The sequence below is a fragment of the Vagococcus proximus genome, assembly GCF_029143285.1.
GTDB lineage: Bacteria > Bacillota > Bacilli > Lactobacillales > Vagococcaceae > Vagococcus_D > Vagococcus_D proximus.
The window spans coordinates 1-57,671 of sequence record NZ_JAPDSH010000006.1 but is presented as its reverse complement, the minus strand read 5'-3'; the positions used below and the strand labels follow the sequence as shown (position 1 = coordinate 57,671).

General features: G+C 34.0%; 65 protein-coding genes and 12 tRNA genes (1 of these 77 running past the window's edge). 14 read left to right on the top strand and 63 right to left on the bottom strand.

Annotated elements, in window-relative coordinates; genetic code table 11:
• Window positions 1-394, top strand: the 3' end of a protein-coding gene (locus OL233_RS08385) for an MATE family efflux transporter (RefSeq protein WP_126829761.1). It extends 962 nt beyond the left edge of the window; only the last 394 of its 1,356 coding nucleotides appear in the window; the start codon falls outside the window, past its left edge; its stop codon occupies window positions 392-394.
• A gap of 28 nt (window positions 395-422) precedes the next feature.
• On the opposite strand, the gene OL233_RS08380 is transcribed toward OL233_RS08385, so the two are convergent.
• The 4 genes from OL233_RS08380 to OL233_RS08365 form a co-directional block, all read right to left on the bottom strand.
• Window positions 423-2,213, bottom strand: a complete 1,791-nt coding sequence (locus OL233_RS08380) for an ABC transporter ATP-binding protein (RefSeq protein ID WP_275471878.1) — start codon at window positions 2,211-2,213, stop codon at window positions 423-425.
• Window positions 2,206-3,963, bottom strand: a complete 1,758-nt coding sequence (locus tag OL233_RS08375; protein ID WP_275471877.1) for an ABC transporter ATP-binding protein — start codon at window positions 3,961-3,963, stop codon at window positions 2,206-2,208. Before OL233_RS08375 ends, OL233_RS08380 begins: the two co-directional genes overlap by 8 nt.
• 90 nt (window positions 3,964-4,053) lie before the next feature.
• On the bottom strand, window positions 4,054-4,287 hold the full coding sequence (locus tag OL233_RS08370; RefSeq protein ID WP_126829755.1) for a YneF family protein: 234 nt from the start codon (window positions 4,285-4,287) through the stop codon (window positions 4,054-4,056).
• Window positions 4,288-4,397: 110 nt separating this feature from the next.
• Window positions 4,398-5,285: a deoxyribonuclease IV gene (locus OL233_RS08365; protein ID WP_275471876.1), complete on the bottom strand. Its 888-nt coding sequence runs from the start codon at window positions 5,283-5,285 to the stop codon at window positions 4,398-4,400.
• Between the two features lie 243 nt (window positions 5,286-5,528).
• Here OL233_RS08365 and OL233_RS08360 point away from each other — a divergent pair, with 243 nt between their 5' ends.
• Entirely contained in the window at window positions 5,529-8,024 is a 2,496-nt protein-coding gene (locus OL233_RS08360; RefSeq protein ID WP_275471972.1) for a transglycosylase domain-containing protein, read from the top strand.
• Between the two features lie 33 nt (window positions 8,025-8,057).
• Here the strand turns inward: OL233_RS08360 and ccpA are convergent, their stop codons facing one another.
• The 3 genes from ccpA to OL233_RS08345 form a co-directional block, all read right to left on the bottom strand.
• Entirely contained in the window at window positions 8,058-9,059 is a 1,002-nt protein-coding gene (gene ccpA, locus OL233_RS08355; RefSeq protein WP_275471875.1) for a catabolite control protein A, read from the bottom strand.
• 260 nt (window positions 9,060-9,319) lie between these two features.
• Window positions 9,320-9,793 carry a YtxH domain-containing protein gene (locus OL233_RS08350; RefSeq protein ID WP_275471874.1) on the bottom strand — a complete coding sequence of 158 codons (474 nt, stop codon included), beginning with the start codon at window positions 9,791-9,793 and terminating at the stop codon, window positions 9,320-9,322.
• A gap of 18 nt (window positions 9,794-9,811) precedes the next feature.
• Window positions 9,812-10,255, bottom strand: coding sequence for a DUF948 domain-containing protein (locus tag OL233_RS08345; protein ID WP_275471971.1), 444 nt, complete (start codon window positions 10,253-10,255; stop codon window positions 9,812-9,814).
• Window positions 10,256-10,401: 146 nt separating this feature from the next.
• Here OL233_RS08345 and OL233_RS08340 point away from each other — a divergent pair, with 146 nt between their 5' ends.
• Window positions 10,402-11,316, top strand: a complete 915-nt coding sequence (locus tag OL233_RS08340; protein ID WP_275471873.1) for a mechanosensitive ion channel family protein — start codon at window positions 10,402-10,404, stop codon at window positions 11,314-11,316.
• A 27-nt stretch (window positions 11,317-11,343) separates the two neighbouring features.
• Here the strand turns inward: OL233_RS08340 and cbpB are convergent, their stop codons facing one another.
• The 4 genes from cbpB to racE form a co-directional block, all read right to left on the bottom strand.
• The gene (gene cbpB / locus OL233_RS08335; protein WP_275471872.1) at window positions 11,344-11,808 is read right to left on the bottom strand and encodes a cyclic-di-AMP-binding protein CbpB; all 465 of its coding nucleotides are present in this window, start codon (window positions 11,806-11,808) and stop codon (window positions 11,344-11,346) included.
• Window positions 11,809-11,899: 91 nt separating this feature from the next.
• A complete protein-coding gene (locus OL233_RS08330) occupies window positions 11,900-12,415 on the bottom strand; it encodes a metallophosphoesterase (RefSeq protein WP_275471871.1) in 516 nt (171 codons plus the stop codon).
• Between the two features lie 3 nt (window positions 12,416-12,418).
• Window positions 12,419-13,765 (bottom strand): ribonuclease PH, encoded by a 1,347-nt coding sequence (gene rph / locus OL233_RS08325; RefSeq protein WP_275471870.1) that lies wholly within the window; start codon window positions 13,763-13,765, stop codon window positions 12,419-12,421.
• The gene (gene racE / locus OL233_RS08320) at window positions 13,766-14,593 is read right to left on the bottom strand and encodes a glutamate racemase (RefSeq protein WP_275471869.1); all 828 of its coding nucleotides are present in this window, start codon (window positions 14,591-14,593) and stop codon (window positions 13,766-13,768) included.
• 186 nt (window positions 14,594-14,779) lie between these two features.
• On the opposite strand from racE, the gene OL233_RS08315 reads away from it, so the two are divergent.
• A complete protein-coding gene (locus tag OL233_RS08315; protein WP_275471970.1) occupies window positions 14,780-15,313 on the top strand; it encodes a DUF308 domain-containing protein in 534 nt (177 codons plus the stop codon).
• Between the two features lie 103 nt (window positions 15,314-15,416).
• On the opposite strand, the gene OL233_RS08310 is transcribed toward OL233_RS08315, so the two are convergent.
• The 3 genes from OL233_RS08310 to OL233_RS08300 form a co-directional block, all read right to left on the bottom strand.
• On the bottom strand, window positions 15,417-15,617 hold the full coding sequence (locus tag OL233_RS08310; RefSeq protein WP_126829733.1) for a cold-shock protein: 201 nt from the start codon (window positions 15,615-15,617) through the stop codon (window positions 15,417-15,419).
• A 224-nt stretch (window positions 15,618-15,841) separates the two neighbouring features.
• Complete coding sequence (locus tag OL233_RS08305) at window positions 15,842-16,642, bottom strand: GNAT family N-acetyltransferase (RefSeq protein WP_275471868.1); 801 nt, start codon at window positions 16,640-16,642, stop codon at window positions 15,842-15,844.
• 66 nt (window positions 16,643-16,708) lie between these two features.
• A complete protein-coding gene (locus tag OL233_RS08300; protein WP_275471867.1) occupies window positions 16,709-17,269 on the bottom strand; it encodes a hypothetical protein in 561 nt (186 codons plus the stop codon).
• 426 nt (window positions 17,270-17,695) lie between these two features.
• Between OL233_RS08300 and OL233_RS08295 the strand changes: the two genes are divergently transcribed.
• A complete protein-coding gene (locus OL233_RS08295; protein WP_275471866.1) occupies window positions 17,696-18,238 on the top strand; it encodes a TetR/AcrR family transcriptional regulator in 543 nt (180 codons plus the stop codon).
• Here OL233_RS08295 and OL233_RS08290 read toward each other — a convergent pair.
• Window positions 18,235-19,539 (bottom strand): metal-dependent hydrolase family protein, encoded by a 1,305-nt coding sequence (locus tag OL233_RS08290; protein ID WP_275471865.1) that lies wholly within the window; start codon window positions 19,537-19,539, stop codon window positions 18,235-18,237. The genes OL233_RS08295 and OL233_RS08290 overlap by 4 nt on opposite strands.
• An 873-nt stretch (window positions 19,540-20,412) precedes the next feature.
• A complete protein-coding gene (locus OL233_RS08285) occupies window positions 20,413-22,677 on the bottom strand; it encodes a collagen-binding domain-containing protein (RefSeq protein ID WP_275471864.1) in 2,265 nt (754 codons plus the stop codon).
• A gap of 236 nt (window positions 22,678-22,913) precedes the next feature.
• Between OL233_RS08285 and OL233_RS08280 the strand changes: the two genes are divergently transcribed.
• Window positions 22,914-24,197 (top strand): hypothetical protein, encoded by a 1,284-nt coding sequence (locus tag OL233_RS08280; RefSeq protein ID WP_275471863.1) that lies wholly within the window; start codon window positions 22,914-22,916, stop codon window positions 24,195-24,197.
• Between the two features lie 33 nt (window positions 24,198-24,230).
• Here the strand turns inward: OL233_RS08280 and OL233_RS08275 are convergent, their stop codons facing one another.
• From OL233_RS08275 to OL233_RS08155, 25 genes are all read right to left on the bottom strand, one after another.
• The gene (locus tag OL233_RS08275; protein WP_275471862.1) at window positions 24,231-25,025 is read right to left on the bottom strand and encodes a GH25 family lysozyme; all 795 of its coding nucleotides are present in this window, start codon (window positions 25,023-25,025) and stop codon (window positions 24,231-24,233) included.
• A gap of 2 nt (window positions 25,026-25,027) precedes the next feature.
• A complete protein-coding gene (locus tag OL233_RS08270; protein WP_275471861.1) occupies window positions 25,028-25,300 on the bottom strand; it encodes a phage holin family protein in 273 nt (90 codons plus the stop codon).
• Window positions 25,301-25,303: 3 nt separating this feature from the next.
• Entirely contained in the window at window positions 25,304-25,522 is a 219-nt protein-coding gene (locus OL233_RS08265) for a hypothetical protein (protein ID WP_275471860.1), read from the bottom strand.
• Window positions 25,523-25,561: 39 nt separating this feature from the next.
• Complete coding sequence (locus OL233_RS08260; RefSeq protein WP_275471859.1) at window positions 25,562-25,759, bottom strand: hypothetical protein; 198 nt, start codon at window positions 25,757-25,759, stop codon at window positions 25,562-25,564.
• Window positions 25,743-28,730, bottom strand: a complete 2,988-nt coding sequence (locus OL233_RS08255; RefSeq protein WP_275471858.1) for a phage tail spike protein — start codon at window positions 28,728-28,730, stop codon at window positions 25,743-25,745. The genes OL233_RS08260 and OL233_RS08255 overlap by 17 nt, the downstream gene beginning before the upstream one ends.
• Window positions 28,727-29,467, bottom strand: a complete 741-nt coding sequence (locus tag OL233_RS08250; protein ID WP_275471857.1) for a phage tail domain-containing protein — start codon at window positions 29,465-29,467, stop codon at window positions 28,727-28,729. Before OL233_RS08250 ends, OL233_RS08255 begins: the two co-directional genes overlap by 4 nt.
• On the bottom strand, window positions 29,460-32,075 hold the full coding sequence (locus OL233_RS08245) for a phage tail protein (protein WP_275471856.1): 2,616 nt from the start codon (window positions 32,073-32,075) through the stop codon (window positions 29,460-29,462). Before OL233_RS08245 ends, OL233_RS08250 begins: the two co-directional genes overlap by 8 nt.
• Window positions 32,059-32,718, bottom strand: coding sequence for a Gp15 family bacteriophage protein (locus OL233_RS08240; protein ID WP_275471855.1), 660 nt, complete (start codon window positions 32,716-32,718; stop codon window positions 32,059-32,061). Before OL233_RS08240 ends, OL233_RS08245 begins: the two co-directional genes overlap by 17 nt.
• A 4-nt stretch (window positions 32,719-32,722) precedes the next feature.
• Complete coding sequence (locus OL233_RS08235; RefSeq protein WP_275471854.1) at window positions 32,723-33,142, bottom strand: hypothetical protein; 420 nt, start codon at window positions 33,140-33,142, stop codon at window positions 32,723-32,725.
• Window positions 33,143-33,180: 38 nt separating this feature from the next.
• The gene (locus OL233_RS08230) at window positions 33,181-33,690 is read right to left on the bottom strand and encodes a phage tail tube protein (RefSeq protein WP_275471853.1); all 510 of its coding nucleotides are present in this window, start codon (window positions 33,688-33,690) and stop codon (window positions 33,181-33,183) included.
• The gene (locus tag OL233_RS08225) at window positions 33,674-34,144 is read right to left on the bottom strand and encodes a minor capsid protein (RefSeq protein ID WP_275471852.1); all 471 of its coding nucleotides are present in this window, start codon (window positions 34,142-34,144) and stop codon (window positions 33,674-33,676) included. The genes OL233_RS08230 and OL233_RS08225 overlap by 17 nt, the downstream gene beginning before the upstream one ends.
• 11 nt (window positions 34,145-34,155) lie before the next feature.
• The gene (locus OL233_RS08220; protein WP_275471851.1) at window positions 34,156-34,491 is read right to left on the bottom strand and encodes a minor capsid protein; all 336 of its coding nucleotides are present in this window, start codon (window positions 34,489-34,491) and stop codon (window positions 34,156-34,158) included.
• Complete coding sequence (locus tag OL233_RS08215) at window positions 34,488-34,826, bottom strand: putative minor capsid protein (protein WP_275471850.1); 339 nt, start codon at window positions 34,824-34,826, stop codon at window positions 34,488-34,490. The genes OL233_RS08220 and OL233_RS08215 overlap by 4 nt, the downstream gene beginning before the upstream one ends.
• Window positions 34,816-35,232 carry a head-tail connector protein gene (locus tag OL233_RS08210; protein WP_275471969.1) on the bottom strand — a complete coding sequence of 139 codons (417 nt, stop codon included), beginning with the start codon at window positions 35,230-35,232 and terminating at the stop codon, window positions 34,816-34,818. Before OL233_RS08210 ends, OL233_RS08215 begins: the two co-directional genes overlap by 11 nt.
• Window positions 35,204-36,217 carry a phage capsid protein gene (locus tag OL233_RS08205; protein WP_275471849.1) on the bottom strand — a complete coding sequence of 338 codons (1,014 nt, stop codon included), beginning with the start codon at window positions 36,215-36,217 and terminating at the stop codon, window positions 35,204-35,206. Before OL233_RS08205 ends, OL233_RS08210 begins: the two co-directional genes overlap by 29 nt.
• A gap of 14 nt (window positions 36,218-36,231) precedes the next feature.
• Complete coding sequence (locus tag OL233_RS08200; RefSeq protein ID WP_275471848.1) at window positions 36,232-37,125, bottom strand: XkdF-like putative serine protease domain-containing protein; 894 nt, start codon at window positions 37,123-37,125, stop codon at window positions 36,232-36,234.
• A 23-nt stretch (window positions 37,126-37,148) separates the two neighbouring features.
• On the bottom strand, window positions 37,149-37,847 hold the full coding sequence (locus tag OL233_RS08195; protein ID WP_275471847.1) for a hypothetical protein: 699 nt from the start codon (window positions 37,845-37,847) through the stop codon (window positions 37,149-37,151).
• A 17-nt stretch (window positions 37,848-37,864) separates the two neighbouring features.
• Complete coding sequence (locus tag OL233_RS08190; RefSeq protein WP_275471846.1) at window positions 37,865-38,011, bottom strand: hypothetical protein; 147 nt, start codon at window positions 38,009-38,011, stop codon at window positions 37,865-37,867.
• A 61-nt stretch (window positions 38,012-38,072) separates the two neighbouring features.
• Complete coding sequence (locus OL233_RS08185) at window positions 38,073-38,903, bottom strand: phage minor head protein (RefSeq protein WP_275471845.1); 831 nt, start codon at window positions 38,901-38,903, stop codon at window positions 38,073-38,075.
• A complete protein-coding gene (locus OL233_RS08180) occupies window positions 38,904-40,421 on the bottom strand; it encodes a phage portal protein (protein WP_275471844.1) in 1,518 nt (505 codons plus the stop codon). It abuts the gene before it with no gap.
• 11 nt (window positions 40,422-40,432) lie between these two features.
• Window positions 40,433-41,725, bottom strand: coding sequence for a PBSX family phage terminase large subunit (locus tag OL233_RS08175; RefSeq protein ID WP_275471843.1), 1,293 nt, complete (start codon window positions 41,723-41,725; stop codon window positions 40,433-40,435).
• Complete coding sequence (locus OL233_RS08170; protein WP_275471842.1) at window positions 41,715-42,146, bottom strand: terminase small subunit; 432 nt, start codon at window positions 42,144-42,146, stop codon at window positions 41,715-41,717. Before OL233_RS08170 ends, OL233_RS08175 begins: the two co-directional genes overlap by 11 nt.
• A 303-nt stretch (window positions 42,147-42,449) precedes the next feature.
• Complete coding sequence (locus OL233_RS08165) at window positions 42,450-43,538, bottom strand: hypothetical protein (protein ID WP_275471841.1); 1,089 nt, start codon at window positions 43,536-43,538, stop codon at window positions 42,450-42,452.
• Between the two features lie 251 nt (window positions 43,539-43,789).
• Window positions 43,790-44,617, bottom strand: coding sequence for a hypothetical protein (locus OL233_RS08160; protein ID WP_275471840.1), 828 nt, complete (start codon window positions 44,615-44,617; stop codon window positions 43,790-43,792).
• 70 nt (window positions 44,618-44,687) lie between these two features.
• A complete protein-coding gene (locus OL233_RS08155; RefSeq protein ID WP_275471839.1) occupies window positions 44,688-45,107 on the bottom strand; it encodes a DUF722 domain-containing protein in 420 nt (139 codons plus the stop codon).
• 98 nt (window positions 45,108-45,205) lie between these two features.
• On the opposite strand from OL233_RS08155, the gene OL233_RS08150 reads away from it, so the two are divergent.
• Window positions 45,206-45,970, top strand: a complete 765-nt coding sequence (locus tag OL233_RS08150; protein ID WP_275471838.1) for a DUF4393 domain-containing protein — start codon at window positions 45,206-45,208, stop codon at window positions 45,968-45,970.
• 162 nt (window positions 45,971-46,132) lie between these two features.
• On the opposite strand, the gene OL233_RS08145 is transcribed toward OL233_RS08150, so the two are convergent.
• From OL233_RS08145 to OL233_RS08125, 5 genes are read right to left on the bottom strand one after another with little or no spacing between them, the layout of a single operon-like run.
• Window positions 46,133-46,495, bottom strand: coding sequence for a RusA family crossover junction endodeoxyribonuclease (locus OL233_RS08145; RefSeq protein ID WP_275471837.1), 363 nt, complete (start codon window positions 46,493-46,495; stop codon window positions 46,133-46,135).
• A 5-nt stretch (window positions 46,496-46,500) separates the two neighbouring features.
• Window positions 46,501-47,328, bottom strand: coding sequence for a DnaD domain-containing protein (locus tag OL233_RS08140; RefSeq protein ID WP_275471836.1), 828 nt, complete (start codon window positions 47,326-47,328; stop codon window positions 46,501-46,503).
• A 10-nt stretch (window positions 47,329-47,338) separates the two neighbouring features.
• A complete protein-coding gene (locus OL233_RS08135; RefSeq protein ID WP_275471835.1) occupies window positions 47,339-48,235 on the bottom strand; it encodes a recombinase RecT in 897 nt (298 codons plus the stop codon).
• Window positions 48,236-48,237: 2 nt separating this feature from the next.
• Entirely contained in the window at window positions 48,238-49,182 is a 945-nt protein-coding gene (locus tag OL233_RS08130) for a YqaJ viral recombinase family nuclease (RefSeq protein WP_275471834.1), read from the bottom strand.
• Window positions 49,166-49,366, bottom strand: coding sequence for a hypothetical protein (locus OL233_RS08125; protein ID WP_275471833.1), 201 nt, complete (start codon window positions 49,364-49,366; stop codon window positions 49,166-49,168). The genes OL233_RS08130 and OL233_RS08125 overlap by 17 nt, the downstream gene beginning before the upstream one ends.
• A gap of 109 nt (window positions 49,367-49,475) precedes the next feature.
• Between OL233_RS08125 and OL233_RS08120 the strand changes: the two genes are divergently transcribed.
• On the top strand, window positions 49,476-50,213 hold the full coding sequence (locus OL233_RS08120; protein WP_275471832.1) for a hypothetical protein: 738 nt from the start codon (window positions 49,476-49,478) through the stop codon (window positions 50,211-50,213).
• 64 nt (window positions 50,214-50,277) lie between these two features.
• On the opposite strand, the gene OL233_RS08115 is transcribed toward OL233_RS08120, so the two are convergent.
• The 5 genes from OL233_RS08115 to OL233_RS08095 form a co-directional block, all read right to left on the bottom strand.
• Complete coding sequence (locus tag OL233_RS08115) at window positions 50,278-50,451, bottom strand: hypothetical protein (protein ID WP_275471831.1); 174 nt, start codon at window positions 50,449-50,451, stop codon at window positions 50,278-50,280.
• Window positions 50,441-50,626 (bottom strand): hypothetical protein, encoded by a 186-nt coding sequence (locus OL233_RS08110; RefSeq protein ID WP_275471830.1) that lies wholly within the window; start codon window positions 50,624-50,626, stop codon window positions 50,441-50,443. Before OL233_RS08110 ends, OL233_RS08115 begins: the two co-directional genes overlap by 11 nt.
• Before the next feature lies 1 nt (window position 50,627).
• Window positions 50,628-50,951 (bottom strand): DUF771 domain-containing protein, encoded by a 324-nt coding sequence (locus OL233_RS08105; RefSeq protein ID WP_275471829.1) that lies wholly within the window; start codon window positions 50,949-50,951, stop codon window positions 50,628-50,630.
• 4 nt (window positions 50,952-50,955) lie between these two features.
• Complete coding sequence (locus OL233_RS08100; protein ID WP_275471828.1) at window positions 50,956-51,486, bottom strand: hypothetical protein; 531 nt, start codon at window positions 51,484-51,486, stop codon at window positions 50,956-50,958.
• Window positions 51,487-51,583: 97 nt separating this feature from the next.
• On the bottom strand, window positions 51,584-51,778 hold the full coding sequence (locus OL233_RS08095; RefSeq protein WP_275471827.1) for a helix-turn-helix transcriptional regulator: 195 nt from the start codon (window positions 51,776-51,778) through the stop codon (window positions 51,584-51,586).
• Between the two features lie 131 nt (window positions 51,779-51,909).
• Here OL233_RS08095 and OL233_RS08090 point away from each other — a divergent pair, with 131 nt between their 5' ends.
• The 6 genes from OL233_RS08090 to OL233_RS08065 all read left to right on the top strand — a co-directional run bounded on the left by OL233_RS08090 (window position 51,910) and on the right by OL233_RS08065 (window position 56,424).
• Window positions 51,910-52,329, top strand: a complete 420-nt coding sequence (locus OL233_RS08090) for a helix-turn-helix domain-containing protein (RefSeq protein WP_275471826.1) — start codon at window positions 51,910-51,912, stop codon at window positions 52,327-52,329.
• Between the two features lie 29 nt (window positions 52,330-52,358).
• Window positions 52,359-52,712 (top strand): hypothetical protein, encoded by a 354-nt coding sequence (locus OL233_RS08085; protein WP_275471825.1) that lies wholly within the window; start codon window positions 52,359-52,361, stop codon window positions 52,710-52,712.
• Window positions 52,713-52,829: 117 nt separating this feature from the next.
• Window positions 52,830-53,225 carry a DUF4429 domain-containing protein gene (locus OL233_RS08080; protein WP_275471824.1) on the top strand — a complete coding sequence of 132 codons (396 nt, stop codon included), beginning with the start codon at window positions 52,830-52,832 and terminating at the stop codon, window positions 53,223-53,225.
• Between the two features lie 234 nt (window positions 53,226-53,459).
• Entirely contained in the window at window positions 53,460-54,455 is a 996-nt protein-coding gene (locus OL233_RS08075) for an Abi family protein (protein WP_275471823.1), read from the top strand.
• Window positions 54,456-54,626: 171 nt separating this feature from the next.
• A complete protein-coding gene (locus OL233_RS08070) occupies window positions 54,627-55,271 on the top strand; it encodes a hypothetical protein (protein ID WP_275471822.1) in 645 nt (214 codons plus the stop codon).
• Window positions 55,272-55,287: 16 nt separating this feature from the next.
• Entirely contained in the window at window positions 55,288-56,424 is a 1,137-nt protein-coding gene (locus OL233_RS08065) for a site-specific integrase (RefSeq protein ID WP_275471821.1), read from the top strand.
• 142 nt (window positions 56,425-56,566) lie between these two features.
• On the opposite strand, the gene OL233_RS08060 is transcribed toward OL233_RS08065, so the two are convergent.
• The 12 genes from OL233_RS08060 to OL233_RS08005 form a co-directional block, all read right to left on the bottom strand.
• Window positions 56,567-56,650 (bottom strand) — tRNA-Leu (locus OL233_RS08060).
• A gap of 8 nt (window positions 56,651-56,658) precedes the next feature.
• Window positions 56,659-56,729, bottom strand: a tRNA-Cys gene (locus tag OL233_RS08055).
• A gap of 16 nt (window positions 56,730-56,745) precedes the next feature.
• Window positions 56,746-56,817 (bottom strand) — tRNA-Gln (locus OL233_RS08050).
• Between the two features lie 11 nt (window positions 56,818-56,828).
• A tRNA-His gene (locus tag OL233_RS08045) sits at window positions 56,829-56,901 on the bottom strand.
• 28 nt (window positions 56,902-56,929) lie between these two features.
• A tRNA-His gene (locus tag OL233_RS08040) sits at window positions 56,930-57,002 on the bottom strand.
• A gap of 18 nt (window positions 57,003-57,020) precedes the next feature.
• Window positions 57,021-57,091: transfer RNA gene (locus OL233_RS08035), tRNA-Trp, on the bottom strand.
• Between the two features lie 9 nt (window positions 57,092-57,100).
• Window positions 57,101-57,181 (bottom strand) — tRNA-Tyr (locus OL233_RS08030).
• Window positions 57,182-57,184: 3 nt separating this feature from the next.
• A tRNA-Phe gene (locus OL233_RS08025) sits at window positions 57,185-57,260 on the bottom strand.
• 11 nt (window positions 57,261-57,271) lie between these two features.
• Window positions 57,272-57,345 (bottom strand) — tRNA-Asp (locus tag OL233_RS08020).
• Window positions 57,346-57,378: 33 nt separating this feature from the next.
• Window positions 57,379-57,450, bottom strand: a tRNA-Glu gene (locus tag OL233_RS08015).
• 23 nt (window positions 57,451-57,473) lie between these two features.
• A tRNA-Ser gene (locus tag OL233_RS08010) sits at window positions 57,474-57,560 on the bottom strand.
• Window positions 57,561-57,593: 33 nt separating this feature from the next.
• Window positions 57,594-57,667 (bottom strand) — tRNA-Asn (locus tag OL233_RS08005).
• Between the last annotated feature and the right edge of the window lie 4 nt (window positions 57,668-57,671).

Here is a 57,671-nt window from a genome sequence, read left to right as displayed (position 1 = left end):
TATCGCGACATGTTGCTCACTTGTGATTAGTATTTTAACATTCATCTTCATTGAACCAATCATGGGTATCTTCACAACCAATCCTGAAGTTATCGAAATTGCGAAATGGGTCTTCTTAGTGGATATCTTACTTGAAGCAGCTCGCTCAATTAACATGGTCATGGTAAATGCACTTAATGCCTCTGGCGATGTTAAATTCCCATTATTCGCAAGTTTAATGGTACTTTGGGTAATTAGCTTACCATTTTCTTATGGTCTAGCTATTAAAGCTGGTCTTGGTTTAGTCGGCGTGTGGATTGCCTACTCTATCGATGAAATACTCCGGAGTTTCTTAATGATTTACCGGTGGAAATCAGGTGTCTGGCGTACCAAATCAACTATCGTTCAAAAATAAAAAGTGTTCCCAATTGGGAACACTTTTTTTATTCGCTTTTTTGTAGACGGTACATATCGTAGTACAATCCTTCTTGTTCAATCAATTCATCATGATTACCACGTTCTACGATTGAGCCTTTTTCTAAGACTAAAATCAATTCCGCATCACGAATAGTTGATAAACGGTGAGCAATTGCTAAAGTCGTCCGACCTTTACGCATCCGTTTCAAGCCTTCTTGAATTAAACCTTCTGTCTCTGTATCAATATTAGCTGTTGCTTCATCTAAAACTAAAATCTTAGGATCCGTTACAATCGTTCTAGCAAATGAAATCAATTGACGTTGTCCACTAGAATAACTTGCACCACGCTCAATAACCTTTGCATGATAACCACCCGGTAATGATTCAATAAACTTATCAGCTTGAACAAATTCAGCCGCCGCTTTAATTTCCTCATCAGTAATCGTTTTATCTAATAACCGAATATTGCCTGAGATATCACCATAAAACATAAAGGCATCCTGTAAAACCAACCCCATCTTGCGGCGAAGCTCCTCAATCGGGTACTCTCTAATATCACGATCATCGATTAAGATTTCGCCTTCATAAAATTCATAAAAACGCATCATCACATTTATAATGGAACTTTTACCACTTCCTGTATGACCTACTAAGGCCACTGTTTCACCTGGATTTGCGACAAAGCTAATGTTATTTAAGACGTTATGTTTACCATCGTAAGAGAAGCTCACATTACGAAACTCGATCTTACCTTCTACAATTTCTTCACTTGCATCGGGATTTTGACTAGGTGCTAATTCGTCATAATCCATAATTTTAAGGATACGACTTCCTGCTACCATTCCATCTTGAAAGACACTTAGAGAATCCATCATGTTAATCATAGGTTGGAAGAACGCACGAACATAAGAAATAAAGACAAAAATCAGCCCAACTTCTAAAGGTTGCGTCAGAGATGAATAGCCAAAATACCCTAGTACCATAGCAATCGCCAAAGCAACTAATAAGTTAATAATTGGTGCTAAAAGCAATGAGTTTGTCTTAATCATTTGGAAACGTGTTTTTAAATACTCATCATTTGTCTTTTCAAACTCTTCTTCTAAACGTTTCTCTTGTCTAAACTGCTGGATAATACTCATACCTGAAATTGATTCGTTTAACTTAGTATTCAACTGACTTAACTTTTCACGCATATTACGGTAAACACGTGAGCTGAATTTTTGGTAAAACCAAATCACTAATAATAAAACAGGTAAAAATAACAGTGCTAGTCCAGCTAGCGTTGGACTAATCGTGTACATCGCAATAACAGATGTTGTCACACTGAAAATTCCAGTTAAGACGTATAAGAAAACATACCAGAAATCAAATAACGACTCCGTATCATTCGTTACTCTAGACACTATAGAACCTGCTGGTGTTTGATCAAAATAACGCATACCCATTGACTGAACTTTTTTAAACAGCTGACTTCTAATATGTTGAAATGTATTCGTCGACGCTACAGAATACAAGTACAGTTGAAAGAACCAAATAAAAGCTTTAACCATAGTTGCAACCAAGTATAACAAGGCAAAATATAATACAATTTGTGCCGTTGCACTCTGAGGTTTTAAATACCCATCAATTAAGACTTGGATAATTTTAGGCATCATAATATTAACAATAGACAACACAATAGATAACACGATAGATATTATAAATTGCCATTTAAAAGGAGTCGCATAGTGTAATAATCGTTTAACAATCGTCACTTGCTCTTTGACTGGTATTGATTTAGACCAGGCATTTTCATTTGTCTGATTTTGATTACTCATCGGTGCTACCTCCTTCAATTTTACTTTCTAATTGTTGCTGTTCATACATTTTCGTATACCAACCATTTAATGCTAATAACTCTTGATGAGTGCCTCGTTCAATAATAGCACCCTCATCTATCACGATAATTTCTTCTGCATGCATCACACTACTTATACGGTGAGCGGCAATAATCGTTGTTTTGTTCTGACGTTCTTCTTTTAGATGACGTAAGATTTTTTCTTCCGTCTTAGCGTCTACAGCTGATAGTGCATCATCTAAAATTAAAAGTTCTGGTTCTGTAATAACCGCTCTAGCGATTGACAGTCGTTGTTTTTGTCCTCCAGATAATGACACACCTCGTTCTCCTACCATCGTGTCGTAACCTTCTGGCATCCCTTCAATATCTGAGTGAACTGCTGTCAATTCTGCAGCAGCCTCTACTTGTGCTTGCGTCGCTCTAGGTTCACCAAAACGAATGTTATCACGAATGGTCATCGAGAATAGGAAATGGTCTTGTGGGACATACCCAACAGCATTTAAAATAGAATCAAATGAATACTGTCTGATATCCGTCTCGCCAAAAGTAATACTTCCTTTATACTCGTCATATTCACGCATAATTAATTTAAGAAGTGTTGTCTTACCTGCACCAGTCTTACCTACTACACCTAATGTGTGACCTTCAGATAAATGGACAGCAATGTCTTTTAATGTCGCATGCTCTGACTTATCGTAGCTAAATCTTTCAATATTAATCGCTAAATCCCCCTTAGCTGGCGCTTTAATCGCATCAGCAGGTTCGATAATAGTTGAACGTTCTGCTAGTAATTCTTGAACACGGTCATAACTCGCATTTCCTTTTTCCATAACATTAAATAAACGACCTATCGCAAACATTGGCCAGATTAACATTGAAATATAATCAATAAAGGTAATCAACTGTCCGATAGTAATATCACCAGACATAATAAAACGACTTCCTACAATAATTGTTAAAATATAAGAGAGCCCAATAATTAACGTGATAAGTGGATCAAATAGTGAATCTAAACGCATGACTTTTTTTATCTTGCCAATAGCGTCACTAATTTTCGAATCAAACTCTTCGATATCTTCTTTTTCTTGCCCAAACGTTTTAATTACTTTAATACCCGTAATACTTTCTTGAGCTTTATCATTGATACTTGAAAAAGCCTCTTGTTGTACTTTAAAAGCATCATGTAATTTACTCCCTAATTTTCTAGAAGTAAAGGCTAATAATGGTAGCGGGATTAAAGCGATTAACGTTAGACGCCAATCGACAAAGAAAATCATCGCCAAGATGGTTACTCCACCATTCACCATTGAATCAGCAAATGTTAGAATACCTGCTCCTGCCACATTTTGAATAGCCGTCAAGTCATTAGTAGCATGAGCCATCAAATCCCCTGTACGGTATTTTTGATAAAACTGATTATCCATCTCTGTAAAATGATGGAACAGTTGACGTCTCATATTTTTTTCAAGCTTAGCCGCACTTCCCCAAATATTAGTACGCCAGATATAGCGCAGTAAATATTGTAAAATACCTACGATCACTAATAAACCAATCCACATAATAAGTCGACGAATCGTTAACTTCCCAACACTGATTTCATCAATAACTAACCCAATTACACGCGGTGAAATGATTTGTAGAAAAGAAACTAAAATCAACGATGTAACACCTATAATGTAAGCTTTTCGTTCTTGTTTAAAGAACCAGCCTAATTTTTTAAAAATACTCATTCTATCTTTCACTCCTTTACCTGTTTTTAGGATAAAGAAAAAACGGATAGACGTAATCTACCCGTTTTTTAATCTACTAAACTAAGCCAACTATTTTTTAGTTGGTTTAGAGGCTTGATTTTTCATACTTTGTGCCATTTGACGAATTTTTTTCTCAGATGGTTTTTGTCCCATTTGCATCATCATCATACGCAACATATCCTCATTAACGGGAGGATTTTTTTTCAAATAGTCTTCCATATATTTACGTGCAAGGAAGAATCCTGCTACTGCACCAATAATTAACGCTAAGATAACTAATAAAATAACTAAACCTGTGCTCATTTTTTTACTCTCCTTCCTTTAAACTCATTGTGACTTACTAATTAATTGTACTAAAAAAGCCATCAAATGGAAAGTTAAAACTTAGAAATTATAACATTGTTTTTATGTGATTAAGCGTTAGCAATGTCTTCTAACAGATTTTCATTGAAAACACCTGAACGTAACATTGCGATTTCATGTTTGTATGGAGCCTTAGCTGTCTTTTTATCTTCACCAACGTATGGTGTTTCTAAAATCTTAGGTAAGTTTTCTAATTTGGGATGATGAACTATTTTATTTAGTGGCTCAAAGCCAATTTCACCAAAGCCAATGTTAGCATGACGGTCTTTATGCGCACCACGAACATTTTTGGAATCATTAACGTGAATGACTTTCAATTTATCTAACCCAATTACACGGTCAAATTCATCTAACACTGCATCAAAGTCTGTTACATCATAACCTGCATCGTGGATGTGACACGTATCTAACGTTACTGATAATTTATCTTTAAGTGTTACACCCTCAATAATGGCAGCAATTTCTTCAAATGTACGACCGATTTCAGTTCCCTTTCCTGCCATTGTCTCAAGAGCGATTTGTGGAATTTGATCTTCAGTCAGGACTTCATTTAACCCTTTAACAATTTGAGCAATCCCTGCTTCTGGACCTGCTCCGACGTGTGCACCTGGATGCATTGTAATTTGTGTCGCACCTAATGCTTCTGCACGTGCAATCTCTTCTCTTAGAAATTGAGTGGCAAAAGGAAAATTCTCTGGTTTAATTGTATTTCCTAAGTTAATAATGTAAGGAGCGTGAACCACCATGTCTGAAAGTCCAGCTTCTTTCATCATTAATTGACCCTTTTCAATATTCATATCTTCTATTGCTTTACGTCTTGTATTTTGAGGTGCCCCTGTATAAATCATAAACGTACTTGATTCATAACTCGCTGCTTGTTCAGCTGCACCCAATAACATTTTTTTACCACTCATACTTACGTGTGATCCTATTAACATTTCATTTCCTCCGATACACTCTATTTAATTTTAAATTATTATCGATTAGTATTACCCTACAACTTTAAGCTATTTTCTAAGACAGAACAACCTTATTGCCTACTATTTTTGCACAATTTATTAAGTTTTTATGTAATATCCTTCTATTATCAAACAGAACAACTACAAATACTAGGAATGACTAGTATTTTTTGCTATAATTAACTAATATATTTTAGATTTCGAGGTGGAAAATTCGTGTCAATGTTTAAAAGACGTTCAATAAATCGACAACAAGACAAACAGTCTCAAAAAGTAGCAGTGATTGATTCCCCTGCAACACTCTTTAATGTTATATTTGGGGTTTTAAAATCTCTTATTTTCTTCTTTATCTGTATCTTTGTATTATTAGGAGTATTAGGTATTGGTATTGGTGCAGGTTATTTTGCTTTCCTAGTATCAGATACCAACGTCCCAACAAAATCTGAATTGATTTCAAAGATTAATAATTCCGCTCAGATTTCAAAAATCACTTACCAAAATGATGAAAAAGTATCTGATATTAAATCTGACCTACTTAGAACGAAGGCAGCATCAAAAGAAATATCACCTTTAGTTAAACAAGCTTTAATCTCTACAGAGGATGAAAATTTCGAACGACATAAAGGTGTCGTACCCAAAGCAATAATTCGTGCGCTCGTATCTGACTTAACAGGTTTTGGCGGCGCATCTGGTGGTTCAACAATCACTCAACAATTAATCAAACAACAAGTATTAACCAATGAAACATCATACAAACGTAAAGCCAATGAAATATTACTAGCATTGAAAACAGAAAAATATTTTACAAAAGATGAAATTATTACCGCCTATTTGAATGTTTCACCTTTTGGTAGAAATAATTCTGGACAAAATATTGCAGGTATTCAAGAAGCAGCATTTGGTATTTTTAACAAAAAAGCCGCTGATCTAAATCTACCTCAAGCAGCATTTATCGCTGGACTACCCCAAAGTCCCATTGTATATAGTCCATTTGATGGTGCTGGTGATATTAAAGAGGAAGACAATCTATCATTTGGTTTAAAACGTAAAAATCATGTGCTGTTTAATATGTATAAAGAAGGCTTTATCAAACGTGGTGAATACGAAGAAGCACTTTCATATGACATCACTAAAGACTTCAAACCACAAGAAAATATTCAAGCGAATACAAGCAGTTTCCTATACCAATATGCGTTTCACGAAGCCGCTTTAAAATTAATGCCAATCTATTATGAAGCTGATGGTTTTAAACGCAAAGAAGTAGAAGAAAATGATGCTAAATTCCAGCGCTATTATGATATTGCAACACAAGAGTTACGAAATGGCGGCGTTACTGTAAAAACGACAATTGACCAAAAAGTATACACTGCTCTTCAAGAAGCAGAAGCAACATACGCACCAAAAATTGATGATGGTCGAGGGACTATTCAAAATGGTAGTGCTATGATTGATAATCAAACAGGACGGGTAATCGCTTTTGTAGGTGGTCGTGATTTCAACTCAAACCAAAACAACCACGCTACTCAAACAAGACGTTCACCTGGTTCAACAATTAAGCCACTTATTGCTTATGCGCCTGCTATTGATGTTGGATTAATTGGTAGTGAATCAATGTTATCTAACAACTCTAGGAAATACCGTGATGGACATAAACTTAGAAACTATTCTGGTAAGAAAACTACTGGATTTGAAACAGTTCGAGAAGCTCTACGCGTATCTGATAATGTACCTGTCGTAGAACTTTACCAAGAGCTACTTAAAGTAGCGAATCCGAAAGACTATTACGACAAAATGAATATGGTTATGGATGAAAAAGAATTTAAATACGAATCTATTCCAGTTGGTGGAACAGATTATGGTCCAACGGTTCTAGAACAAACTAATGCATTTGCCACTCTAGCTAATGAAGGAAAATATGCTGAAAATTATGTGATTGATAAAATCATAGACAGTGAGGGTAATGTTTTATATGAACATAAAGTAAAACCTGTTGAAGTCTACTCAAAAGCAACAGCCTCTATTATGAATGATATGATGAGAGATGTTGTTAATAAAGGAACTGGTGTGGATGCCAAGAAATATATGGAAGAAATGGCAAGCGGTGCACACAAAGGAGACTGGGTTGGTAAAACTGGTACATCTCAAGAGTTCAGAGACTATTGGTTTATCGCGTCAACACCTGGTGTCACAATCAGTTCATGGATAGGGTACGATGATAATACTCCTCTCTATAAAGAATGGGATAAACGTAATAAGGAACTTTGGGCTCGTCTAGTGACAGCTGCCTATATGACAAATCCTGATCTATTTAAAATTGATAAAAAATTCAAACTAGATACAACTGTAAAAAAAGAAAAAGTCTCTAGCTTTACTGGTCAAAAACCTGGTAAAGTAAAAGCAAACGGCTATACACAACAAACGCCTGGTAAAGAAATCACTTCACTTTGGGCTAAAAAAGGACCTGAAAAATCTACCTTTAGATTTGGTATTGGTGGTACTGATGACAATTACAAAGATGCATGGAATAACCCCTATGGTTCCGTTACTTCTGCACCTCCTGTAACTTCACCAGCTCCAGCACCTGCACCAACTCCGGCTCCGGTCCAAAATTATAATAATGGTTATAATAACTATAATAATGGCTATAAGAACGGTTATACCAATTATAATACCTACAATAATGGTTACACGAACTATAATAATGGCTATAGACGTTAAAAAAAAGCTTGAGGAGTAATCCTCAAGCTTTTTTTATTTAGTTGAACCGCGTTTTACAATATTATGTGGCAACACGATTGTTTTTTCTTCTACATCTTCTTTATTCATCAATTTAGTCAAAAGACGCATTGAGACAGCTCCCATATCATATAACGGTTGACTGATACTTGTTAAACGAGGTCTCGCCATGTCAGTTAATACAGTATTATTACTTGTAATAATTTCAAACTCTTCTGGAACTTTAACACCCTTGTCTTGTAAGCCATTCATAATTCCTACTGCTAATTCATCATCTACAATATAAGCTGCAGTTGCCCCACTATTGATAATACGCTCGGCAAGTTTTTCTCCTGCTTTATATTCATAAGGTGTTTCAAAAACTAAACCTTCAGTAAATGTTATTTTTGCTTCTTTCAAAGCTTTTTTATATCCTGTTAAGCGATTTTGACCGTTAATTGGATCAACTAATGCTCCACTGATAAAGGCAATTTTATCATGTCCATTTTCTGCTAAGACAGCGGTTGCCTCTTTAGAGGCAGCATGATAATCAATATTAACTGAACCAACTTGTTTATCAGGGTCAATTGAACCTGCCAGTACAACAGGTGTTTTAGAACGTGAAAATTCTGCTCTGATTGAATCTGTAATATGATGACCCATGAAAATAATACCATCTACTTGTTTTGCTAGTAGATTATTTAAAACATTTACTTCTTTTTCGTCATTACCATCTGAATTGGCTAAAATAATATTATATTTGTACATTGTAGCAACATCATCAATACCACGTGCTAATGATGAAAAATAAATATTACTTACGTCAGGAATAATAACTCCAACTGTTGTTGTTTTTTTACTTGCTAAACCACGAGCTACTGCATTAGGGCGATAATCAAGACGATCAATTACCTCTAATACTTTTTTACGCGTTGCTGGTTTTACATTTGGGTTACCGTTGACAACACGAGAAACCGTCGCCATTGAGACATTTGCTTCACGCGCAACGTCATAAATTGTAATTGTTTGTTTTTCCATAATAATTCTCCTTTAATTTAGCAATAAAATTCCAAAAATCTAGTTTATGAAAACGTCTCTTTTTTTCTGAAAAATCTATTTACATTTCTTTAAACTAAGATTAACAAATTTCCATCACCATTGCAAGCGTTTTTATTCATATTTTCATGAAACTTTATGTTTTCTTTCAATACACAAAAAAAGAAAACCATTATCTAGGATAATGGTTTTTTACATATCAATAAAACTTATATAGAACACAAAACTATTTTTTATGTAAATTAATTTTCTTCACTTACATCTTCTAATATTTCATCAACAGTATCAGAAACTACTTCAGCCATTTCTTCAGCTTCTTCTGTTACTTCTTCTGTAGTTTCAGATAAATCAATGACGATATCCTCTTCTTGCTCTTCTAACTCGCGATCCATCAAATCCATCGCTTCTTCAAAAGACATCATATCATCATCAGTCGATGTTTTAACTTTTTTAGCAAGCTCAGAAGATTGATTTTTAATAGTAGTAAAGGCATCATTAGAAGTTTTTACCGCTTTATCTTTCAATATAGAGGCTTTACTAATTGCTTGATTAACAAATTCTGGGTTATTTTCATTAGAAGTAAAGTCATTCGTTTTTTCTGTTAACTCATCTCTTAAATCTTTACCTGACTTTGGTGCAAATAATAAAGCTGCTGCTGCTGCTGCTGCTCCTCCAACTATTAAACCTGATAAAAAGCCATTTGATTTTTTACTCATCCTAATTCCTCCTAAAATCTATTTTTTAAACGTTTTCCACGCTGTACGACTTAATTTTGTTGCAAGTGATGCTTTAGCGGCATTTGAGCCTATGATTCCAACTTTACTAGCTACATTACGACTTGATTCATTTAAATCTGATACGCTTGTACTTAAATCGGCCACTGCTGTAAATAACGGATCAATTGTTTCTACCTTTTGATTTACATCGGCTAATAATGTATTGCTTTTCATCAATAAATCTTCTACTTGAATTGTTAAAACATTAACATCTTTTGTAACGGATTGAATGGTAACATTTGTTTCATCGATCATTGCTGTAGCTTTTTCAATAGCTTCATTTGTTGCCGTAATTGTTTTAACAATTTTGGGTAGTGTCATAATACAACATACAATAATAACAATAACTAAAATTACAAACGCAATTGCTGCGATTAATGCTGCGATTTCTCCACCTGTCATAGTTATAATCCTTTCTCTACGTTCTATGTCTATTTTCATTATTTAGCATACCACCTATAGTAAAATATCTCAATTAAAAAAAGAATAAAGCTCCTATTTTAGAATTTTTCTTTTTTCTGATACAATAAAAGCAAGGAGTGATTATTATGAGTCTGTCTAATTTTTATTTACTAAATTTTGTAGCCTATGGTGAAACAACTTCAAGTGAAGCTACAGAAAAACTTTCAAATCTAAAAAGAGTCTGGCATACGATTGATTGGGATAGATTGATTTCTCTCACCCTTTCTAAAGGCTTCAGCTTAATCCTTGCACTGTTTATTATCGGACTCATTATGCGTATCGGTATTCGATTAATCAAGAAAGGCTTTGCCAATTATAAAAAAAGAGATCTCTATAGCGCAAGTCGTGTGGACACTTTAGAAAAACTAACCACCAATGCCTATCAGTACACACTTTACTTTGTGCTACTCTATACGATATTATCAATTTTTGGTGTCCCTGTAGCATCATTAATCGCAGGTGCGGGAATTGCTGGTATTGCAATTGGCCTTGGTGCTCAAGGCTTTATTAACGACCTCTTAACTGGATTCTTTATTATTTTAGAACGCCAAATTGATGTTGGTGACCATGTCATTATTGGTGAAATAGAAGGGTTTGTCCAAGCGGTTGGTCTAAGAACAACACAAGTAAAAGGTGCAGATGGAACACTTCATTACATACCCAATGGTCAAATTACTATTGTCAGTAATCTTTCTCGTGAGAACATGTTGGCACTGATTAAACTAAGAATTAAACCCGATACTGATATACAAAAAGTAGCTGACATTATAACTAAGGTTAATGAAAACCTTCTGCCTCTTTATCCTGAAATTAAAGAGGGGCCCATCAATAAAGGACTCATCGACCTTGGAAATGGAAACTTTGCAATCAAAATTATTATTTATACGCTTAACGGTAGTCAGTTTAAAGTCCAAGCTGATTTTTTGGCCGCCTATCTAGAAGCCTTAACAGAAGCTGGTATTGAACTACCACAATCCCCATTGCCACTAACGCCCATTTAAAAAAACACCTGCCAACTGGCAGGTGTTTTACTTTTCATTTAATTCATAAGTACTCTCTAATGAATGTGCTAAATGGTTAACCGATTTTAAAATTTCACGTCTTGTCACAATTCCGGCAAAACAATTATTTTCATCAACAACTGGGACAAAGGGGTGATCCACTAACAAATGCATAATATATTCAATGTCATAAGGAAGTGTTATCGTTTTAATAGCCGTGTCCATCACATCTTTTACTAAACGGCCGTTTAAGTTTTCTGGATCAATCTCTGTTAAATCAAACATAGCATCCATGATATGTGATAAGCCAATCAAACCCACTATCTCACCTTTACGATTTAATACAGGTATTCTACTATAACTCACTTTAGATAAAACAAGTAAGGCATGGTTTAAAGGATTCTCATCCATGACATGCGCCACTTTTTCATCTGGAATTAAAAAACAGTCCTCATTTTCTAGCAGTAACTCTTTAACTTTATTTCCAATCATGAAAAAATCCTCCTTAACCACTTTAGAACTCTTCTTAATTTTAACCTATACTGGCAATAGTTCCATTATTTTTGCTATTCCTTAAGAGAATTTAATCTTTTCGAAAGCTTCGTGACAATTCTTCAATACATTTATGATTTCTTTCAAAATATGACACATTATAACCAGATTCTGTACTCTCTACAATCGCATACGTCTTGTAAGAATACATTCCTCGGGGCTGCGAAATACTTCCTGGATTTAAGAGTAATATATCATCAATACGTTCCACACCTAACTTGTGAGTATGACCATAAAAAGCAACCGTGGCCCCTACTTCTTTAGCACGGTATACCAGATTATTTAATGTTTGATTAACGTTAAGCAAATGCCCATGAGCAATAAAAATCTTGTCTGCTTTCATGTCCACTAATTGTTCTCTCTTGAAACGAGGGTCAAAATCACAGTTACCCGTCACAACAATAAAATCTTGCCACAACGTATCTGTAGGATCTAATTCAGAATCGCCACAATGAAACATACCATCAACTTTTCCTTTATAAGTATCAGCTAAATCAACCAAACAATCACGGTCTCCGTGGTTATCACTTACGACTAAATACTTCATGCCTTAAACTCCTTTATACCACTCATCCCAAGCATTATCTAACGCTTTAATAGCTTGAGCCCTATGACTGATTTTATTTTTTTCAGAACCTGATAATTCTGCCATTGTTTTATTTAAAGAGGGCACTAAGAACAATGGGTCATAGCCAAAACCATTATCACCACGAGGAATAGCTAATATCTCCCCCTTGACCTCTCCTTCTACTACCAAACTTTCTTTACCAGGAGCTGCTACAGCAAGTGTACAGTGGAACTTAGCTGTACGTTCTGATTGCGGGATATCTGTTAGCTCATGCATTAATTTTGCATTATTAGCGGCATCACTTTTTAATTTTCCTGCGTAACGTGCTGAATACACACCTGGTTGACCATTTAAAGCATCCACCATCAAACCTGAATCATCTGCCAACACCAAACAATTAAATTTTTTAGAAATTGTTTCTGCTTTAAGTAACGCATTTTCTGTGAAAGTTTTACCCGTCTCTTCTACTTCAGGTACATCTGGAAAATCTAATAATGTTTTAACAGCTAGGCCTTTTTCTTTGAAAATAGCTTCAAATTCTTTGGCTTTCCCTTTATTTCCTGTTGCAATTAAAATAACAGAGTCCTCTCCCACTTCCACACCTGCTGATTGAGGAGCTAATACTTCTTGTTGTCTAGCAATTAATTCTTTTATCCCTAAATCTCCAACTTGTAAGAGTTGATTTAATTCTGCTGCTGTAAAGGTTGATTCTTCACCAGTTCCTTGAATTTCAACAAACTCACCAGATTCTGTCATAACTAGGTTCATATCAACTGCTGCAGCTGAATCTTCAACGTAGTCTAAATCTAGCACAACTTCTTTCGTAGGCAGTACACCCACACTAACAGCTGCCAAGTGTTCTTTAATTGGATTTTCTGTTAACTCACCTGATTCAATTAATTTTTCAATAGCCAGTGATAAGGCAACAAAAGCGCCAGTAATACTAGCCGTACGAGTTCCACCATCTGCTTGGATGACATCACAATCCACAATGATTGAACGTTCACCTAATTTTTCTAAATCTACAACACTACGAAGTGAACGCCCGATTAAACGTTGGATCTCCATCGTACGACCTGTTAGCTTCCCTTTCGCACTCTCACGTCTATTACGCGTATTTGTCGCGCGTGGTAACATGCTGTACTCAGCCGTCACCCATCCGGTACCTAGGCCTCTTAAAAAAGGTGGTACTCTGTCTTCTAATGTCGCTGCACAGAATACCTTAGTATCACCAAAAGAAATCAATACTGAACCTTCTGGGTGTTTTAATACATCTTTTTCAATCGTTACTTTTCTTAATTCATTATAGTCTCGACCATCATGTCTCATTTATAATTCTCCTTTTTTATCTTTCTCTATTTTTGCCTTCTTAACTTCTACATTTGATAATCCTAACCAATCAGAAGCAATTTCCTCAAACATGACCACTGAACCTGTCGCATAAAATTCATGTGATAAGTCATTACGCTTAGCTGGTGCTGCTATTTCAAAATAATCCAATAACATACTAATATGGTCTACCGTCTCTGCTCCTGAGTCAATTAAAGAAACATCACTTCCCATAACATTTTGAATGAGTGGGCGTAGTAGGGGGTAATGTGTACAGCCTAAAACTAAACAATCTACCTTTTTTTCTTTTAAAGGTTTCAATGTCTCAGCTACCACCATTTTTGCAAGTGGAGAGGCATACTTTTTACTTTCTACTATAGGAACAAATTTAGGACAAGCCAACTCTATCACTTCAGTATCTGGTGATTTACCAGTTATAGTATTGCCATATGCATGGCTTGCTACTGTTCCTTCAGTCCCTATAACAGCAATCTTATTATTAACCGTTCTTTTAATTGCTTCACTACTACCTGGTAATATGACACCTATTACTGGTATATCAATTTCTTTTCTTAAAATATCAAGAGCTACTGCTGTTGCAGTATTACAAGCAATCACCAACATCTTAATATTTCTTTCTAATAAAAACTGCGTCATTTCGCGTGTATATTGAATCACTTGTTCTACAGGTCTAGGTCCATAAGGGCAACGAGCTGTATCGCCTAAATAAATGACTTTTTCATTCGGTAATTGACGTAATGCTTCTTTAACAACAGTCAAGCCACCTACTCCCGAATCAATAAATCCAATAGCACCAAGATTAGACATACTATTCCCTCATTTCTTTTTATTCTAACTACTCTATTTTCCCTTTTTTTGCTTGAGTTTTCAAGTGATTTAACTAGTAATTAACAAACTATTAGACTTATTCTCCATCAACATCTAGCTATTGACTGTTATTTAATATAAAATAATAAGTAACTTAAAAATATGGAGGGTATTTCAGTGAAAAATATGATCAATCAACTACAAAAGTTCACGTTACTTAGAATTTTAATTTTTATTGTCATTGGATGTTTAGTTGTTTTTAAACCAAAACTAATCTTTACAAGTATTATCTATACACTGGCAGCATACTTATTATTAATCGGACTACTCAATCTTTTTCAAGCTATTAAGGCATCAAAAGTGACTCATACTATATTAGGTCCTGAGTTTATTACAGCTTGCATGTACTTTTTATTTACTCTAATTGTCCTTATCTTTTCAAAAGTCATTATTAGCATGTTACCATTCGTTTTAGGGATTTTAATTGTTCTAAATGGTTTAGTACAATTAACTACTGATCAAACGATCAAAGAAGTTAACCCTAGATATAGACTTGGACATAATATCTATAGTGTGATTATTATTATTGCAGGTGTTCTACTTATATTTAACCCATTTTCAAGTATCATTTTATTATTCAGAGTATTTGGAGGCATTTTAATTTTCATCGGTGTCTCTGAAGCAGTTAGACTTTTTATGCAAAATAAAAAGCACTATTAAAAAAAAAGACGGAAGATCATTCTTCCGTCTTTTTTTTGCTCTTTTAAAAATAAAAAAACAACTAAACCGAAGTTTAGTTGTTTAAATTAGTAAAGTTATGGAATTAAGCTTTAACGATGTTAGTAGCTTGTAATCCACGTTGACCTTCTTCAACGTCGAAAGTCACTGCTTGACCTTCTTCTAAAGTTTTGAATCCTTCACCTTGGATAGCTGAGAAGTGTGCGAACACGTCTGAACCGTCTTCTTGAGTGATGAAACCGAAACCTTTGTCTGCGTTAAACCATTTTACTGTTCCTTGAGCCATTGTTGTTTCCTCCTGTTGCGCATAGCGCGTTTTATTGCAATAAATATCGATGCTACAAAAGAGGTGTCTCAAAACAATAAATGTTTAGTAACCTGCATGTGTATCTAACTTATTACATACTTAGTATATCGCACTTTTATTAATATGTAAAGGGCTAAATAGTATTAAATAAAAATAATGCTTTCATTTCGTTCAGAACTGCATCCTACCGCCTATTTCCATACCTAAATATATTTTTTTAATTGGAATTGAGAATTTGTTTTGATAAAACCACAGTCGGTTAAGGCCTGTGTTACTATGTCAGCTTCATCAAAATTACTCCAAGTCATACTAATTTCACCATATTTTTTATGGAGACTTGATAAAGCTTGCTCCAGATAGCACGTTGGTAGTCTAAACTGACGCATAACCAATGATCTGTTACCCTCTTTATCATAAACTTCATCTAAAACAAGGTCTCCTATTTTTTTATGATTCAAAATAAAATCAAAGCTTTTGTTAAATACGCTTCTATTTTGCCATGGTGTATTTTGAGGATCGGATTGACCCTTACTCATTTCTATACAAATAGCCGATTCTCTTATTTTAGAAAAAACACCTTGGTATATGCCTAAATCAGTTATAATCGAATACCCTTTATCCAAATAAAGATATTTTGCTTTTAAATTCTCTGACAACACTTCAAATTTGATAACTTCTACACCGCTGACTTTTACTCTTTCTTCCATTTTAGAAAGCATCGCTTTAGCAACCCCTGAATGCCTTTCTGAAGGCCTGACGCCCATACCCCCAACCCAAGCTGTCACAATACCATCAAACTCTCTAACCCCTATTAAAATAAGCCCTAGAAGCTTTTCTTCATCTTTCATAATAAAAGATAGTTCTTCTGATAATCCAAACTTGTTAAATCTAGCTGTAAGTGTGTCATTTGTCATTACCATAGGGGTGGGGTAATCACTAAAACAATCGTTCCATAATTCCACACTCTCTGTAAGACTTACCTCATTAAAATTAATAGCTTTCATATTTCACTACACTCCCTTATCATATATATAAATAAAAAGAAAAGACTAACCTGCTTGGCTAGCCTTCTATCTGTCAGATAATAAGTGATCTAATTTATCATTTATTGTCTCTAACTGTCTTTGCGTTGCACGCTCCATTTTTTGAGCTGACTCAAGACGTCTTTTTTCTTCTTCTAACGCTCTCATTTCTGCTTCTAAACGTCTTTTTTCTTCAAGTGTTTTTCTGGATTGTCCCAACTCTAATTCATATTTTAAATCTAAACAATTGATAAAAAATTCAGAAAGTATCGGAATTAGATTCAGTACTAGAGGTAATAATACATATACTAATTTTGAATCTAAGTCTCCTTTGAAAAATTGTGCATTAAAAATTGTCAATAAAACTGAAGTTAGTGATAAAAAATTCTTGAGTACTTTTTTAAAGGTCGATGAATTTAGTTGAGAGTTGTACATATATAATAATAATCCTACAACTACAACTGCCACACAACCAAATAAAATTTTTACAGATAATGTCGCACTATTAATAATTTGAGAAAAACAAACATATTCAAACCCAATTATAACCACAAAAACAAACACAAGTTGAATAATTGTATCTCTTACTTTTCTTAAATTGTCGTTCATATCCAAGGTAACTGTTCCTCCAAACATATACTTAATAGTCCTATTATAACAAAAATAACCTGTTCAATAAAGTATATGTCATATTTATAAACATTAATAACAGCTTTACTCTCTTTTGAAAGTTGTTAAATAGCATTTATTATAATATAATAAATTTAAAAATAACACGGAAGTGCAACTGTTGAGTAACTCGTATACTATTTAGACAGTACTTTCACTGAAGCAGAAAGAGTAATATCAAAATTCCTGGATTCTTACATTTTGAAGGCACTTATACTAAAAAATATTTAAAGCTAGAGAAAACAGGATGGTTGATGCTTGATTTCAACTCTATTTAATTTAAACGTTAGCTATAAGCAATGGTAAAAAGTTGCTTATGGCTTTTATTTTTATTAATAAAAATATCTATTGGAGGATGACTTAGAAATGAAACATTCAAAAAGCTATTTTGCTATACAAAATGCTCTCTATAAATTATTAGAACAATCTGACTTAAAGCAACTAACAATAAATGATATTTGTGAGCAAGCAAATGTTGGTCGCTCAACCTTTTATCACTTATTCCATGACAAATATGAAATATTAGAAAAAGAAAATGAAGCACTCTGCCAAATCGTTGATGATTCGCTTAAAGAGGTTCTCACAATGTCTAACCTAGAACTACATTTAAATAATTTAATTCAAACGTTGAATCATACTAAATTTCTGCAATTGATTGATATTGAAGAAGGCGGAGTAAATTTGAGAAAAGATTTACGAAATATTTTTGAGCAAAACTATATTTTATATTATGATCGAAAAATGATTCAAAAAAAATGGGGGATAACTTTTGATTTTGCTAAAGACTTGTTCTGTTCTACTACCCTTACATTTATCGAGTCCTCAATAAAAAGTCAGGATGAGGAAGACACAAAGAATAATATAAATTTCATTAAAGAAATGATCAATATGTTTTTAGTCTTCACTTAAATTTTATCAAGTAAGCTGTCAACATGTTTAATCCTTTTTACTTTTTTTATCTCAACTAATTCACCATGCTTAATCACCATATCTATATCTTTTAGTGCTGTGATATCATCAATTGGATTATTTTTCATCATAATAAAATCAGCCATTTTCCCAACTTCAATGGAACCATATTTATCATCTATACCTAAAATCTTTGCATTTTCTTTTGTGGTAAGCTTTAAAACATCTAAAGTTTTTACATTTCCATACTTTACGATATGATCTAATTCTCTCCAAAAATCATAATGTGAAACAAAGGACATAGAGGCGTCATTCCCTATTCCAACTTTAATATTATTTTTAATGGCTTGTTTAAAACCAACAAGCATTTCTTGATAAACATATTTTCCATTCTCGTTTGTTATAAAATCAATAGTTGTTTCTTTCTCATTTAAATAAACAGATGGTGCTGCAACAATGAATGTTGGAATTAACGATGTATATCCTCTTAATGATTTTGGATTAGCTTTAAAAAGATCAATTATTTCATCATCCATTCGCGCCCCATGTTCAACAGTATCTACTCCACCTTTTAGAGCGATTCTCACACCTTCAGTACTTTCAACATGAGCTGCAACCATTGTGCCATTTTTATGTGCTTCATCACAAATAGCACTTATCTCTTCTTCAGTAAATTGTAATGCTCCTGCTTCACCTATTCTTCTTGCATCAGTCACACCGCCCGTCACACAAATTTTAATCCAATCAATACCTTGTTTTACATTTTTTCTGACATTCCTTCTTGCTTCCCAAGGTGAATCACTTTCTAATGCTAAATAAGGTGCGCCGTGACCATCCGTAACACTTAAAAAGTAGCCAGAGACTAATAATGTCGGTCCAATCACTTTATTACTATCTATCTTGTCTCTCAGTCTGACATCTTGATAAAAAAATTCTCCTACAGATCTTATTATTGTTACGCCAGACATTAGTTCTATCTGCGCGTTTTTTTTCATTCGATTTAAAATAATCTTCCTACCAAAATGAGTATCCGCTAATCTGTAAATGACATTTAAAATATTTGGTGATCCTGTTACCTCTAATGATTTTCCCGACCCAAAAAGATGAGCATGAGCATTAATCAAACCTGGTAATATATAATTCCCCTTCCCGTCAATAACATTCAACTCCCTTTCACTATTATCAGGATAGTCCATCAGTATCTCTTCGATAATTCCCATTGAGTTAAAAATGATATGCGCTCTTTTAATTTCTCCATTAGAAAAATCAATTAGTCTAATATTTTTTATTATAGTATTCATCAAAATCAGCCTCTTTTATTTTAATCTTAATTTCCTTTACAGTATAAAATCTGCATCACTAAAAAAAAAGAAACAAAAAGAGTAAAATGTCTCATTTGGGACATTTTACTCTTTTTGTTTCAGAGATTACCTATTAAAAAACTTAAATAGTGAACCATTAACAGGACCTATAACAGGACCTATTTACATATTGAAATCTTTAATAAGAGATATCTTAGATAAGTCAACTTACCTCTTTCAGCACCTGTTTAATACAAAATAACCAACTAACACTTATTAAATTATAAATTAACACCATTCTTAATTTACAAACGTCCTATTACCATTACACTCACCTAAAACAATGTCATTAGTTTACTTTGATAGCTATAATGAATGCAAAAAAATTTTGAAAACATCTAAATACACTCAAATTTAGGGTAAAACAAAAACCTCTCAAGACGCTATTATATCAACGTCTTGAGAGGTTTCTTATTTCTCTTAGGAAGTCCTAAGAACACTTATTATACCGGTGGCCGGTATTGTATCATCTTATTAAAACCCTATTGTATCAATAATTTAAAGGATTAATTCATTTATAATGCACCTAGAATTCACCAAATCAAAATTTTTAAATTATTTTCACACGTTTCTACTATTATATAGGTAACAAAATAAATTTTAAAAATAACATACTAAACCATTTTTTCGTACCATATCTAAGAGGGATGATTACAATGAACTCTAAAGAAATACGAATAAAAAATTATTTGATAAGATGATGAATGAAGTTGAAAAAATATTAAATATAGAAAATTTCCAGCTTAATCACTAGCTTTCATAACATAAACCTTCTTTACACTTACGGGATACCTCTCATTCAATCATATGTATTTAATTTTTATATTTTTTATACCCCACTCCCCCTACTAATAAAGTTACTATAGCACCTACTAAAATTAATTTCGAATTTTTTGTTTCACCTGTTTGCGGCAACTGATTTTTATGTGTTGGTGAATTCTTTATCTCTGTTAGTTCTGTTGGTTTTGTTGGTTTTGTTGGTTTTGTTGGTTTCATCGGTTCTGTTGGCTCCGTTGGTTCCGTCGGCTCTGTTGGTTCCGTTGGTTCCGTTGGTTCCGTTGGTTCCGTTGGTTCCGTTGGCTCCGTCGGCTCCGTTGGTTCTGTTGGTTCTGTTGGTTCTGTTGGTTCCGTTGGTTCTGTTGGTTCTGTTGGTTCTGTTGGTTCTGTTGGTTCCGTTGGTTCCGTTGGTTCTGTTGGTTCCGTTGGTTCCGTTGGTTCCGTTGGTTCCGTTGGTTCCGTTGGTTCCGTTGGTTCCGTTGGTTCCGTTGGTTCTGTTGGTTCTGTTGGTTCTGTTGGTTCCGTTGACTCTGTTGGTTCTGTTGGTTCCGTTGGTTCCGTTGGTTCTGTTGGTTCTGTTGGTTCCGTTGGTTCTGTCGGTTCTGTTGGCTCCGTTGGTTCTGTTGGTTCCGTTGGTTCTGTTGGTTCTGTTGGTTCCGTTGGTTCCGTTGGTTCTGTTGGCTCTGTTGGTTCTGTCGGCTCCGTTGGTTCCGTTGGTTCTGTTGGTTCCGTTGGTTCTGTTGGTTCCGTTGGTTCCGTTGGTTCTGTTGGTTCTGTTGGTTCCGTTGGTTCTGTTGGTTCTGTTGGTTCTGTTGGTTCTGTTGGTTCTGTTGGTTCTGTTGGTTCTGTTGGTTCTGTTGGTTCTGTTGGTTCCGTTGGTTCTGTTGGTTCTGTTGGTTCCGTTGGTTCTGTTGGTTCTGTTGGTTCCGTTGGTTCTGTTGGTTCCGTTGGTTCTGTTGGTTCTGTTGGTTCATTATCAACATCAACAATAACAATATTACTAGTATCATTTTTTTGAACCTTAACAGGAATTGGTGTTGAATTTAATTCGTAACCTTCTGGTGCCTTTGTTTCAACTAATGTATAGTCACCAAACTCTAATGGAACTGTTGTTTGTCCATGACCATCCTCATTAACTGCAATGTGATCAACAAGATTACCTTCACTATCAAAAACATCAAATTCTGCGCCTGCTAATAATTTAGCTTTATCTTTAGAATCATGTTTTATAACTTCAATTTTTCCATATTCTGGTTCGTCAATAATACACCCATGCCAGTCCCATCTATGAGTTTCTCCGGCACCTTTAAAAGTATCAACCATAATTGATCCATCAATATTTGAGCCACCACCATCTAAAGTAGCTCCTGGTGCTAAAATACTACCTTGCCAAGGAAAACCAATATTAATATCGCCATTAAAAACTTCTTTATTATTCGTAAAATTCCATAAAAGTGTGCTATCAGAAAAATCACCTGTTTCATGATTTCCACGATCTGTACCATCAACATATTTTAATTTAATAGGGCTTGTAGTTTGATAAGGATTTTGTCCCTCAACATCTACATTAATTAATACAGTCTTTGTTAATTTACAATCTTCTCCGCTTTCTAATCCACTTATAACTAATGGTGTACCAGATTGTAATACATCACTTGTTAGATTAACAACTACTGTTTTTTTATTTATTTTACTAACATCAATGATACGGTTATTTTTGTCTGAAAAATCACTAGCCTTAATTTCAAGATCAGGATTTAAATTAGCAATTCTTTCACTTTGAGTATATAAATTATTGAATTCTTGATCAAAATCAATATATTTTTCCCCTTCTTTATCTTGAAAAATATCCTCTGCTTTCCATTTATCAACAGAAACACCATTTAATGATGGACGATCGGGATTAGTAAGGTCAACAGAAACACTCGTTCCGACAACGACTTTATTATGACCCGTGCCTGGTACTCCAGACGCTCCATTTAATGAGGTTATATTTTCAAAATAGTAATACTCTTTTCCTGTAAACCCATTTGTACCCATTACAGCCTGTGAACCATTCAAATTTTGAGTTGCTACATTCCCAGATGTGTGATTTCTTAACGTCGTTTCTCGAGCAAAGATATGGAAATTTGGGGCGACACCTAATATATTATTTTTCGCCTCTGGTATATCATCATATACACTTCCCCCTGAGGCTACTACATCAGCACCTTTTTTTACAGCATTCGCGCTCATGCCTATTGGTAAAATTAATAATAATGATAAAAATGCCCCCATTATTTTCTTGCTTTTAAAAAACATACACTATACCCTCCTTATTTTTTAGGAATTGTTTTTAAAATTCCATCTTTATTGTATGTTAAGCAAAAAAATACTTCTTATTATATTTTTACTTTACGTATCAAAAAATAATAACGGATATTATTCGTAATATAACAAGATTTTATGTACAAATAACAATTCATCTGTTCAAAAAAGCATGAAGATACTTATCCGGTGGGATATAATGTTTTTATATTATTTATGGAGGTATTTTCATGTGGTGCGAGTTTCTTTCCAAAAGCGATCAACGAAAACTTAAATTTACACATTCTTTACTTTTCGAATTAAAAACTAATCATTCACATGAAAGTATAAATATAACGAAAAAGGATATTGTATCAATTAATAAAGATTTAAATTACTTAGACTCTCCTTTCAAAATTATTAATAATACACTAACATTTACTAAGTTAGTTTTTAACACCGAACAAGCTAAACAATTTACTTATTATAAACTAAGTAATCTATATTATAAAAATACAACTTCTATTCACTTTATAAAAGAACTATTACTTAATCCTGGTTGTACTGTACAGGAAATGTCTGATTTGATTTTTGTATCATCGTCACATATCTATTTTTTAAAAGATAGGATTAATACTATGTCTATTCTTCAGCAAAATAATATTCAAATATCTATTATAAACAACAAACTTTTTTTTCGTGGAGACTCTACTACTATAGCTTTCTTTATATTAGATTTTTTTAAATCTGTGTTCTCAAACAAGCAAGAACTATTTAAAAAAGCCCTTTTAATTAATATCGATCCGAACTCTGATTTTTATATACACAATGATATTCTTGAAATAAAGAATATTATTTCAAATTCAGAAGATACTAAAAACAACAATGACTTGTTAATATCTTTACTGGAAGCTTGTTTTGATTCAAATAAATCTAGCATATCTCCTGTTTCTTTATCATTTGATATAGAGAAAAATCCATTTATCCAATTTATAAAAAAATCATTTTACCTATTAAAAGATGAATATTCCATATTAAGAGATCGTTCGTTCAATACATATGTATCAAGTTTAACTATTTCCTATTTATTCTTTTCACTTAGTTATCAATATTATCCTTCTTTTTTAGATTCATATGATTTTCAGACGATTCATAATAGTAAGCTTTTAAATCAATTCGAAGAAACTTTACTTCTTGATGTCCCAAAAGATCAAAAAATTTATTGTTTTCTTTTTATAAATCATATTATTGGAGTTTTAGAAGCCGAAATGACAACCTTACCACTGAAAATTTTTATTCATCTTACAGAACCTCCACATTTGGAATTAATCATTCAAAATACTATCAAACAAATTTTTGATAAAACTATTATTGAATTTGTTGATAATGCTTACTCTGCAGATGTAATATTAAGTAGCTGTATTGATATTTATGATTATCCTATATCTGAAGAAATCATTTACTATTCAAATGATTTTTTTAATGAACTAAATAAAAAAAACTATCTTTCTTTTATCTCTAAAATGATTCACTAAAAAATCCCCCCCACAATTAAGTGAGGGATTTTTTTAATACTTCAACTTCTGTCCCACATAAATAAGGTTTGGATTTTTAATATTGTTCAGTCTAACTATACTATCCAAAGTTACACCTAAGGATTGAGCAATCATCCCTAATGAGTAATCAGTACTCTTCACAATATAAACTCTTTCTGGTTTGGGTGCTGGTGTCTGTGCTGAACCTTTACTAGATTTTGCATAAGCTTTCCACGCTTTTGAATCACCGTTAAAATAGTCCATGTCCAAACTTCCATTATAACCGGGTAAACGACCATTTGAACTATACTGATGAATCGCAACAAAAGGCCAATATCCTACTTTTCCATTTACATTTGGATGCTTAAACCCATTTTGAATCCCATTCGAATTATACTGAGCCACCCATAAACCATAATCACTTTTAACAACAGAGGTCCAATTCTGCTCGTTTGCGACTGATAAACTCATGTAAATTAATGGCTTAACACCCGTTTTATCCTTCACACGATTTAAGAATCTAAGTACCCACGCTGGACCATTACTCACCGCGGCCATTTCATAATCTAAAACCAACATCGCTTCACCAATATAATTTTTTATATTCTTTAAGAAATAATCTGCTTCTGCAACTGCGTCATTTGTTTGAGCAAAATGATAAACTCCCAGTAATTTTCCTGCTTTTTTTGCTTGTTGGTAATGCTTATCACACTGTGGGTTAACGTAGCTTAGCCCTTCTGTTGCTTTAATGATAACAAAATCACCTTTAACCGTCCCGGCATGTAATGCAGCTTGATAACTCGCTATATCTATTCCATTTAATACCATTTTTATTCCTCCTTATTTTTAACTAAAGGTCTGGTCGTTTGCTTTTTAACTTGATCTATTAACACAGCACCACCTGCTACTAAAATAGCCTGTACAAAATTTAAAGGTACATAGCCTCCTAATAAACACGGTGTAAAACACACACTAATTACAATTAAAAGCGGCAATATATACTTATCATCTAATACATCACTTCGTTTTACCGCATATCCTATAATCCATAAAACAGGTACCATAACGTAACCTTCTTCTACTATTAAAGACATAAAATCCATGAACTAACTTCCTTTCTCTAAATCCCTTATTCTATGATTAGCGGTCTTTATCTTTTCTTCTAGTACAAAAATTTGCTCAACAATTTTATTATGACTATCAACCTTCTTTTCCAATTGCTCCATACGATAACCTAGAAACTTAATCCCATAGGCTACACTACAAACCGAGCCTAAGATACTTCCAATTAATGTTATTAACGCAACCGTTATTTCTGACTGCACTTTAATCACTCCTTAAAAATAACTCTAAAATAAAAAAGCCTACTTTTCAGCTTGCTCTTCCTTTGCATCATATTTATTTTCAATTTCATCACTACACTCTGTATCTTCTTGTTTCTCAACACACGATCTCTTTAATGCATTATTCTCTAGTCTCAAATTAATTATCTCTACTGCTTGTTCAGAAATAACTTGTCTCAAATCTTCCTCATTAATCATTAGATTATATCCCCATTTCATTTATTTTTTGCTTCAACCTGTCTAATTCAATATGTAATTCCTTTAATGGCTCAAAAATATATGGCAATAATTTTTCCACTTCATAAGCACTTGGTTCACCATTAATATAGGTTATCGCACTCTCCATCCCCGCACGTACCAAAGACTCAACAGTATAACCAATAATCGGTTTAGATAAATAGCTAGTTACATCATCGTGATTTTCATCTTCCTCCATTTGAAAGATAGTCGTTTCCAATTCTTTAAAACTAGAAAGTTTAAACTTTTCTATATGACGCTCGTGGTCTAAGATAGTTAATTTCGATTCAGAAAATGTTCCTGAATTATTTTTTAAATATCCACCTTGTGTTAAGCGAACTTGAAAAGTGCCTCCTCCTCCATTTTCAGCTGTATTGAGCCAATCTGACTTCATTTCACCCAGAAACTTATTCCCATTTTGTCTCCTTAACCTAAAAGCGTTCTCCATACTTGGACCGCCCTGAAGATAAAGATACTGATCATACTCTTTCGAATTAACTGTTCTAGCTTCAATATTTGTTGATTTTATTTCTGGTACTGAAATATTACTACACTCCATAGTGGTTGATTTTATTAAATTTGAAGCATAGATATTACCTTCATTTCCAATTCTTGCTACAATATTATCTCCAATTGTCATGATTATTCTACTAGGTTTAATTTCTAGTGATAGGGGTTTACTCGTATTTATATTATCCTTCATTTGAAATTTAGAACCTTGATACGCATAAATATCTATACGCGATTTCATAGTTTTATTTGACGAATCGAGGTACGATCTGAATTTCATAGTATCCTGTCCAAAAGTTGTCGCCGTATATGAACCATAGTTTGATTTAGACTCTGTGGTGACACCCGTAAATTGTAAATCTCGCCACCCTAATTTCCATGTTCCAGAAAAACTACGTGGTTCAATTGCATTCTCCTCATTAAAATTATATGTTCCAGTTAAATAACCATTACTTGTTGTTAATTCCAATTTACTTGCAATTTTTATTAATCCTGTATTAACTGTTCCCGAAGTTAATCTTGAAACATCAACATCAATCGCTTTTATATTTTTTATAAATGCAGTATTAACTGTTAAATTTTTTATATAGGCATCATTCATTTTTACATTACCATCAAGCATAATATTTTTACCTTGAATAAGAACCCCCTTAGGGTTTAAATTAATTTGAGACATCAAATCATCTTTAGAAACCTTTAAGTTAATATCTTTTTTTATAACTGTAATACTCGCTTTATTTGATTCAACATCTTTAACAGTTACGTTAAATTGATTTTTTAATTGGGTAACTTCAGTTTGATCTGCCTTCCCCTTAACACTGGTCTGTATACCATTGATATTTTTTTCTATTGAGGTAATATCACCTTCTAAATTAGAGATACTCTCAATTGAATGCTTACTATCTGTTTCTAACTTATGAATAGACACTTTTCCATCAGCAACATCCTTCTGAGTTAAAGTTAGCTTGTTCTTTTCTTTGTCTAAATCAATTTCAAATTCTTTTAACTTCCCACCATTTTTATCTGCTGCTTCTTTTGCAGCAAGTGCATCCTTTATCGCTTGTTCTGCCGTATCTTTAGAGAATCCAGCTTCTTCTCTAGCCTGTTCGGCTTCTTTCAAAGCTTCATCTATATTTTTATTTACTTCTTCTAACTGCTCCTCTATATTAATATCAAATTCAATTTGTTTCCAAATACTTCCATCCCATCGATACATTTCATAATTACCACCACCGATATCTTTATACCAAATATCGCCAATTTTTGTAGCCTTAGGTTCATCAGGTCCGTAAAAGTTTGTATTTTTCCCATTGGCTGAATGTAGGGCAGTATTAGAATTAGCGACTGATTTTTCAACATCATTTTCCAACTGCTTAATAGTATTTCCTAAACTACCTCTTGGTTCACCAATTTCATATGAAATAACTCTCTCTAAAACTGGATCATATTCTACTCCAATTACTTTAGCCTTGAAATCAATCCCGTACTGAACTAACTTAACCGTTACAGTGTCGCATAACTTAACATTGTCAAAGTTTTTCAAATGATGAAAATCTACTGTCGAGGTTGTATCGATTGGTGTGACTTTAACATTTATTTTTGGCTTACCAACATCATTTTTCTTTACATAACTCTCAGCAAGCTTTTTTAAAGCCGCCTTATCTTTTGGTTCCTCACTACTGAAATCAACAGGTATTGTAATTTTATTAGCATACTTACTTGCGTACGGACCATCAATAATTAAAGAATCAATCGTCAATAATTCTTCCTTATCACTGCCTTCCTCTCTTAATACAGCATAAGGATAAATTGAAGTATAAAGATTGGTCATAATATCATCATTTTCTAAATCTATGATATTTTTTCCGTATGATAATAAAGCTCCTGTATGTTTTCCACGTTGGCTCCATAATTTAACTTTGTAATTATCAAATTCATACTCGCCACCCCAACGTTGTAATATCGAGCCAGTAACACCGCCTAGAGCTAACAACGGATTAGCAACCTTGTCAATGGTCCATACTGTTTTCGTTGTTGTCGTTACATTTGATGTTACTGTAATCTCATTCGGGTTCTTTATAGCATTCTTCCATGTAGTTAGCGCAGCATTAGCACTACCCGACACTATGACTTCCGGGTCCATATAAAACCCTTCAAAGTCATCTCTGATATGCTTGCAGTAGACCTTAGCATACCCTTTTATCGGTTTTGTAATTCTGTTAATTCTAAACCGTTGATTTAATTGACCATTATTATTTACACTAACCAAACGATCATTAGCTAATTCCTTAAACAAATTACTATCAACTAAATATTCAAATTCAAAAGTATAAACGCTATTTCTTTTTTCTCTGATAACTGGGTCTTTAATATCTTTCAGTACACCTATAGCAAACTTATTAAAAATGGAAGCTTCTGCTTTATATAGAATTGGATAACTCATAACTTATTACACCACCTCGGTTTTATCTCTATCTTAGTGACATTACCTGAAACTACCTTGATTGAGTTGTTACCTTTATTTAATACTGGTAAGGGAAATGTCTGTAGTTTTTCAAACTCATTTTTATTAGCCTTAGTGACTGATTGATAGAGTGTATCTACTTCTATATAGCTATCAACTGAATGAAGGGATAGTGATTGCCCTGCAATACTAAGCTTTACATCTCCACTTCCTGTAATTTTGATATAAGGTTTCGCTACCAAATTCCAACTATTTTTTAAAGTTTGCCCATTTGTTACTTCGGATAATAACTGTCCACTTTCTACATATTTATAAGGTTTCATCTTAAATTTAATAACACTTTTCCCAAACGTGTGCATGATATGTTCAATATCGTATTCACTATAATGAATGGCTTTATAAATAAAACCAGGGTCATATGACAATAATAAATCTCCCCACCCTTCATACTTATCCAAATCAGCATCTAACCAACTATTTAGATTAGAGCTTTCTAGAAATAAATCTTTATCCGATGGCATTGCTAAACTCACAGGAAATGAAAATTCAACTGACTTTAACCGTTTATTATCAATTGCCACATCTCCATCAATACCAGGAACCTCAACGAATGAGATATCTCTTTCTGGTTTAGTGAACGCTAATTCATTATGTAACTTCAAATAAAAATCAGAACTCTTTTTACCACAATACTCAAAATAGATTGTCTCACTCATTTACAAAGCCCCCTTCTGTTTCAATTAACCATCTCATCTCTTCCATCGTCTTACGAATATCCTCTTTACCCGACCAATTGAATACAGCTCCATCAAAAAAACCTTTGAAGTTTTGTGTTATAACTTTAGGACTTACCGTTTTCTCCTGTGAGCCTTTAGTAAGAATTGAATTTTTTAACGAACCAGCATCCTGTTTCAATAACATATGATTACTATCTAATAAAGGTTGTTTGACTTTCTCAATAACTGTACTCATCGCTTTACTCGGTAACTTAGAATATCGTTCTAAACCAATGCCCCATCCCGACATCATATTTTTTCCAATCATGTCTCTCATCCAATGTGAAGGCGAATGAATATGAAGTGCATCTTTAATTTTATTTTTTATTCCTGAAACTATTCCACCAAGAGTACTCCAAAGACCTTTTACAGCACCACTAATCCCACTGATTAATCCGTTAATAATATCGGCGCCAATAGACTTCAGATTAATATCACCAATAGATAATATTTTTTTCTTGATACTAGCCCAAGTATTACTTGTCCAAGTTTTAGCTTTTTCCCAAGCCCCTTTTATAGTATTAACCATTCGTTCAACAATACCTGAAACACTATTCTTAATCCCATTCCAAATTGAACTTGTCGTATCTTTTATACTATTAAAGATAGAAATAATCCCTTGCTTTAAATTACTGAAAAAAGATTTGATAGCAGAAACAAACCCACTAACAATTGTGCTAATCCCTGATTTTAATCCATTCCATATCGCAATAGATTCAGTTTTTAATACTGTAAAATACCCTTTAACTGCACCTACAAATGCTTTGATTATCCCGGAGACTAAGGCCTTAATCCCTGTCCATATTTTTGATGCAGCATTTTTTATGTTGGTCCAGATTTGGTCAATGTGACTCTTCATTCCTTCAAAATCACCTGTTACTAAATCAATCAGCAATAATACCGGAGCTAAAATAATGTTCTTTATTAACTCCCATGCCCCCTGAGCTATATCACCAATTCCTTGCCAAATTAAAGAAAGTCCGTCCTTAGCACCATTAAATATCGCCATAAACTCCGTAATAAATGGAGTGACGATTGCTTTTATTCCTTCAACAATCAGATTCCATCCTTCTATCGCTAAGTCAGAAATACTTGTCCATAATGCTGATAGCGTTTCTTGAAAGGATTCCCAAGCAGATACAAGCCCATCAACTGCACCCTTAACAAACTCCTTAATCGCATCCCATGCAATTGAGGTAGCTTCTTTTAAACCATCCCAGAAGCCAACAATGCTATCAACCACGCCTTTAATTAAATTCTTTATTCCTTCCCAAATAGCTTTGACTGCATCTCTAAATCCTTCATTTGTTTTCCATAAATAAATTAAACCTGCCACTAAAGCTATAACAGCTGCTGCAATCACTACAAAAACATTGGCATCCATCACTAAATTAAGAACTTCCTGTGCCTTACTCATCAATGTCGTTGCTTCAGTTGCTCCTGACATGATTGATTTAAACTCACCTACACCTTTTTTTACCGTTCCGATGCCCTTTGTTACCTTATCAAAAACATCTAGCCCTTTACTAATTCCTTGGAAAGCTAAAAATCCTGTTGCAACGGTCACTAATACAGGAGCAAACTCTTTTAGTTTATTGACAAGCTCTCCTACCACTTTTAAAGTAGGTGGAATATAATCAGATACTTTCGTTAATGTCTTTTCAAAGACTTCACCAATCTTACTGATATTTTCTTTAATACTTCCTAGACCCGCTTCACCAAACCCTTTGTCTAAATTTTGTATAATCGTCGTCACACCACGAGTAACTGCAGCACCCATATTGGCAAATGTTCCGCTCCACGACGAACCTGCTTCTTTAGCAGCTCCAGCAATTTTACGGATGCCTCCCGCTCCGGTTTCCATTCCTTTTTCAACACTATCAAAGAAATCATCTGCAGATATCGTTCCTTTAGACAATGCATCCTGTACCTCACTCGATGACATCTTATGAGCTGTCGCATACATTCCAACAGCATCAATCCCCACATCAAATAGACGGTCTAGTTGGCCCATATCGACTTTTCCTTTGGTTTTCATCTTTCCAATGGCATCGGTCACACCAGCTAGTTCCTCATTTGTTCCATGACCATAAAAAGCAACCGCATCTCCCCAAGTACCTACAGATTTAGTCGCATCACCTAAGTCCATTCCCCTAGTCACAAAATTCTGAGTTGCCTTAGCGGCTGTATCTAGTCCATAGGCTGTTCCTTTAGTTGCTCCTTTTAATACATCTAATGCTTTACCTGCAGCTCCACTATCACCAGTAATTTCACCAATCGTTCTCTTAAACGCATCCATCGTATCTAAACGTTCAAATGCACCATGAATAGAGTCTTTTACCATATCAATCGCTTTACTTGCGACCTTCACAAGTCCTAAAGCACCGGCTATTTTTTTAACACCAAGCGAACCTTTAGTCCCTGCTTGATGGACCTTGCCACCTATCTGTTTATCTGCACTATTTCCAAAACTATCCAGTTGGCCTTCTGCTTTAGAAGAATTCAATTCAACATCAATTACAACACGTCCATCACTCAGTAGTATCACCTCTTTCCATATGCGCTAATGCCCATTCACGTTTTTCAAGTAAGTCCATCGCTTGAAATGCGATCGCTTCTTGGTTCGATTTCAATGCCACTGACTGCTTGGATTCCAAAATAGCCATACGTTCTTTAGCTGTAGCATCCTTAGGTATTTCCATTTGTCTAATTTCAATCACATTTTTGAAGGTTGTTTTGTCACTAAGACTTCCCAATAAGGCCATGAATTTAAACCAATGCATCTCATCAAATACCTCTAATAAATCAATTCCATAATCTTGTAAAAAAGATGCATAAATATAATCTGAATCTTCCACCAAGTCATAATACTTTTCCATTGGCTCTTGATGAGTTGTTTCATTCTCTAGTGATAGAGGTTCGATTTCATCTGATTTCAAAACATATTTTACAAGTTCGATGAATAAGGCCTCATGAAGAACTTGGTTATTATCTTGAAGCTCCAAAACCTTGTCTACGGTAAGTGTTGTCAGTAACGACAAGGTTAGATTTACCTTAAACGAATCCTCTTCCTCCTCGTCTTCAAATACCTCATACCACCTTAGGACATTGGAAAAAGCCATATCTAACTCGAAATCCATATCTCCTATTGAAACGACATCTCTTATCTTTTTAGATAACGATAAGTACATGGCATTAGCCTTGTTTCTTAGAAGCTACCAATTTAGTTAGTTTTGAACGGTCTTTTATCTTTTCATATTGAGATTGAACTTCTAAGACAGCTTCTATTACCGCTTCACTATCCTCATTAGAAGCAGCGTATAACTGATCAAATGAACCACTTCCTAAAATGACATCCGTCACTTTTCGACAAATGTCTACTGATAAGCCAATACACTCTAATTCCGAATCGTAGTCGTCATCCTTAATAGCCTGTTCGATTTTTTCCTCTAATGCCTTCATCTCTGGGTCAAGTTTCTTAACCATACTTCTGTATTTTCTAATCACTGAATCCGAAGTATTTAACTTAAATTCCATGCCACCAATTCTGACTGGTACATACCCTTTTCCTAACTCAACTACAATGCTATTTCCTTGATTGTTATTTTTTGTCATCGTGATTCCTCCTATTTTTTAAAATAAAAAAGGCTAGTCTACTGACTAACCTTTGGTGTTTCACCTGGTTTATTTTCTGGCTCATCTTTGGAATCTTTAGGTAATCCATCAAAGCCAATTACACATTCAAAATTCCCTCGTTGATTGGCATCGCCACCCGTATGAACAATTCCTGTCAGAATAGCATTCCCTTCACGGACTCGACCGTCTGGCTCTGTGTGTCTAAAATAAACTTCTCGACCTGCACCCGTTTGGTTTAAACGATCACGGACAAACTCTTGCGCTTCATCATTTTTGTAATCACGATGCCCTTTAAAGGCATACTCACTAGAAATAGTTGTAACTGTCTTAGATTTCCCACCACGATCACCATAGTATTGAAACTCTTCTGTATCTTCATCATTACTAGGGTCAACCGTTTGAATGCCTTGCGCTAACTCTTTTAAAACAGGCAACGAACTCCCTACTGGACGTTCGCCTACTTCATATTTGTTCATCCAGTTAGGTAAATAACCACTAACTGCTCCTGCTCTACTTGTTCCCTTCATTTATAACACCCTCTCTTTTTGGTTGAATCATAATAGTCGCTTTGGCTAATAACGTATAAAGATAAGCACCATGCTCTGTCTGTTCGATTAAACGTGGTAAGGTATAGCCTTCACACACTATTAATTGAAAACAATCACTCTCAATTGTTAGATAATTTCCTTTAGTATCAAAGCGTGGTAAATTATCTAATTCATAATAAATAGCCATCGCATCTTGATAGGCTACTTCTTGTTGCTTATTCTTAACGATTATCTGCATAGATACTCTATAAATCACATCACGATTTTGATACCGCTCATCAGTACCTGAAGGAGCATCCAACAAAGCAATCCCACATTCATTATCAGGAATCGGTCTTAAATAAATAAGCGGTCGTCCTTGTTCATCATGACTGATTGAAGCAAGTTGGACCGTCTTTAATAAATGTTCTGACACTCTTTCATAAATATCCATAAAATAACTCCTTAGAGATGCTCTTTCATTGTGCTTTGACCAATAGCTATCCAGTCACTTAACTTTTTATTCTTGGCCACTTCAAACCACAAATGACTAGCATTTGGATTTTTATTCCGTTTTAACTTCAGACTCCTTGTAAAATAAATTCTAGCCGCATACTTTGTAGCCCAAATTACTTTACCTTTTTGAAACTCACTAGCCGAATATACTGAAGCTTCTAACACGCCTGAATCCTTCGCAACGTATTGATTACTATTAACTGCTACTTGTGTAGAAACTGCTTCGAGTGCTTTTTCAGAAGCTTGTGATAGTTTCTTTTTACCACCCATATCCTTATAACTCATACTAACGTCACCTCTACATGATGGGGTGTATCAGATAACGTATAAAGAACCTCACAACTTACAACAGTCAGAGATTCTTCAGCATAAATAATGACATCATCCACTTTTGGTATGACAAAAGGGAGAGAATAATGGGCATCCATATAAAGAATCCCTTTAATAACCTGTTCTTGATTCGTTCCAGTTAGTACCTTTTTAAAATCCGGTTCAAATCTAACTTGGTTAATAGTTACAGGAACTTGATTCCCTTTCCCTCCCCATGCCATATTTTCTGATTTTTTTTCATAAAGAACACTATGGATAAGTAACTTTTTAGGAATAGGTTTAAATAACACGCATCCTCACCTCATTCTTTTTCACCAAATTAGTCCCATCTAAATAAGCCAAGACATTCGGTCCAACTCGTGCTGCCTGTTTGGACTGATCACCTTGACTTCCTGTATATGAAAACTTACCTACTGATACACTTTTCGCATCACTATCGCTTCCTGTTGTATCAATATCTACCCCTTCTAATTGATAGTACTCAACTTGTGCTGCTGTTGCTTTTTTTATAAGACCCACCACTAAGTCGGAAAACTGGGAAAGACCTATATACCCAATTTGATAAGCTGTCACCTGGTCAATCACATCTGAAGCGCGTACAACAAACTTTTCAAAATCAGTCGCCTCTACTGATACTCCGTTGAATACATCATCATAAAACTTTTTATCAATGTACGGTGTTGCTCTCATTTTCATCACCTGCGATTTCGTCATGTTTCGCTTTTTTATCTTTTTTCTTTTGTTTATCTGCTGGTGGTGTTGTTGCTTCTTTAACCCCAACATAACCTAACATTTTAGTTTCTCTAATGACAAAATCATTGTCATTCATCATAAAGTGATAAGTCGCTTGCTTCGCAACGGACACACTATCAGCTGCAGCAGTCGTTAATGTCACATCAAGACCAGCTACCGTTGTTAAGTTTTCAAATGGTGTAAATAAAATAACATCATTTTCCATTCCATCAACAACTTCTACATCATACCCACTAATATTTGTTAAAATACCACCCACAATTGTGGTATCACCTAAATTGGTTTCACGATTTTGAACTTCTGCCACATAAATCAAATTAGTCGCTCGTGACATAAACCACTTGAATGAGCTATTGATATACTTATCTTCAAATTTACCTGTTAGTAAGGTTAAAGATTGAATATCTGGTAAAGCCTCACTTACTGATTTAACAACTGCCTCTTTCTTGGCCATCGCAATATACCCATCATTCAATTTAAGAAAGGCATCGCTAGAACTAGTATCACCATTAAATGATAAATCTTGTAAATCTGCAGCATACTGTTGTTGCATTAGTGATAATAAAGCCTGACGAACATCCTGACCACGAGTCTGAGCGGTATAGAACGTATTTGAATTTTCAATCCATGTATCTAGATATAAAGGAACCAACGTAAATGATACTGTTCCTTCTTCTTTAATATCCGTGCCGTCTGCTTTCGTATTAGTTCCTTGATGTTTTTTTAGTGTGCGCTTCTTCACACCCAATTTATCAATAGAACCCGTTCCACTTTTAGCAAAATAAACTGGAATTTTAGCAAGCGTCGCACTTGTTGCAACAGCATCCATTACAAACGCACGAGCATTATCATCACGCAACGTAACATTGTTTCCACCTTTTTGAATCGCACTCATCTGTTTTAATAATAATTCATTCGTAATTTTCATAGTTTTTCTCTCCTTTAATCTTCAATAGGGAATGCAGCATCAACATAACTTGGTAAAGCTTCTGATTTCTCAACATCTTTTTGTTTATAGGCTACTTCTACCACATTTGAATGACGAGCTTTTTCTAAAACTTCAATTCGTTTCAATAGCTCATCTTTTTCATCATCCACTTTTTTATCCTTTTCTTTATCGGACGTTTCACCATCAGCCTCTTTTACTTTGTCTTTTTTTTTCTCATCTTCCGGTTTATCCTTCTTTTCATCTAACTCTTTTTCAATTGTTTCTAAACGTTTGCTAATAGGACTTAACATCTCTGACAATAGGTCTTTCATTTCTTCTGGTTTCATTTCCTCACCTTTACTTTCTTGTTTTTTTGTATAAAAAAAAGACTTCATAAACGATTTAAATTCGTCTATAAGTCTATCTTTCTTATCTTCTAGTTCTGTTACTTCAGCCGTACCAGCTAATGAATAACCTGTAAACTCACCTTTTTGAATGGCTGCCCAAATATCATCAGTCGCTTTTGTAACTAATATCCAGGTGCCTTTAGTTATAACCTCATCCTCAATTGTCATATCGACAGGTGCTAGATAAGATTCAACTACCTTACCAGCATGCGTTTCAAAGTCATGCTGCTTATCAATATGCTGATAATTTTCCATGAAGGTATGAGCCGCTTTTTCAATATCTACCGCACTCATAAAATCATCATGAGCATCTCTGATATTCGGCTCATACACCACACCGTAAACAAGTTTCTCAGGATCATCGCTTTTAACAATAGTCTTTACTTCCGTATCAAAATTACTATCTTCTATCTCTTTCGTTAAAAAGAACTTACGCTTATTAGCAGCTTTATCAACGAAAGAGATGTGCGTTACTGTGACGTTACTTAATTTTCGTGACATTATTCCACCTCAACTTTATTTAATTATTTTTCCAATTCACTTATAATGCTTTTTAAATTTGCACTATAATGAAAGGTATTTGGATTATTGTTTTTATACTCAATATTATTACGTACTACGTACTCACGTAATTCTGAAGCTTTTTCCGGACTAATACGCGGCATGTATTCATCTGATATATCTTCCAATTCTTTTAAACATATAGTGTACTTTCTATCTGAAGATTTTGTATAAAATAAACCTGTTCCAATTAGACTAACTGATAGATTAAAACCATTAGGAATATAAATTGCATATGTTAAAATAATATTTAATTCTTTTATACTTAAAGTTGAGCCTAATATATTTATATATAGATCATAATCACTTGAAGATATTGTTTTATTCAGATAATTACTATTCAAATAACTTACAATTTGTTCTAACAAACCAAAATAGAGACCTGCCTGATCTTTAGTATTTACAAAATTATTTAGAGTAAAATTTTCAAAATATATTGGGGTGACAGAGTTTTTATGTATGGTATCATCTAAAAAGTCAAATATATTAACATTGCTCATGGTATTAGTTATACGATATGGCTCATTTCCTTTTAACGCGGTTCTCTCTTTTTGTATTAGATCTAGCAGTGCATAAAAATTCTTATTTACATTATCTTTTGCATTCCCTTTTTGTGTCTCCTCAAACACTTCAAAACCTCTCATAAATACAATAAATGTCATCACAATACCCATTATACTTATGCTAATTTTGTAACTGTTAACCAACTATAATTTCCCTTCACTTTAAATGACAAACAAAAAAGAAACACCACCGCAAATAGACCAGTAATTATAGCCCAATACTCTAAAGTTATACCTAAAAATTTATCATTTTTATTTTTCAAAACATATCCTCCAAGTAAATTAATACTCAAAGTTTAACACGCTAATTCAAGTCTCGCAAAATTACTGTATATATTCTTTCTTCAACATTGGCTCTATCCAACAATGACAATGAATCGTTTGTTTAGCCGATAGCTCTGGGTCATGTGGATACAAGGCATACTCCCCTTCAACATCAAATAACTCTCCTTTAGAAATAACAGTCCCATCTAACATCTCATGAGAAGTTCTAGGTTCATCAATTCCTGTTGTGTGTCGCCAGCGTAACCCTTCAACTTCTTCATTATTCAAAAATGACGTATAAGAACATGAAGAATAAATACGAAGTGTTTCTGTAATAGAAGTTACTCTTGACCGATAGTAACTAAACTCAGGTAACTCATGTAGTCTTGCTTTTAACCAAGAGATGCCGTGCCCTTTCTCAAATGTTTTCTTAACCATATCAGCTACTGCATTCTCGGTAGTTGTATTCATTAAATCAGGTAAGTCTTTAAACCATTTATCTAACTTATCTGATACCTTTCCACCTAATTCTTGGTAGGCTACATTTTGTAGTTTAGCCAACTTCTTAGCCATATCTTTTTCCGCTACTTTTTTGATAATAGAAAACGTCTTATCTATCTCATCAATAAATTGTCGAGTGCTAAATAATAAGCCTAATTCATCTGCTGTTGGAACTGTCTCAAAATTCAGAAAGATATACTCTGCAATAACTATGAATTCTGCATTATCAGTCGTCAAGGCAATCTCAATCCCTTCCTGCATTTCTTTAATGTATTTTAAAATCAGCTTGGCCAAATCCGGTGCCATCTTTTCAAGTATCTTTAAAAGTTCCTCGTCCTCTTCTAGACCTACTTTTAAAACAGATTCCACTATATGAGGTTGAAACTTCATTTACTCACCTTCCTTAGCAATGGCTTGTCGCAATATACTTGCGAGTTGACCGTCTGATGTTTCACCATAAGCCTTCGACAGACTAATACTTGCGCCACTGGACACTCCATTTTGTTTTAACGGATAGTTGTAGTCCTCTTTATCAAATGGCTCTAAGGGACTATTAATGACCTTAGCAACCAATGCTCTTAAATCATTTGGTGCCACTGCTCCAGCTTGAATAGCTGGTTCTAAAATATTCTTCATGTCTTCCGTATTAGAGTAATCTGGAGACTGTAAAAACACCTCTACTAATTCAAATCCGTATTCTTTAAATAAATTATTAAGTCGCCATTCATAACCATCTCGTCTCGGTTGAAAGACTTGCTCTTCCGTTAATTCTTTGGCTGTCTCGACTGTAGAGCGATTATAGTCATTCGACATCCCAACATACACAGGAGGTAACCTAAAAGCACTCAACACGTCATGAGTCACCTTATCGCTGTACTCTAAAAATAGAGCATCCTTCTGCAAAATATCTGCTAATTTCTCTAAACGAATGGCTGCTTTATCTTTCTCATTTTCTTGGAGCATACTTTCACCAGCGGTTACTTTCTCTGCTTCTAATAAGATAAATTTATGTTGTGAACTCTCACCTCCTATTGAATTTGCGTATTGCTTCAACGTATCTTCTGATGCTGCGGTAAGTTGAGCATTCTCTAAGATGATTGCTAAGGGAACATGACGCCCTTCAGTAAAATAACGATAATTCAATTCATTGGCTTTTCTATCACCAAGTATTCCAACTAAAGCCCCTACATACCGTGGTATGCCATAAGGTTTGCTTTCGTCTCCAATTTTCAAATGTATTAACTCTGTGGCACTTCCGCCATTTTCCTCTGACATAGTCCCATCTGTATTAATCGGCGTACTATCTCCAAAGGACTTAAAGTAAATCCCATTCTCTCGATCACTATCATTCACCACATCTCTGAAAATAAAATAACGGAACTTCTTAATAGTCCCGTCCTCTTGTTTGATGCGATTTAATTTAGTCACCGTAATATATTCCGGTTCAATATTTTCCAGTCCAACCACATTTCCTGTACCATCTCTAATTACCTCTAAAAAAGCATTTCCACATTCTTCTACATGACGAATTGCCTCCGTCATCACTTCCTTAGCAGGGCGTTCTTCATTTAGAGAGGTGAGCAACGCTTCTAACTGTTCCGTTTCTAACTCTAAAAGATGATTCTCTTTATCCTCTACTTTAATCGTCACTTTCGGTCTGACACCTAATCCAAATCCCGCGATATTCTGGGCATAGGAATCAATACACTGGGTCAGTATAGTTGAACTCTCACCAATCAACCTTAACATTTTCAAATCATAAGGCGGTGACAATTGTGTGATATCACGTTGGCCACTCGTTTTATTCAGTTTAGATAGATTGACCCTCTCTTTTCTTAGTTCTACAATATCATTCCGTTTGGAAGGTATCTCTACTTGTTTACTTGATGAAATTATTTTACTGGTCATCGTCACTCCTCCTAAAATGCAGTCTGTCTTACTTTTCTCCTGGTCTTTTCAATTGGGCCATTTCGTCTTTCTATCTCAATTGAATATCGCAACATGGCCATCGCATCATCAAAGAATTTCACCGGCTCATCTGTATAAGTATTAGTCCTTTCATCCTTCCGCCATTTCCACTGTTGAATCTCTTTAGCTGTATTCACACAACTTGGATGAATATGAATGGTTGTTTGTTTCAGATAATCTATCTGTGCAGCTACACTGTTCGCTTCCTTTTTAACCCCTCGTGCTTTATATCCTGCCTTCTGCCACATTTTAATTCTATCGGGTTCGGCTGAATCGCACCACATCAGTAGATTTTTATTAAACTGTTGCTTGTTAGCCAATTCAATAATCTCGGAGGTATCTTTTTCAAAGACATATAATTCACGGCACAAAAAAAGCTCACCATCTTTAAATCCAATCTCGCCAATAGCATTCGCATGATTGAACCCAAAATCTTGAGCATTCAACATATAATCAAACCGTTCGGGTGAGGTATCAAAGTCCTCAATTTTATAGTTCGTTAAGATTAGTCCTCCAGACTCTCCCCATTCACCTAAGCCATAAATACGATAACCGTCCGGGTCCCGTTCCTTTCTCATTAGCATTCGTTTATGATAAGCATCATCAATAAACCGATTTTCTAAATAAGTAGACTGATGCGTAAATATATCTTCATGAACCTGATCAAAGTACTTTCCTTTCAACCAATGACTCGCGCTAACTGGATTAAACGTAAACGTCATTTGATAAAAAAGTGTTTCATTAAAACTTAAATTACCACGCAATCTATCATCCAAAATATCAACATCCGCTTCAAATAATTCAGTTGCTTCTTCTACCCATATCCACGTTATCTTACCGTGATCAACCGTAATCGATTTTACTTTCTCTCGTTGTCTTTCATCTTTCATCCCTCTAAAAATAACTTTATTTCCTGTAATTCGTGAGGTTAATTCCATTGGGCTGCTTAATATAGTCCAGTACTGCTCGTAATTCTCACCAAATATTTTGTAGATAGCAGACTTCAATTCCGCGTAGGTTGAGTCTTTATTTGATTCTGCTACCTTACGAATGCACAGGAGATTAGCTCCTTTATATTTAGGGTCGCTCAACTTCAAGATAAAATCCTGAGCCACATCAACCGACTTCCCACTACCAGCAGACCCTTTCGCCAAACGATACCGCAATCGACACGAATTAAACTCTTTAAAATGTTTGTTAAACCCAACCGTCACTTCTTTAAAAGAAGCTGTACTATTCACCATAGTCAATCACTACTTTAAGTGACATGTCACCATCAATTGAGACTTTATCAGTAAATAATGAATACCGTTTACCGAGTAATTCAGCCGATTTGATACGATCTTTTGCACTAATCTCTATTTCAGTGATATCCTGTACACCTTCTCCTAATCCGATTAGCGTACTTTCAGTCATTTCACCACGCATTACACTCGTAAGGTATTCCAACACCTCCTGACCTTCCGCCATACGTGCTGATTGCATTTCAGCAAGCCTTTCATCAATATACTTTTTAATCTCAGCATCTCTAAGCAATCGACCAGCATTAGTTGCTGCTGTCGTATCTTTTTTAATATGAATATAAGCCGATTTATATGCTCTTGTCCCATTCATATCAATCAACCACTCATCAGCAAATTTCTTATGCTTTTCATTTGTTATCACAATGTTCACCTCCTTAAGATATTTTTTTCATACAGTTTTTATAGTATGAAAAAAGACCAACTGCTATAGTTGGTCTTCCGTAATATTTTTCAATTCAGTAATTCTATCAATTATTGTCTCATTTATTTTTTTAAGTTACCTTTTGTATTTAATAACTTTTCTCTCTCTTCTAAAGTTTTACTCATATTTCTATTTTTATTTCTCTTTATATACAATTAAATTTTCTATCATACTGAATTTTATAATTCTTGTGAATAAATCTATTATAATAAAACAATAATACGATGATTATCATATTAATTTTTAGTCTACAACTGATTTTTTTGCAATGTCGAATCTTGAATATTCTTTAAGTAAATCATGAAATTGATCATATTTAGCTATCGCTTCCTTATGATCTTTATAAGCAGCAAGCATCTGCTCTTCAAGATTACTTATACAAAAATAATTCTTGAAAAAATCAACAGATTGCAATTTTTCTGAAACATAATTTGTATATTTTTTTATTAAACACTCCACTTTTTCTTCAATTTTTTTTCTATCATTACGATCAAATTTAACGTTACTACCACCCAGTAAGCTTTCACATAATTCATTATATTCACATCTCTGAATCATTACTTCTTTACATACCTCAACACAATTTACAAATCTATGTAAACTAGTATGGTATTCAACAGACTCTATTTCTTTATCAATAGATTTCTTGTTATTAGTTTTCATAAATGATATTGCAAATGAAAAAAATAGATTTTTAAATGTCTCTTCATCTAAACGACTATCAAAAAATAGACTATCGAGACATTCAAAAGTCAACTGTGTGGCTGCAAAAGAGTCTGCATCCCATTCGATCATTTTTTTAAAACCGTCATCAGACAAGTTTTCTCTAAACATTCCTTGGTGCCCATTCATTCTGTGCGCAGTTTCGTGGAATATAATAAACATTAAAGAAAATAGAGACACTGCTTTCTGTGGATCTGGTTTCCATTCTTCAACAGCATCATTTTCAAATATTTTTTTTGATAGTGACATTGTATTTTTAATGAGTCCAGTATAAATTACGATTAAATCATACTCAATTTCGTCAATTCTATAGTAATCTGTGTACGCAAAGCTACTGACATCATCTTTAAAAACAAAACATAAACTCGAATTTATTCTATCTTTATCACCTAACCTTTTAAACCTGTCAAGTACACAGTTCAGAGCAGACTTTACTAGCTCTAGTTCTCCATTATTTAGTTTAGCACCCTCGTAATGAATACCGTTAACACCAAAAGCTGGATCTTTTTTATATAAGTTCTGTACTATTGATTCTCTAATTTCATTTGATACCATTAACTCAGAATAATCCGTAGTTAAGTCCAAAATAATACTCGATAAGCTAGACACTATACTACCTCCTTAAATTTAATTCCCCAAAATAGGATGATCAATTACAAAAAACAATCCACCTTCTAAACTACCAATTAAATTAATACACAAATTATAACAAAAAAAACTCAAATATATTATTTTTCACGTAACCATAACTTTAGAGGTTCATCACATGCATCTATAACGTAAGTTACTTATAATACCATTTTATCTTATCTTCCCTGTCAATTAGGTTTAAATTTTGTTTGAAACTTAGCTTACTATTGTTACTGATTGTTAGGAAGTATTCTAACCATATTTTTAATTTTATCAGCTGGAATATTAAGTACTTCAGCTACTCTCATAGTATTTAATGTTTCATCTGAATTTACAATGATTTCTTCACATACAGCACAAATTTCTTCAATTTTTTCTCTGTGTAATCTAGGATTAAGTTTTATTAAATATTCACCATCAGAAGTTACTTTTTTTATACTAGACACATTATTTTTACCCATGTTCTTGTTTACTATTAAATGACTTTGCTTATCAAGTTTTTGTTCTATATCCATTAATAATTTTATCATCCTGCTACTATCATCAGTTCTGCCAACCAAGTCTTCTTCAACAGCTTTTTTCCCTAAAACTCTAACTATCGGATTATCTATATCTGAATTTTCATCACTATTAATAAGTTTAATTTTGTTTTCTAATTCAAAAATCAATTTACCTGTCCCTTCAATGCTATCATCAAAAAATATAGTTCTATCTCCAATTAAATCAAAAGGAAGTTTTGTACTTTTTTCAGAAATCATAATAGTTGGTTTACCAAATGAATGAGCAACCGCTGTTTCGTACATAACATTTGGATTTAAACCTGTTATATTTGAAATAATCAAATCTGCGTTTAAAATATTATAAAAAACTTGGTCACCTATAGAGCCAATACTATTGATTGTATGAGCTATTATAATTTCATAATCAAATTTCTCCAACACTCTATTTAAAACGTTTTCAACTAACGCTGTTAATTTTCTATAGTCATTCGAATCCTCTGACCCAATAGGGGTTATGAAGAAACATTTTTTTTCTGTCTTAATATCCTCTTCAACCAATTTACTATACCTCCTAAATTTAAAATACTTTTTTATTATAACACAGGTACTCTTCTAATATTAATATTTTTCAAATCGGTAACTCCAACAAATCGGCCAACCTTTCAAAAAACTTATCCCTCAACTTCAATGCTTTATTTCTGCCACAGTCTAAACAATTACTTGTAATAAGACCTTGAAACGTATAATTCGGATACCTTTTAATATATAGCTCATTAATAATCTTCTTCGTGTTACGATCAGACTCCTCTAACGCTCTATCAATGGCTTGCTTATTCTTTTTCAGATTAGTCAAACGTCTGTCCTGATCAATAGTAATCAGCATACGCCCCATACTATCATTATCCCTTTTAGAACCCCTGAGACTTGAATTAACATCTGTCTCTCGATAAGGATTACGCAGCTCAATCTCTCGATTATTTATATAACTTTCAAGGTCAGGATAATCTTTTAGAATATCTTTCAAAATATTAAATTTACTTCTTCTCAAATAAGTTCCTCCCTATTAATAAAATATTAAATAAAACAATTTTTTTAATGGTAATTGCTATTTTCCTTTGCTACTATAAAAATAAAAGGAGTTTTTTTATGAACGAAATTATTACGACTGCTCTAATGACCTTCGGTGCTGGTTTTACAGGTGCATCTTTTTCTAAAGCTACAGTTCCTGGCCAAGCACTTGATGATATTATGACCATCGTTGGATTTAATAAGTTACATGAAGTTGCCGAAAAACAGCGCGCTAAGAGAGATCAAAATATAAAAAGATACAAAGAAGATATTGCACAAGAAATTATTAAAATCCCTGAGGAAAATATTCAAGAACCTCCTTTAGCAATCGTCGGACCTGCTCTTGAAGCTTCGAAATATTATATAGAAGAAGAGCACCTTAGAGAGATGTTTGCTAAAATTATTGCGACTTCAATGGATAATCGATTAGATGATAAAATCCATCCATCTTATATTGAAATAATTAAACAACTTAGTCACCACGATGCTCTTGTACTTAAAAAAATCAAAAAAGCAAAACTATTCACCGGAAGTCCGTATCCTACTATGAGTATGGTTTTAGAGTCCGAAAAAGGCACAAAAACTATTTTTCCTTTACTAGTCTTGTTTAAAGGAGATTATGGCTTTGAAAAAAATAGTATTTCCATCAATAATTTAGAACGATTAGGCATTCTAAAAATTTCGAATGGAACATATGCCGCTGATGAAAATGTTTATACACCATATTATCAAAATGATGTAATTAATAGTGTTTTGGAAAAAAATCCAGAAATGACTTTAGTTAAAAATAGTTTTTCATTATCTAATTTTGGCACTAATTTTATTAATCTTTGCGTTGATTAATAAAATTTTTTTAATGTATTCAGTTTCTATATCGAAAAAATTCTCTATCCAATTGCTTAGTTTATTTATCATAATTCTATTACAAATTAAGGATACAATTACTGATGTTACAGATGATATTAAAATTATTATTAACATAGTCAAACCCCTCCTATCACTTTTTTAGTAACATTCAATAACAACACGTGGATTCTCTCGATCAAGCTCAAAACAATCCTTAAACCCAAGAATCTGGTTCCACCCGTCATCGGGAATTAACTTAGCTTGCACCATGCCATCCAAGATAAACTTCTTCTGAAATGCAATGTTATCAGGGTCCTGACGTTTGTCTTTGCAATACCAAGTGAAACGCAAATGACAAGGTACTACTAATCGTAGCCCTTGATTCATTGCCTTTTTTATATGCATCTCACAAATTTTAGTTTCTCGTTTCTTAGCCTTCGCTCCTTTGGACCAATGAGTCCTCTGCTTATTCGTGTACTCATTTAGGCCCATTAGTGGCAAAGGTATTTCAAAAATAACCATCACGTTTATCCTTTCTTGGTCCAATCAATCATAGGGATGACAGGTAAATTTTCGTCTACTGCCACTATCCCTTTTCGTCCTAAAAATATATTGGACTCCCTTTTCCGCTTCTCAAACTCATCAATCATAGCCTTAGCATCCTCAACTGTCTTAACATCAGACTCATGCCAGTGTTCAAGAATTCTCTCCACGTACTTAAAATTATCCGCTGAATACTCGGCCGCATTCTTTAACGCATATCGGATAATCCCAGAGTCCCCACCAAATACATTTATCCACTCGGCCATGGATTGGGCGATGTAGTCAGTCAAAGGTTTTCTAGGAAAAGTTTTCTTGTACTCTTGAGCCACCTGTTCAAAGTCAAATTGACTCGCGCGTGCGTTTATATATTTATATTCTTCTTGCTCTTGTTGTTTATTATCATTATTGATTGTGTTCAAGTGATGTTCATCTGATGTGCAAGTGATGTTCATTTGATGTTCACTCCTCTGATACTCATGCCAGTTAATCACCGTCACTACGCTGTATTTCGTTGTTTTTTTGATGTTCAACATTTGCATTTTTTCAAATTTCTTTAACCAACGTTCTATAGTTGACTCTGAGACCCTCGCCTTCAAAGTCATCCCTCGATTGTATTCTTCAGCAAGTACTTTACGACCCGTTATAAATTCCCCAGCAACCAAAGGAACAACCTTTCCATCAAAAATATAATGTGGTTGTTCCTTATGTGAGGCCTTCATCAAACATAACAGCCACAACTTGAGCATCTCTGGGTTAGTCCATACGGATGAGTCTTGTATCTTACGATGAATACTAATCCATCCCTCAGACATATCCTCACTCCTAGCTTGTGACTTTACCTAGTTGTAAATCATCAAACAGTGCCTGTTGAGACTTTGATTTAGTTTCGACTTGTTCAACAACTTCTTCTTTAATCGGAGTGACTTCAATCGGATGTGGCTCTTCGATATCCAAAAGACTTACATCATCATTTGAGACCGTTCCCTCATCGTTTATTACCGCCGTTTTCATATCTACGGATAATATGCCCCACTTACTCAATAACCCACGTAAGACCGTTTTACGAGCCATAGCATTATAATCACTTGCCCAGACCCCCGACTTCTTCTGTTTATCTTTATCTTTAGAGTTGGCGATTCGGTGCATCTCTATTTCTTGCTTTGTCCAATAGACCGTCTTTCTAAAGCCATTCAATAATTCAAAATAACCAACATAGCCAATCACGTCATCAGACGCTTTTAATTTCGGGTCAAACTCAATTTCTTCTGTTAAACGATTCCAGTTTCGTAACTCACCCTCATAGACCTCAATAACATTTAACGCTTTGTATTGACCACTTCGTTGAGCCAACTGAATATAGCCTTTATAACCTAATACAAAATTAGCTTTCTTTACCCACTTATTCGTTACCTTATCTTTTGTATTAAAAGGGACCAAGTACGCATACCCTAAATTTTTATCTAATCCAAGATTAAGTGTTGCAGCGACCATCGCTGAACTCATAATACTCATTGGTTCTGCATCAGCCAAATAACTATCATTACTAACCAACGTTAGAATACTCGCCATAAAACTATTCGCATTATCAGACAGTACTTCTTCAAATTTCTTTTTCATCATAGGTGTTCCAAGTAAGGCTTTCAGTCCTAATTGACTAGAAGGAACGACCTCAGTTTCTGGTTTCATTAAATTCGCTTTTAATTCCTTAGATGTGGCCATGATTAAATCTCCTTATCTCTGAGTACTCTTAACTCAGTTACCTTATAAATCCCATCATCATTTGCCACCTGCGGATACTTTTCTTTTAGTAAGTCTTTATTCAATGATTTTCTAGTTTGAGCCTTAAACGTAATGACATTATTTGGTGTGATACCAATCTCAGCATCAACCTTACCCAATTCAAGAATGATATTATTTTCCATCTCTTTGATTGCTGTTTTAATTTCTTTTTCTGATGCTTTTAGAGAACGTCTTGTTTCCACGTACCCATCTACCCGTTCAGACAATGTCGCTTCCTTACAAGCTAATTCACCGTACTCTTGTCTTAAAAACTCATTAGCAGCATTACTCCCATCTACAGGAGGCGCTACATTTTGACACACATTCACTTGCCAAAATTCTGTACATCTCTGAATGATAATATCGATTAACTCTTGGTCACGTTCAATTCGTTTCCAAACAAAGCGTTGGCCACCAATCAAGACCGCGATATAAGCAAACTCACAATCAAGAACATTCATATAGTGCTGTACCTGACAAATATACTGAGCAGGGATTTCATCATCCTCCCAATCTTTTGCCAAATAAGCACTCGCTGTTTTACATTCAAGTATCGCATTTTCTCCCACCACATCACGATCAATGTTAGCTCTTAAAAATGGATAGTTAGGATGTTCAAACACCATGTTACGTCTACGCACTTTTTTATCAGTCCGAAATGAAAATTCTTTTGCTACAACTTCCTCTAATTCCGTTCCCCAATAAGCCGCTTCACTTTCTAACTCACCAGGAACAAACTCACCTATTTTCTCTAACCACAGTTGAAAGGCTGACTTGTACTTATTCAATCCCAAAACAGTTGCAACATCTGACCCACCTAATCCCTTTTGCCTATCCGCCAGCCACTCTTCTCTCGTCATATCAACAGTTTTAATCGCATGGTTCATATTTCTCCACCTCTCCTATATATAAATCAACGTAAGCTTCTAAGTCATCTGCTGGAACAATGTCGCCATCAATGATACGAACTTCATCACCTTCGTACACATCATTCCCTTGCCAATCGGTTGCTAAGATTATCGGGTCAACGGTAGCCATAATATGGCTGTCTATTGCTATATCACTACACATGAATAATCTCCTTTCTCTTCCTATCTAGTACCTATCAACCTTCAGTTGTTATAATTCAATTACTTAAACTGTGATATAATACTTCTAAAATATATTGGAGGTTTGAATAATGAACTTTGATGGTATTAAATTTATTTTCAACAGCTTATTTACTCAACTAAAATCAGTAACACCTTATCTAGTAGATATTAATTTCTGGGGATCTGCCCTACAGTACATAATAACTATTTTCGGTATCTTAAATTTACTTAAATTTATTTTCTTTTTACGAAACAGAACGGAATTCACGAACCTCAATTTAAAAAAAGTGTTTATTGGTGATAGCGAGGATTACTCAAAATATACTTCCGAAAATAATGTTAAACACACTATTTCATTAAACGATGAAGAAGCGTCAATAAATCAGGAAGAAAGAATTGGTCTTGCTTTTATCTTTACTCCTGAAAATCAATATTTAAGATCTATTAAGTTCTACTCACTATTACCTGAAAAAACATTAGGGTCTAAAATATATAATTTTTTTATTTACGTTCCAAATTTAATAATTGATACTTTAAATTTTTCACTTAAAAAATTTAAAGTACGATTTAGAATCAATAATTTTCGCCAGAGCTACCGACAAAAACAAAAGAAACTTGATATAAAACTATATGATAATAAAATTTCTCCTGAAGAAAGCATAATGGTTTTTCCTAGAATTTCGTCCATCCCATCCCATAAAATGACATTTTCAATAAATCATAATAAAGGTAGTCATATCTTCTATCAGGATTTGCGTTATGGGAAAAAAAATTATTCTGTCTTACCTGTAAAAACTTCAATTATTAATTTCTTTCTAACCCTATAATTTAACTATGCTATAATAAACTCACTAAGTTTTACCAACCGACTAACTTCGACCGCCATCGAAGTTAGTCATTTTTTTGTCTATATTCATCAATCGTATAAAGCTTCCTGTCTTCAGATAGATAAATCCCAAAACAACTTGGGTCTTTCCAATGTAAATCTGCTAAAGCCTGTTCTCTTGAAACATACCACTTTAGAATTTCACCATCACAATACAACCCTATTTTTCTATCCATCATGTCTCCCTTCTTCTTTTGCAGCATACTCTATCTCGTCATACATAAACGCTCCGATTACACCGAGCATCAAAACAAACATAGGAATATAAACCAAATGACATTGCTCAACCACTACACCAGCTAAAAAACTACAAATTAACGCTAGAAAGAAACGCATCACATAAAGTTTAGTCATATTACTTTCTCCTCCAATTTATTTTATGAAAATTCTGCTCAATCCATTCTTCCGTTTTATTTTGTAAAAATTTATAAGGCTGACCACTTCGTTCTGGGTAAACCACACAGCCACCAAATTCAATATCTAATTCGTCACGGTATGGAATTAGAACCACTTCTCTAATATCATCATGGCTATAAATGCCTAACTTATCTTGAAACCACTTCAAATTCTTAACACTTCCTCTTGAAACAGTTTCTTTTAACTCTTTCAATTCAATTGAATTAATTAGCGTCATGCCATCAGGAACAGGAACTGATAAACTTACTTCTAATGTCTGCATATCATTAACTCTCCTTTCTCATATAGCCTTCACTAATCCAGTTAGACATACGCTCATCAACAACATCCATAAGAGAAACGTTTAATCTATCTAATATTTCGACTAGTATTGTTGTCTTAACCATTAATTCGTCTAAACTTTCATAAGCGTAGCTTTCAATACACTCTTTCTCAGCACTCGTAAACTGATTTGATGCTTTCGCTAATATTTCATACGCTTTCGATTTAGCATCTAAACACTCTTGCGTTTCTTTTGCTTGAATGAAATCTAATACCAATGGATTTTGTTGATACTTATCACCCGTCATAGATATAATTCCTCCAAAAAATAGAGAAGAAATTTCAAGGTTGAACCTTGAGTCTGAAACTGACCTCGTATAATCTAAGGCTTTATCTATTGAGGCACGTTGTTTATTCGTGACATGCTCACTGACTGTTGTTGCAGGTGTACTTGTATCAACACGCAATATCTTTTGACTTAGTTGCTTTCTAGTGATTACTGACTTTAAGGACGACCCAATAAACTGACTTTTCATTGTTTCACCTCCTTTCAGAGAGTGTAAAACATGGGAACATTTACGAAAATTAGTGGCTTATAATAATAATATAAGTACCACTCTTGTAGTATAGATACTACAATTCATCTAAAAAAATTTGATTTAAATCACAACCTAATGATTTAGCTAGTCTTAAACATACCGTTATACTTGGTGAAGATAAATCATTTTCAATCTCAGATAAATATGGTCTTGAGATAGCAGCTTTTTTAGACAGCTCTTCTTGAGAATAACCTTTTTCAACTCTAAGACTTTTTAAATTATTTTCCATTATCTCTCCTTTCACACCAACTTGATACCCATACCTTAACCTTTATACTACAACTTGTAAACAAGATACGACAATTCTTTTATTTATTTATTGTAATATATGGTTTACAATACTGTTAAGAGGTGAAATACATGTCAAATAAATTAGGTGAATATCTACGTGAATTACGTGGTAAACAATCTCTGCGTGACATCTCAGAAAAAACGCAATTGAGACTAAGTCATTCATATATTTCTGATTTAGAGAATGGTTACAGTCGTAAAAAAAAACCTATTCAACCTTCTCCTGAAACATTAAAGATTTTATCTGAAGTATACAACGTAAAATACTATGAACTAATGGAACTTGCTGGGTATTTAGAACCACAAGACACTCAGAATATCTCACATAGTACAAATAGTATTGAACAAGAATTAAACAAAATGATACGTGATTTAACTCACGGGGACGCTCAATCAATTAATGATATGGATGAAAATACAAAAGAACTACTTATCATGTCCCTGGAAAACTCATTACGAATCGCACAACGAGAATCCAAGAAAAAGTAGTCCCCGTGAATTCTAAGGGGGACTTAAAAATGACTACTGACACTATTACTAATTTAACCAACTACCTAGTTCAAACCTATCACTCCAAAAATCCTTTTGAGTTATCAGATGAACTAGGTATTTTTATTTTTTCGGAAGACCTCGGAAACCTAACTGGTTATTTCAACCAGGCATTTGACATGCAAATGATACACCTCAACAAAAATTTACCTCATAGTGACTCTGAATTCATTTGTGCCGTATCACTCTACTACTGCTTAACTCACACCACTAGAACAATCATCCTAGCCCCTACACTACCAATTCCAACACCCTACACTCAAACAAATCCCTCAATACTTTTCGCTCAACTCTTACTAAATTCAACTACCCCATTACTATAGATTTATTCTGACACTGAGTTCACCTCTTATTTAATAAAAAACTTTATTGCGTTCATAATTTCATAAGCCTATAATTTAGTTATAGATTTTTAAATAACTATTTGGAGGTAATTTAATATGGCTCTTTTTGGAAAAAATAATGATAATAATGAAGTTAGTTTATTTTCTGAAGGTACAAATGAAAAAGTTTTTGAGTTAAAAAAAGCTAAAACTGTTGTTAGGATAGATGATAATTTTATTCGTTTTGCTAGAAAATCAACATTAACTAATGTTTTATTACAAGGTCTTGATGGAGAAAAAGTAATTCTCTTAAAACAAATAACAGCATACCAACTCAAAGCTCCAGGTAAAACAACGGGATATATTCAACTTATTTATCCAGGCTCACAAGACAATAAAGGTGGCGTGTTTAATGCTGTTAAAGACGAAAACACACTAATTTTTGATAAATCAGATATTCCAGTAATTGTTGAAATAAAAAATGCTATTGAAAATGCATTAATAAATAAATAGTTATAATGGAATACAATAGGAACTTAAAACGCCCCTTGATTACATTTTAATTTGTATAACACTTTAATGATGAATAAACAAAAAAACATTCAAAATAATTAAAAGAATCTATTTGACTAAATAAAAAATACATAGTAACATGAGGTTAATCTTAATGAAGGGTTGCAGTGCGACCAACCGAAAGACCTCAGTTATCTTAGCTGAGGTCTTTTGTGCATTTTATAGGAGGATAATATGGAAAAACCATTTTTAACAATTTCACAACAAATTGAACTTTTAAAAAAACGTGGTCTTACTTTCAAGGATGAAGATAAAGCGTATAAGTCCCTAGAACGGTACGGTTATTACCAAATAATTAACGGTCATAAGTCTTTCCTCTTAAAAGAAAAATTAACCGAAGATGACGATGACTGTTTTATTAATGATGCTACATTTGAACATATATACGCTGTTCATCAATTTGATAAAGCTTTAAGAAATCACGTTATTCAATCAACACTTGAAATTGAATCTATCCTTCGAACAGCGATTGGCTATACCATAGCTGAACTTTATGGTGATCAAGAAGCAAACTATCTTAATAGAATAAATTACAGACCTGGAGAAAAAAAATACAATACCAAACTCAAAAAAAATGAATACAAGATTGACCAACTATTACGAAAATTCAAAAAAATAAATAATGATAGGATACATCCTTTCAAACATTACAAAGAAAAGTATAATAACGTCCCACCATGGATTATGCTAAATGGCGCAACATTTGGGAACTTATTAACTCTCTTTAAACTCCTTAAACCAACAGCAAAAAATAAAGTACTAGCTAGTATTTCTGAATTGACACCAGAATTTTTTGAAAAAAAAGAAAATGAAGACTATAAAAATCTATATACCGATATTTTATTTTTATGTCTAGCATTCAGAAACCGGGCAGCGCATGGCGGTAGAATATATAACTATAAACCTTCAAAGTCAATTATTAGATATAATTATTCGTTCCATAATAGTATCGACATAACACCTGCTGATTATAGAGCTGATAAAGGAAAGTCAGATATTTATACCTTATTAAACTGCTTGTATTATTTCGATAATTATGGTGACTTATCATTAGAATTCGGTATTAACTGGGAACTTAAACACCACTTGCAAGAGTATCCATTAGATAAGGATAGACTCTATCTAGAAATGGGTTTACCAGATACATTTGAACCTACTACAAAATCATAATTCTAAATTACCTACACCAACCCCATCACTCAAATTCAACTGAACTTTTGCAACTAATCAATTGTTACTGAGGATAGATTTGGTGTATTTTTTTATCCAAAACTACTCCTCTATTACCATATTAAGCAAATGAACAACTAAAAAAACAAACCACTATGGAGGAATTTAATTATGATAGTTGCATTACTATTTTTACTTATAAGTTTTATTTGTTTGATAATGTTGATCGTTTCTATTTTTAAAAAGAAAGTTAAATCATCAAGAAAAAAATATACATTAGGATTCTTTATCTGCTTCATTCTATTTTTGGTTGTTGCTGTAAAAACTACCAAAGATGAGCCTACACAAAAACATAGCACCAATATCTCGAAAACTTCTAAAAAGGAAAAAAAGAAGAGAGCTGAGAACGTAACAGAAGGTTTAGATAACAAAACCATAGCTAAGATTGAGAAAGATATTCAAGATAAAATAACCAGCTATACGTACATTGCACTAGGGAAAAAAGATACTGAAGGAAATAATTTAAAGGATGGAAAAATAAATGAAGAATATATATGGTCAACCTTTATAACTAGTCTTGAATATTCTAAAAAAGGACTTCTAGTAAATGTAAATGATGAATTTTTAGAACTAGATAATGATATGAAAGATGCCATTATAAATAAGGTTCAAGGTATTACCCAATCCATAAAAAATAGATACATAGAACTCACTGATGAAGAAATTAAAAATAAAGAATTTGTAGAAATTCGAAATAACAACGAAGTTAAAGGACACTCGAAATTAGACAAATTTCTCTATACCTGGAATAAATAATGTGAGGTGATATTTCATGGCAAGTTATAAAAAGCTAGAAACTGGCTGGCAATATCGTATTTCATATTACGATGTATTCGGAAAAAGAATTCAGAAAGCTGGCAATGGATACCCAACTAAAAAAGAAGCACAAATTGCAGCAACAAATCTAGAAAATAAGCTCTATCTAAATAAGAATATAGATGCTACTAAAATCGTTTTTAGCGATTTCTTTATGTCCTGGTATAAATTATACAAAGAACCTTTTATAGCTCTTAAAACGAAAGAAAACTACCTTTTAACAGCTAAAATAGTAAGCTCTTACTTTGGAAAGTTAGAAATTCAATCTATTACTGAAGAATTTTATCAAAAGTTTATTAATGACTACACCTACTCTAACGAAAAAAAGAAACAGCTCTCAAAAGAAACTGTTTCAAAGGTAAATCATCATATAAAATCTTGTTTCAAAAAGGCAATAAAAAATGGTTATATAACAACTAATCCTGCCGATGAGGTTGTTATCGGTGGCTATGTAAAAAACAAACATGAGATGACAAACTATCTTAATGAAAAAGATTTAACAACTTTGCAAAAAGAACTTATTAAGTCATTAAATCCTAAAAACGTCTCCTCATACATACTGCTGCTCTCTACTGCTACTGGTCCACGTTACTCAGAAGTTATTGGGCTTACATGGAATGATATTGATTTTAAAAATCATACAATCACTATAAATAAATCTTGGGATAACACCCATAGTTTTTCTTTTGGACCAACAAAAAATAAAGCTTCTAATCGAACAATTACTGTAGATGAAACAACACTTTCCTATATAAAACAATTAAAGATAAGACAAAAAGAAAAAAAACTCAATTTCAATAATTTAGTATTTAGTGTAAATGGATCAAATCCGCCTTCAAACAATGCTCTCAATACTTCTTTAACACGTGCTTTAAAAAGGTGTCAGATTACAAATAGAATTACTCATCATGGATTAAGGCATTCACACGTTTCCCTATTACTTTATAAAGGAATAAATATTAAATATATATCACGTAGAGTTGGTCATTCTGATGTTTCAACAACCCTTAATAAGTATTCCCATGTAATTGATGAAATGACACAATTAGAGTCATCTAAAATAAATAAAATATTCAATGCTATGTACACGTAGAGTGCACCAAGAATGCACCAATATTTTGAAAACATCTAAATAGTCGAAAATACATAAAAAAAAGAAACCTCTCAAAACGCTGTTATATCAACGTCTTGAGAGGTTTCTCATTTCTCTTAGGAAGTCCTAAAAGTGCTTGTTATACCGGTGGCCGGGGTCGAACCGGCACGACCTTGCGGTCACAGGATTTTGAGTCCAGCGCGTCTGCCAATTCCGCCACACCGGCAAATTAAAAGGCGGTAACCGGATTTGAACCGATGATAAAGGTTTTGCAGACCTCTGCCTTACCACTTGGCTATACCGCCGTAAATATAAAAAAAACTGGGCTAGCTGGATTCGAACCAACGAATGACAGAGTCAAAGTCTGTTGCCTTACCGCTTGGCGATAGCCCAAAAATAAAATAGGCGGATGATGGGAATCGAACCCACGCGTGTCGGAACCACAATCCGATGTGTTAACCACTTCACCACATCCGCCATATTAATATTTAATAATAAAAAAAGGGGCGGATGATGGGAATCGAACCCACGCATGTCGGAACCACAATCCGATGTGTTAACCACTTCACCACATCCGCCATATTTTATATTTAAAACAGGGGTAGTAGGAATCGAACCCACGCTGACGGTTTTGGAGACCGTAGTTCTACCGCTAAACTATACCCCTAACATGTAATGGAGGAAAGTGGATTCGAACCACTGAACCCTAAGGAACGGATTTACAGTCCGTCGCGTTTAGCCACTTCGCTATTCCTCCAAATGGTGGCTTGAGACAGAATCGAACTGCCGACACCTTGAGCTTCAATCAAGTGCTCTACCAACTGAGCTATCAAGCCTAATATAAAAACGGTCTGGACGGGACTCGAACCCGCGACCTCCTGCGTGACAGGCAGGCATTCTAACCAGCTGAACTACCAAACCATTATATATAAGTTTAATATATTTCTATATTAATGACCCGTACGGGAATCGAACCCGTGATACCGCCGTGAAAGGGCGGTGTCTTAACCGCTTGACCAACGGGCCTTAAGACACTATTTACTTTAAAACGGAGAGTAAGGGATTCGAACCCTTGAGACAGTTTCCCGCCTACACGCTTTCCAAGCGTGCTCCTTCGGCCCCTCGGACAACTCTCCAGGTTGATCTTACTTAAATCTATTTTAAAGTTACTCCGGCAGTAGGACTCGAACCTACGACATCATGATTAACAGTCATGCGCTACTACCAACTGAGCTATGCCGGAATAA

Coding starts and splice junctions, on each gene's coding strand:
- OL233_RS08130 (WP_275471834.1), bottom strand. CDS start 49,182: ATGAACCATGCGATTAAAACTGTTGATATGACGAGAGAAGAGTGGCTG.
- OL233_RS08280 (WP_275471863.1), top strand. CDS start 22,914: ATGTGGTGCGAGTTTCTTTCCAAAAGCGATCAACGAAAACTTAAATTT.
- OL233_RS08370 (WP_126829755.1), bottom strand. CDS start 4,287: ATGAGCACAGGTTTAGTTATTTTATTAGTTATCTTAGCGTTAATTATT.
- OL233_RS08375 (WP_275471877.1), bottom strand. CDS start 3,963: ATGAGTATTTTTAAAAAATTAGGCTGGTTCTTTAAACAAGAACGAAAA.
- OL233_RS08225 (WP_275471852.1), bottom strand. CDS start 34,144: ATGGATATTTATGAAAGAGTGTCAGAACATTTATTAAAGACGGTCCAA.
- OL233_RS08065 (WP_275471821.1), top strand. CDS start 55,288: ATGGCAAGTTATAAAAAGCTAGAAACTGGCTGGCAATATCGTATTTCA.
- OL233_RS08275 (WP_275471862.1), bottom strand. CDS start 25,025: ATGGTATTAAATGGAATAGATATAGCGAGTTATCAAGCTGCATTACAT.
- OL233_RS08305 (WP_275471868.1), bottom strand. CDS start 16,642: ATGAAAGCTATTAATTTTAATGAGGTAAGTCTTACAGAGAGTGTGGAA.
- OL233_RS08345 (WP_275471971.1), bottom strand. CDS start 10,255: ATGACAGGTGGAGAAATCGCAGCATTAATCGCAGCAATTGCGTTTGTA.
- OL233_RS08200 (WP_275471848.1), bottom strand. CDS start 37,125: ATGTCACGAAAATTAAGTAACGTCACAGTAACGCACATCTCTTTCGTT.
- OL233_RS08365 (WP_275471876.1), bottom strand. CDS start 5,285: ATGTTAATAGGATCACACGTAAGTATGAGTGGTAAAAAAATGTTATTG.
- OL233_RS08360 (WP_275471972.1), top strand. CDS start 5,529: ATGTTTAAAAGACGTTCAATAAATCGACAACAAGACAAACAGTCTCAA.
- OL233_RS08230 (WP_275471853.1), bottom strand. CDS start 33,690: ATGAAGGGAACAAGTAGAGCAGGAGCAGTTAGTGGTTATTTACCTAAC.
- OL233_RS08185 (WP_275471845.1), bottom strand. CDS start 38,903: ATGAAGTTTCAACCTCATATAGTGGAATCTGTTTTAAAAGTAGGTCTA.
- OL233_RS08240 (WP_275471855.1), bottom strand. CDS start 32,718: ATGTACTTATCGTTATCTAAAAAGATAAGAGATGTCGTTTCAATAGGA.
- OL233_RS08260 (WP_275471859.1), bottom strand. CDS start 25,759: ATGAAATGGGGATATAATCTAATGATTAATGAGGAAGATTTGAGACAA.
- OL233_RS08350 (WP_275471874.1), bottom strand. CDS start 9,793: ATGAGTAAAAAATCAAATGGCTTTTTATCAGGTTTAATAGTTGGAGGA.
- OL233_RS08340 (WP_275471873.1), top strand. CDS start 10,402: ATGAGTCTGTCTAATTTTTATTTACTAAATTTTGTAGCCTATGGTGAA.
- OL233_RS08310 (WP_126829733.1), bottom strand. CDS start 15,617: ATGGCTCAAGGAACAGTAAAATGGTTTAACGCAGACAAAGGTTTCGGT.
- cbpB (WP_275471872.1), bottom strand. CDS start 11,808: ATGATTGGAAATAAAGTTAAAGAGTTACTGCTAGAAAATGAGGACTGT.
- OL233_RS08115 (WP_275471831.1), bottom strand. CDS start 50,451: ATGATGGATAGAAAAATAGGGTTGTATTGTGATGGTGAAATTCTAAAG.
- OL233_RS08270 (WP_275471861.1), bottom strand. CDS start 25,300: ATGGATTTTATGTCTTTAATAGTAGAAGAAGGTTACGTTATGGTACCT.
- OL233_RS08080 (WP_275471824.1), top strand. CDS start 52,830: ATGGCTCTTTTTGGAAAAAATAATGATAATAATGAAGTTAGTTTATTT.
- OL233_RS08250 (WP_275471857.1), bottom strand. CDS start 29,467: ATGAGTGAGACAATCTATTTTGAGTATTGTGGTAAAAAGAGTTCTGAT.
- OL233_RS08180 (WP_275471844.1), bottom strand. CDS start 40,421: ATGACCAGTAAAATAATTTCATCAAGTAAACAAGTAGAGATACCTTCC.
- OL233_RS08285 (WP_275471864.1), bottom strand. CDS start 22,677: ATGTTTTTTAAAAGCAAGAAAATAATGGGGGCATTTTTATCATTATTA.
- OL233_RS08090 (WP_275471826.1), top strand. CDS start 51,910: ATGTCAAATAAATTAGGTGAATATCTACGTGAATTACGTGGTAAACAA.
- OL233_RS08380 (WP_275471878.1), bottom strand. CDS start 2,213: ATGAGTAATCAAAATCAGACAAATGAAAATGCCTGGTCTAAATCAATA.
- OL233_RS08195 (WP_275471847.1), bottom strand. CDS start 37,847: ATGACATTTATTGTATTTATGAGAGGTTTTGAAGTGTTTGAGGAGACA.
- OL233_RS08125 (WP_275471833.1), bottom strand. CDS start 49,366: ATGTGTAGTGATATAGCAATAGACAGCCATATTATGGCTACCGTTGAC.
- OL233_RS08300 (WP_275471867.1), bottom strand. CDS start 17,269: ATGAACGACAATTTAAGAAAAGTAAGAGATACAATTATTCAACTTGTG.
- OL233_RS08330 (WP_275471871.1), bottom strand. CDS start 12,415: ATGAAGTATTTAGTCGTAAGTGATAACCACGGAGACCGTGATTGTTTG.
- OL233_RS08145 (WP_275471837.1), bottom strand. CDS start 46,495: ATGGTTATTTTTGAAATACCTTTGCCACTAATGGGCCTAAATGAGTAC.
- racE (WP_275471869.1), bottom strand. CDS start 14,593: ATGTCTAATCTTGGTGCTATTGGATTTATTGATTCGGGAGTAGGTGGC.
- OL233_RS08120 (WP_275471832.1), top strand. CDS start 49,476: ATGAACTTTGATGGTATTAAATTTATTTTCAACAGCTTATTTACTCAA.
- OL233_RS08140 (WP_275471836.1), bottom strand. CDS start 47,328: ATGTCTGAGGGATGGATTAGTATTCATCGTAAGATACAAGACTCATCC.
- OL233_RS08110 (WP_275471830.1), bottom strand. CDS start 50,626: ATGACTAAACTTTATGTGATGCGTTTCTTTCTAGCGTTAATTTGTAGT.
- OL233_RS08070 (WP_275471822.1), top strand. CDS start 54,627: ATGATAGTTGCATTACTATTTTTACTTATAAGTTTTATTTGTTTGATA.
- OL233_RS08315 (WP_275471970.1), top strand. CDS start 14,780: ATGATCAATCAACTACAAAAGTTCACGTTACTTAGAATTTTAATTTTT.
- OL233_RS08295 (WP_275471866.1), top strand. CDS start 17,696: ATGAAACATTCAAAAAGCTATTTTGCTATACAAAATGCTCTCTATAAA.
- OL233_RS08175 (WP_275471843.1), bottom strand. CDS start 41,725: ATGGTGAATAGTACAGCTTCTTTTAAAGAAGTGACGGTTGGGTTTAAC.
- OL233_RS08100 (WP_275471828.1), bottom strand. CDS start 51,486: ATGAAAAGTCAGTTTATTGGGTCGTCCTTAAAGTCAGTAATCACTAGA.
- OL233_RS08235 (WP_275471854.1), bottom strand. CDS start 33,142: ATGACAAAAAATAACAATCAAGGAAATAGCATTGTAGTTGAGTTAGGA.
- OL233_RS08095 (WP_275471827.1), bottom strand. CDS start 51,778: ATGGAAAATAATTTAAAAAGTCTTAGAGTTGAAAAAGGTTATTCTCAA.
- OL233_RS08205 (WP_275471849.1), bottom strand. CDS start 36,217: ATGAAAATTACGAATGAATTATTATTAAAACAGATGAGTGCGATTCAA.
- OL233_RS08210 (WP_275471969.1), bottom strand. CDS start 35,232: ATGAAAATGAGAGCAACACCGTACATTGATAAAAAGTTTTATGATGAT.
- OL233_RS08085 (WP_275471825.1), top strand. CDS start 52,359: ATGACTACTGACACTATTACTAATTTAACCAACTACCTAGTTCAAACC.
- OL233_RS08075 (WP_275471823.1), top strand. CDS start 53,460: ATGGAAAAACCATTTTTAACAATTTCACAACAAATTGAACTTTTAAAA.
- OL233_RS08150 (WP_275471838.1), top strand. CDS start 45,206: ATGAACGAAATTATTACGACTGCTCTAATGACCTTCGGTGCTGGTTTT.
- OL233_RS08220 (WP_275471851.1), bottom strand. CDS start 34,491: ATGAGTTATAAGGATATGGGTGGTAAAAAGAAACTATCACAAGCTTCT.
- ccpA (WP_275471875.1), bottom strand. CDS start 9,059: ATGGAAAAACAAACAATTACAATTTATGACGTTGCGCGTGAAGCAAAT.
- OL233_RS08105 (WP_275471829.1), bottom strand. CDS start 50,951: ATGCAGACATTAGAAGTAAGTTTATCAGTTCCTGTTCCTGATGGCATG.
- OL233_RS08255 (WP_275471858.1), bottom strand. CDS start 28,730: ATGAGTTATCCAATTCTATATAAAGCAGAAGCTTCCATTTTTAATAAG.
- rph (WP_275471870.1), bottom strand. CDS start 13,765: ATGAGACATGATGGTCGAGACTATAATGAATTAAGAAAAGTAACGATT.
- OL233_RS08290 (WP_275471865.1), bottom strand. CDS start 19,539: ATGAATACTATAATAAAAAATATTAGACTAATTGATTTTTCTAATGGA.
- OL233_RS08135 (WP_275471835.1), bottom strand. CDS start 48,235: ATGGCCACATCTAAGGAATTAAAAGCGAATTTAATGAAACCAGAAACT.